Raw genomic sequence first — 55951 nt, forward strand, 5'->3', positions numbered from 1 at the left:
GGGATTGACCAGCACATACGTGCCATCACGGTCCGAGACCTCCCCGACTGAAAAATACCGTCAGCCGGTCCGCTAGAAACGAAGGCTGCCCACCGATTGTCGTCGATCGATATCGACAACAAAATAAATTTTTCAAATAGTTGGAATTCGAAGTTGGACATGGTTTCGGGGCTTTTCGTGCCCCGAATCATTCCCATTCGATCGTGCCCGGCGGCTTCGACGTATAGTCATAGACCACGCGGTTGATGCCTTCGACCTCGTTGATGATGCGGGTCGCGCAGCGCGACAGAAAGCTCGCGTCGAAGGGATAGATGTCCGCCGTCATGCCGTCGGTCGAGGTGACGGCGCGGAGCGCGCAGACGCTGTCATAGGTGCGATAGTCGCCCATCACGCCGACGGTGCGGACCGGGAGCAGCACCGCGAACGCCTGCCAGATCGCGTCGTATAGGCCCGCGTTGCGGATTTCCTCGAGATAGACCGCGTCGGCCTTGCGCAGGATGTCGCAGCGTTCCTTCGTCACCTCGCCGGGGATGCGGATCGCGAGGCCGGGGCCGGGGAAGGGGTGGCGGCCGACGAAGATGTCGGGCAGCCCCAGTTCCCTGCCGAGCAGTCTTACCTCGTCCTTGAACAGTTCGCGCAGCGGTTCGACCAGCTCCATGTTCATGCGTTCGGGCAGGCCGCCGACATTGTGGTGGCTCTTGATCGTGACGCTCGGCCCGCCGGTGAAGCTGACGCTCTCGATGACGTCCGGATAGAGCGTGCCCTGCGCAAGGAAGTCGGCGCCGCCGATCTTCTTCGCCTCTTCCTCGAACACGTTGATGAATTCGCCGCCGATGAACTTGCGCTTCGCCTCGGGGTCGGTGACGCCCGCGAGGCCGCTCATGAAGCGTTCCTCGGCGTCGACGACCACCAGCGGGATATTGTAATGGTCGCGGAACAGGCGCTCGACCTGTTCGCGTTCGTTCATGCGGAGCAGGCCGTGGTCGACGAAGACGCAGGTGAGTTGCTCGCCGATCGCTTCGTGGATCAGCACCGCCGCGACCGCGCTGTCGACGCCGCCCGACAGGCCGCAGAGCACGCGCTGGTCGCCGACCTGTTCGCGGATCTCGGCGATCTTGGTGGCGCGAAACTCGGCCATCGTCCAGTCGCCCGCGCAGCCGCAGACGTGGCGGACGAAATTGGCGATCAGCTTGGCGCCGTCGGGCGTATGGACGACCTCGGGATGGAATTGGGTGCCGTAATATCGGCGCTCATCATTGGCGATCACCGCGAAGGGCGCACCGTCGCTGACGGCGACGATGCGGAAGCCGGGCGCGAACTCGGTCACGCGGTCGCCGTGGCTCATCCACACCTGGTGGCGTTCGCCGACGCTCCACAGCCCGTCGAACAGCACGCAGGGTTCGGTGACGGTCAGGAAGGCGCGGCCGAACTCGCCGTCGCGCTCGCCGTCGACGCCGCCGGGTTCAACGCGGCCGCCGAGCTGCTGGCTCATCACCTGCTGGCCGTAGCAGATGCCAAGGACGGGCAGGCCGCTGTCGAAGACCGACTGCGGCGCGCGCGGGCTGCCGTCGGCGGGAACCGATGCGGGCGAGCCCGAGAGGATCACGCCCTTTGGCTGCATCCGCGCGAGCGCGGCTTCGGCGGCGCTGTACGGGACGATCTCGCTATAGACGCCGGCTTCGCGAACGCGGCGGGCGATAAGTTGGGTGACCTGGCTTCCGAAGTCGATGATCAGGATCGATTCAGGGGCGATGGGAGAGTCGGGAGTCGGCATGGCTGGCCGATAAAGAGGCGCGCCCCTGCTGTCCAGCGGTCGATATCGGTCGTTCGTGGAACGGGGGTGGCCCCGACACATTGTTGCGACAATTGCGACATAGCTGAACCGCGAACAAAGAGCCGTGTCAGGCCGCGTTAAGCCCCGGCGTGGCAAGAAAAAACCAAGATAGACAAAGAACAAGGCCTCTCCCCAATGAAAAAATATCGCCTCTCCCTTTCCACGCGCGCGATCTTGCTGGCCGCAGGCGCGTCGCTGGCGATGCCCGCGATGGCGGAGGAAGAAGGAGCCGCTGCCGCCGTCGCGGTTGCCGATCAGCCCGCCGCCGATCCGGCGCCGTCGGCGGCCGACGACGATTATGACGATATCGACGGCGACGAGATCGTTGTCACCGCGCCGCGGCTTGCCGGCCAGCTCGAGACCGATATCGCGGCCGAGGCCGAACTCGATGAGGCCGCGATCGCGAGCTATGGCGTCTCCAACGTCGCCGACCTGATCACCGCGCTGGCGCCGCAGACGCGCTCGGGCCGCGGGCGCGGAAGCGGCCGGCCGGTGATCCTGGTCAATGGGCGCCGTATCGGCGGCTTTGGCGAGGTGCGGAACCTGCCGCCCGAGGCGATTGCGAAGGTCGAGATTTTCCCCGAGGAAGTCGCGCTCCAATACGGCTATTCGGCCGACGAGCGCGTGGTGAACCTCGTGCTCAAGCCCAATTTCCGTCAGCTTGCGATCGAGGCCGAGGGCGGCATCCCGACGCAGGGCGGCCGCTTCCAGAGCGAGATCGAACCGAGCTTCGTCGCGATCGGCAAGAACGGCCGCGTCAATCTGAACGGCGGTTGGGAGCACAGCACGATGCTCCTCGAAAGCGAACGAAATCTGGGAGACACCGGGCGCAGCCTGCTCCCCGAATCCGACACTTATTCGATCGACGGCACGATCCAGCGCAGCCTCAACAAGGTCACCGACGCGTCGCTCAACATTCGCTTCGACCAGACCGACAGCCTGTCGTTCCTGGGGCCGCGGAACGGCAATGTCGACGATCCGCTGACCCGTGACAGCCGCAGCACGAACCTGACCTCGACCGCGAGCGTCAATGGCATGCTCGGCGACTGGCGCTGGTCGCTGTCGGGCAATTATGCCGATGCCGACCAGCGGACCTTCACCGACCGCGACAGCGGCGCGCGCGACCGGTTCGACAGCAGCCAGCAGACCTTTGGGGGCAGCGGCAATCTGTCGGGCACCGTGACCGAGGGCTGGGCGGGGCCGATCCGCCTGTCGATGACGGGGAGCTATTCGGGCATCCGCTACGACAGCCGCTCCGAACGCTCGGGCGCGATCACGACGAGCGACCTGGGCCGTGACCTGCCGAGCGTGTTCGGGTCGCTGACGATTCCGTTGCTCGATCCCGATTATAATGTGGGAAAGATCGGCACAGTGTCGCTGACGCTCAGTGGTCAGGCGGCGAACCCCAGCGATTTCGAGTCGCTGACGAGCTGGGGCGCAAACCTCAACTGGGGGATCACCCGGAATTTTTCGCTGATCGCCAGTTTCAACAGTGACGAGGCCGCACCCGGCATCCAGCAACTCGGCGCAGCGCCGCTGGTGACGCCTGCGGTGACCTATTACGACTTCGCGACCGGCCAGACGGTCGAGATCACGACGACGACGGGCGGCAATCCCTTCCTCCGCGCGGAGCAGCGCCGCGACCTCAAGCTCGGGCTGAACTGGTCGCCGCCGATGGTCGACGGGCTGAATGTCTCGGTCAATTACAACCGCAACAAAAGCAACGACACGGCGAACAGCTTTCCGCTCCTGACCCCCGAGATCGAGGCGGCGTTCCCCGACCGCGTGACGCGCGATGCGAACGGCGTCCTCGTCGCGCTCGACCAGCGGCCGGTCAATTTCGACCGCACCGAAAATTCGCAGATCCGTTGGGGGTTCAACTTCGGCAAGAGCTTCGGCCAGCCCGCGCAGGGCGGGCCTGGTGCGGGGCGCCCGGGGGGCGGCGCGGCGCGCGGCGAGGGCGGTCCGCCTCCCGGCGGCGGGGCTCCCGGCGCCGAGCGTCCGCGCGGCCCCGGCGGTCCGGGCGGCGGTGGAGGCGGCGGTTTTCGAGGTCGCGGTCCCGGCGGTGGTCCGGGTCTGTTCGGCCAGCCGCAGGGCGGGCGCTGGCAGGTGTCGCTCTATCACACGATCAAGCTGACCGACACGGTGCTGATCCGGCCGGGCGTGCCCGAACTCGACCTCCTGAACGGATCGGCCACGGGCAATGGCGGCGGCAGTAACCGTCATCTCGTCGAGCTGGACGGCGGCGTCTTCTACAAGGGGCTCGGCGCGCGCGTCAGCGCGAAATACGACAGCGGCAGCACAGTCACCGGCGGCAGCGCGGGCGATCTGAAGTTTGGCGACCTTGCGACCTTCAACCTGCGCTTTTTCGTCGATTTCAGCCAGAAGCCCGAAATCACCAAGAGCCTGCCGTTCCTGAAGGGATCGCGCCTGCGCCTGTCGGTCGACAATCTGTTCGATGCCCAGCGCCGCATCACCGACGCGAACGGGTTGGTGCCGATCAACTATCAACCCGGATACACCGACCCCCTGGGCCGCTATATCGAACTTGAGTGGCGCAAATCCTTCTAGGCGAGGCTGGGCGTTCCGATCAGGGGTTCGGCTTCCGAAGCCGCACCTGACGGGACGAAGGTCAGCGCCTGCACGAACTGTGCGGTGCAGGATTCCCAGCTGTAACGCGCGCCGAGCGCGGCGGCGTCGGCGCGGTTGCAGGCGAGCGCTGTAGCGATCGCGCGATCGAGATTCTCGTCGAGCGCGCCCGCGCCGTCGCGGACGATGTCGCCGGGACCGGGAACCGGATAGGCGGCGACCGGCGTGCCGCACGACAGCGCCTCGATGACGACAAGCCCGAAGGTGTCGGTGCGGCTCGGGAAGACGAAGACATCAGCGCCGGCATAGGCCGCGGCAAGCGTTTCGCCGCCGAGTTTGCCGAGGAACCGGGCTTCGGGATAGCGCGCCTGAAGTTCGGCAAGCGCAGGGCCGTCGCCGACAACGACCTTCGTGCCGGGCTGCGCGGTTTCGAGGAAAGCCTCGATATTCTTCTCGACCGCGACGCGACCGACGTAGAGCTGGATCGGACGTCGCAGGCCCTCGAATGCAGGGGGCGCGCGGCGGTCCGGGCGGAACAGCGCATGGTCGACGCCGCGCTCCCACATCATCGTTTGTGTCAGGCCCTGATCGGCAAGCTCGTGCGCGAGGCTGCGCGTTGCGACCATGATATGCTGCGCCGGGCGGTGGAACCAGCGGATGAAGCGCCAGACGAAATCGGACGACACCGGCAGGCGCGCCGCGACATATTCGGGAAAGCGCGTGTGGTAGGCCGTCGTGAAGGGGAAATTGTTGCGAAGGCACCAGCGCCGCGCTGCGAGCCCTAGCGGACCCTCGGTCGAGATATGGACCGCCTGCGGGGCGAAGGCGCGGATGCGCTGCCCGACTGCGCGCCTTCCTGCGAACGCCAGGCGGATTTCGCCATAGGTCGGACAAGGAATTGAACGGAACAGGTCGGGCGAGATAACCCCCACCTCGTGTCCGTCGGCGCGCAGCCCGGCGATCGTTGCCTGCAGGGTCCGCACGACACCGTTGACCTGCGGGGCCCAGGCGTCGGTGACGATCAATATCCTCACGCGGCGACCCTCAAGCCGCTCTTGCCGGAGCGGGCAACGACAATTGCGCGGGCGCGCTGCGGGCCGCGACCTCCTGCGCCCAGTGCAGGATTTCCATGCGTCCGTCGTGATGTTCGACCAGCGCGGTGCAACCCTCGACCCAGTCGCCGTCGTTGTAGTAATTGACGCCCTCGATCTCGCGCATCTCGGCGCTGTGGATGTGACCGCAGACGACGCCGTCGACGCCGCGCGCGCGGGCGGCGTGGGCGACGACCTCCTCATAATGGCCAATGAACTGGACGGCGTTCTTGACCTTGTGCTTCGCGACCATCGACAGCGACCAATAGGGCAGGCCGAGCTTGTGGCGCACCCAGTTGACCACGACGTTGCATTTCATCAGCCCGGTGTAGGCCGCGTCGCCGACGAAGGCGAGCCAGCGATGCGCGAGCATCACCGCGTCGAATTCGTCGCCATGGACGATCAGCAACTTCTTGCCATCGGCCGTCTCATGCACCGCCTCGCGGCGGATTTCGACGCCGCCGAAGTCGAAGCCGTCGAAGGGGCGGACCATCTCGTCATGGTTGCCGGGGACATAGACAACGCGCGTGCCGCGCTTCGCGCGCTTCAGCACGCGCCAGACGACATCATTATGTTCGGGCGGCCAGAAGTGGCGCTTCTTGAGCCGCCAGCCGTCGATGATATCACCAACCAGGTACAGCGTGTCGCAATCGACATGGTCAAAAAAGTCGATCAGCAGCGGCGCGTTGCAGCCGCGCGTGCCGAGGTGGATATCGCTGACCCACACGGTGCGGTAACTGCGGCGCTCGCCGATGACGCGCTCGGGAATATGGGGTTCGGTGGCGAAAGGGTCGGTAAAACGGGCGGGGATCGGCAAGGTCGAAATCGAGGCCATGTCGTACTCCGTAAGCAGCCTTGGCTGCCCACGGCCTAGACAGGAGTTTTGTTACAGCGTGCGCGGCGAACCAGCGACAGTTCGATGAACGTTCGACTTCACTTCGATGACGTTGCCGATTTGACACATATGAGGCGTTTATGTAGTTTGCAAACCCAATCACCCGCCCGCGATATAGGGAACGGCGGAAATCAGCCCCGCAACGAATGAACCGGCTACGACAGCGGCTGCCAGCCAATATTCGACCGCGACAGCGCGGGTTTTCCATTTTGGTTCATCGGGCATGTTGCCGGGATGACAGGCCGGGATTTTGTAGGAAAGGGGAAAAGTCGTGTTAGGATGCCCTTGGCTGATGCTTTCGCCCCAGCCCACGCCCGCAGCGAGGGGAGGCAGCTACACTACCGGATCGAACTTCGAGTTCTTAACCAGATTGATGCCATGCTCGGCATCGGCCTTGTTGTAGTAGGACTCGCTCGACACAGCGATGGTCTTGCCGTTCGAGGCGACATACTTCCAGCGCCAGAGGTGCTGGCTGTCCTTATAAAGATTGTAATACGAAACACTCATTGGAGTATCCTTTATGGATGGATTTAAACGCTACTTAGTTAGCTATCGTCTCGACGGCGGCGAGTGGAATATCGAGATCCCGGCGACTTCATTTGAGGACGCGCGCCGCCGTCTCGGCCAACTACATTTTGGCCGGGTCGAGGGCGAGGTAATCGCCAAAATACCGAGTTCGATGGGCCCCATCGCCATGCTCGCAGCTTGGGCACGGAATGCCGCTTCCACGCTGGGCCGATAGCACCGTCTTTCGGGGGAAAGCCTTGTTTTCTGCGGTTTCCTTTCGAGCCTTAAGGCCCGAAGGATGTTGACCGAATCGTAAAACAGGCGTATAACCTCGTCGTGATCACAGCCAACGCTCCTTCGGGACGTTGTTTTCCAAAAGGGCCGGGGGAGATTAGTGGTCTCCCCCGGCCCGTTTTTGTTTGTATCACATTACAGTAAAAAAGCAAGATGAACGGCGCGTTCGTCCGACCATTTGTTCCCTAGGCGTTCTCACCAGCGGAATCCGCGGCTTATAAAGATTCCTTTATACCCGCCGAGGCAAGTAGAATAGAACATAATAGGAACAAATCACTTCGATTTTTCGACCGGCTTATGCCTCACCAGCCTCCCAAGGCGCTCGTCGAAGCGCTTGGGGTCGTTATCGGTTTCGAGTTCCCGCGCGGCGTCGATGAACTTTTTACTTTGACTCCCAAGCTCGCTCGGTGCTGTTTTCTCGGCCATGTCGAACAATCCTCCTGAATATCACTACGTAGCATATATCGATGAAGCGGGCGACGATGGCTTAAAGGCCGTGAAGCCTCTCTCTCGGCCTGGATCGAGCGAATGGCTTATACTGTCCGCAGTCGTGATCCGTGCCGATAACCAAGCCAAGGTCGCGGAATCGACGGAGCAGATAAAGTCGGAGTTCCGTAACCATCAACGCAGCGATATCCACTTCTCCGGCCTTAATCCTGCAAAGCGCAAACGCGCCTGTGAGATGATGGCAGACCTCGACGCCCGATATTTCGTCGTCGCGTCCAACAAGAAGAACATGGAAGGTTACACCAACCCGTTCGCCGGAAAGATACCGTCCCGCAACTGGTTCTACTGTTGGATGACCCGCCTTTTGTTAGAGCGCGTTACAAAATTTGTGCTCGATAAATCGGTTGCCGAACATGGTGAAGCCAAGAAACTCCGCATTGAGTACAGCGCAAGGGGCGGCCTGAGCTATTCTCAAATGCACGCTTACTATGAATGGATGAAGCTCAAGAAGCACAACCCTTTCCTGCCTTGGGGCCGCATCGCATGGGAGGTGATGGACCCTGCCCTGTTGTACATCTACCCTCATCTGGAGCGCGAAGGATTGCAGCTCGCTGACGTAGTGGCGAGCGCCTTCTTCAAGGCATGCGACAAGCACGACACCGGCGCCTGTGACCCGACATTCGCCAAGATTCTGAAACCACGCATGGGCCGGGAGCCAGACAAGAGGCGTGGGCAAATCTCCGGCTTTGGGGTGAAGCTAATGCCAAGCATGCGAAAAGCGAAGCTAGACCCCGATCAGGCGGCAATTTTCCGGTACTATGGCTACCCGTCTCAGTGGTGGTGTCCAGAAGCGTTCAACGACTGACCATTGAGCCCAACTATCTTCATATCAGGCGTGTCAGTGATTGCCGCTGGAATGAAACCGACGACCCGACATCTGGCCCACCACCGACGATCATATTATCCAGAAAGGATAAAGAAATCAAGATTCTTCCTGTGATTCCATGAACTTAAAGCTAAGCTGTTGAGGTTGAGTCGTTTTCTCGACTCTAGGCGAGCGCTTCGCCGTCAATCCGCCGGTAGGTGAGACGTTTCCCAACGATCCCGCACACCGCTTGCCGAGCTCGGCCTCGATCATCAATGCCGTTCGCCTGACGAGTGTTATAGCGGAACTCGAACTCAGCCAGATAGCGGTGCAGATGCTGCTCGCCGCAATGCTGATAGACGCCCTTCATGCCGCGCTTGAAGATCGAGAACGCGCCTTCGACCGTGTTCGTGTGGATCGTGCGGTCCTTGTAATCGACATACTGGCGGGCGCCGTGAAGCGTCGTGCCATGCTCGGCAAACTCGCGGCCAATCTTCTTATACATCTTCGCTTCGTCCGTCATAAGGCGGGCTTCGCGGGCAATGTTGTTGAGAACGATCGGGTGAACCTCGTCGGCGCGGAACTTGTCGAACGTGAACGAGCGCATGGTGCCGGTTTCGCGGTCCACCAGCGCCAGAACGCCGAACTTGTGGGCCGTGCCAGCCTTCGCGCCGCGACGGCCTTCCTTGGTGCCGAAATAGGTCTCATCGACCTCCACAGCGCCACCGCCCGAACCGAACGGGGCAGCAAGGTCGCCCGAACGCATGGCTTCGCGGATACGATGGGCGAGGAACCAAGCGGTCTTATACTGGACCTCAAGGATGCGACCAAGCTGGTGGGCCGAAATGCCCTTCTTGCTCGACGCGATCAGGTGAACCGCCTGTAGCATCTTGTGCAGCGGCATACGGGCATGTTCGAACACGGTGCCCACCTTAACGGTGAACTGCTTGCGGCACTCGCCGCACTTTTTCAGACCGTGACGGAGCGCGCCTTCCGGCGTTTTCAGGGTCGGCTTGCCGCGAACGCCCGACAGGTCATAGACCCGGCCACCCACGACACCGCAATGCGGGCAGACAACTCCGTCAGCCCAAACGATGCTTTCCAGATGCTCGAAAGCCTTGGCTTCATCGTGGAAGTAGGGGGAAGAAAGAACCGACATGGTGATGTGCTCCGTTGATGCACATTCTATAGCCTCATCGGTTGGGTTTGTAAACTACATAATCGCGACATATGACCAAAAGAATCTGTGCCAATCAGGTTCGCCGGATCACCAAATTCCTGATTTCGCTCATATCCTCGATCGCGAACCGCACGCCCTCGCGGCCGAGCCCCGAATCCTTCACCCCGCCATAGGGCATGTTGTCGACGCGGTAGGAGGAGACGTCGTTGACGACGATCCCGCCGACGTCGAGATGGTCCCACGCCTCGAGTATCTTATGGATATCGCGCGTGAAAATTCCCGCCTGCAGGCCGAACTTGCTGTCGTTGACCTCGGCAAGGGCATCCTCCCACTGCGCGAATTTCGACAGGACGACCACGGGGCCGAAGGCTTCCTCGCGCACGACGTCGGTGTCCTCGGGGACATTCTCCAGCAGCGTTGCCTCGAGCATGTTGCCCTCGCATCCGCCGCCCGCGAGCAAGGTCGCGCCCGCCGCCACCGCGGCGTCGATCCAGCCCTTCAGGCGCAGCGCTTCCTTCGCCGAGATCATCGGTCCGATGAAGGTATCGCGCCGCTTCGGATCGCCCGATTTCAGCGTCTTGACCTTCGCGGTCAGCATGTCGCGGAAGCGGTCGTAGATGTCCTCGTGGATGATCGTGCGCTGGACATGGATGCAGCTTTGCCCCGACTGATAATAGCCGCCGAAGATGATCCGCGCGAGCGCATGGTCGAGGTCGGCGTCCTTGTCGACGATCACCGCGGCATTCCCGCCGAGCTCAAGCACGACCTTCTTCTTGCCCGCCTTGGCCTTGAGATCCCAACCGACGCCTGGCGAACCGGTGAAGCTCAGCAGTTTCAGTCGTTCGTCGGTCGTGAACAGGTCGGCACCGTCGCGGCTCGCGGGCAGGATGCTGAACGCGCCCTCGGGCAGGACATCACATTCGGCAAGCACCTCGCCCATGATGATCGCGCCGAGCGGGGTCATCGAGGCGGGCTTCATCACGAAGGGACAACCGACCGCGATTGCCGGCGCAATCTTGTGCGCGGCGAGGTTCAGCGGGAAATTGAAGGGCGAGATGAAACTGCACGGCCCGATCGGCACGCGCTTCCACATGCCCATATAGCCCTTGGCGCGCGGCGAGATATCGAGCGGCTGGATCTCGCCATAGTTGCGCGTCGCTTCCTCGGCGGCGATGCGGAAGGTGTCGATCAGGCGCGTGACCTCGCCTTCAGCATCGGCGATCGGCTTGCCGGCCTCGACGCACAGCGCATAGGCGAGTTCGTCGTAGCGCTCCTTGAAGCGGACGACGCAGTGATTAAGCACGTCCTGCTTCTCGAAGCTCGCGAGCCGCGCCATCGGCTCGACGGCGCGGACGGCACCCGCGATCGCTTCGTCGATCACGTCCGGGGTCGCGAGCGCGGTACGGAACGCGACCTCGCCGGTAAACTTGTCGATCACCGCAAGGTCGGTGTTCGGCTGCACCGCCTTGTTGTTGAGGTAGAGCGGATAGACGTCCTTGAGTTTCATTCAGCTTCTCCCGCCTCCCGCTTGCGGGAGGGGTTGGGGGTGGGTCAGCAGGGTGCGATGCCCACCCCGCTGCGACTAGCGAGCAAGCTCGCAAGTCTTCGCAGCCCCTCCCGCAAGCGGGAGGGGCTGAAAGCTTAAAGCTCCTTCGACAGCTTCTTGATGTCGATGTTGAGAATTTGGTCGTTCTCCGAATAGTCGACCGGGCAGTCGATCAGATGCACGCCCGGCGTGTCGCGCGTGTGCGCGAGCAGTTCTTTCAGATGCGCCGCGCTCTCGACGCGGTGACCGTGGGCGCCATAGCTTTCGGCATATTTGACGAAATCGGGGTTGCCATAGGTCAGGCCCCAATCCTTGAAACCCATGTTCGCCTGTTTCCACCGGATCATGCCGTAGGAACTGTCGTTGAGGATCAGCACCGTCAGGTTGAGGCCGAGGCGCACCGCGGTCTCCATCTCCTGGCTGTTCATCATGAAGCCGCCGTCGCCGCAGATCGCCATGACCTTGCGGTCGGGATAGACCATCGCCGACATCATCGCCGAGGGCAGGCCGGCGCCCATCGTCGCGAGCGCGTTGTCGAGCAGCACGGTGTTGGGCTTGCAAGCGGTATAGCCGCGCGCGAACCATATCTTGTACACGCCGTTGTCGAGGCAGATGATCCCGTCGTCAGGCATCGCGTCGCGGATCGACTGCACCAGATGCGGCGGGAAGATCGGGAAGCGCGTATCGGCGGCTAGCGGCGCGGTATGTTCGACCTCGGCCTTGCGGAAGGCGAGCATATGGTCGAACTTCCATCCGCCGTTGGGGACGATGTCTTCCTTCATCTGCCAGACCGCGTTGGCGATGTCGCCGATCACCTCGATGTCGGGGAAATAGACCGGGTCGACCTCGGCGGTCTTGCTCGACACATGGATCACCGTCGGGCCGCCCTGCTTCATGAAGAAGGGCGGCTTTTCGATGACGTCATGACCCAGGTTGACGATACAGTCCGACGCCTCGACCGCGCGGTGGACGAAGTCGCCCGCCGACAGCGCCGCGCAGCCGAGGAATTTCGGGTGGCGCTCGTCGATCACGCCCTTGCCGAGCTGGGTCGTGAGGAACGGAATGCCGGTCTTTTCGATGAACTGCAGCAGCATGCGGCTGGTCATCGTGCGGTTCGCGCCGGCACCGATGACCAGCACCGGCGATTTCGCCTTTTCGAGCGCCTTCACCGCTTCGCGGATCGACTTCACGTCGGCGTTCGGACGGCGTGAATGGCTGCGCTTGAGCGGCAGGCTGTCGGTATGCTCGTCGGCGATATCCTCGGGCAGTTCGATATGCACCGCGCCGGGCTTTTCCTCTTCGGCGAGGCGAAAGGCTTCGCGCACGCGGCTCGGGATATTGTCCGATGACGCCATCTGATGCGTATATTTGGTGATCGGCCCCATCATCGCGACGACGTCGAGGATTTGGAAGCGGCCCTGCTTCGATTTCTTGATCGGCTTCTGGCCCGTGATCATCATCATCGGCATCCCGCCCAATTGCGCATAGGCGGCGGCGGTGACGAAGTTGGTTGCGCCGGGACCGAGCGTCGCGAGACAGACGCCGGTCTTGCCGGTGTGGCGGCCATAGGTTGCGGCCATGAAGCCCGCGCCCTGTTCGTGGCGGGTCAGGATCAGCTTGATCTTCTTGGAGCGCGAGAGGCTGTCGAGAAAGTCGAGATTTTCTTCGCCCGGAACGCCGAAGATATATTCGACGCCTTCTTCCTCCAGGCACTCGATGAACAGATCGGATGCTTTTTTCACGGTCAGTCGCCCCCTCAGCCGGCACCCTCTATGGTGCGGTCCTCAGTCCGTGCCGGCGACCCTTCAGCACAATGATGATGCAGCGGTTCCCGTCGTAAGCCCCGCGAGTCCCTGCTGCTTCGGGCAAGGTTTGTAACGAGGGTATAAGGGCTTGTCACCCACCCGTGGCCACTCGTTTCGGGCAGTCGCCCGGTCAATCGATATCGAACAGGCCTGCGAGCTGCTCGACCATCGTACCGCCGAGTTGCTCGGCGTCCATGATCGTGACGGCGCGGCTGTAGTAGCGCGTGACATCGTGCCCGATGCCGATCGCGCAAAGTTCGACCGGCGACTTTTTCTCGATCCACTCGATCACCTGGCGGAGGTGCTGGTCAAGATAGGCGCCGTGGTTCACCGACAAGGTACTGTCGTCAACCGGCGCGCCGTCGGAAATCACCATCAGGATGCGGCGTTCTTCGGGACGGTTGATGATCCGGTGGTGCGCCCACATCAGTGCCTCGCCGTCGATATTCTCCTTGAGCAACCCTTCGCGCATCATCAGGCCGAGCGACTTGCGCGCGCGGCGATAGGGTTCGTCGGCGGGCTTGTAGATGATGTGGCGAAGGTCGTTGAGGCGGCCGGGATGCGGCGGGCGTCCCGCGGCCAGCCAGTCCTCGCGGCTCTGCCCGCCCTTCCAGGTGCGCGTTGTGAAACCGAGAATTTCGGTCTTCACGCCGCAGCGCTCGAGCGTGCGGGCAAGGATGTCGGCGCTGATCGCGGCGATGCTGATCGGACGCCCGCGCATCGATCCCGAATTGTCGATGAGCAAAGTGACAACGGTATCGCGGAAATCGGTGTCGCGCTCGATCTTGTACGACAGCGAACTGCCCGGCGAGACGACGACGCGCGCGAGACGGGCGGCGTCGAGCTGGCCTTCCTCCTGGTCGAAGTCCCAGGCGCGGTTCTGCTGCGCCATCAAACGGCGCTGGAGGCGGTTCGCGAGCTTGGTTACCGCACCCTGCAGATGCGTCATCTGCTGGTCGAGATAGGCGCGCAGCCGCGCCAGTTCATCGGCGTCGCAAAGTTCGGTCGCGGCGACGATCTCGTCATGCTTTTCGGTGAAGCGGACGTAGTTGAAATCGGGAACGTCGGTCGGCAGGCGGTTGGGACGCACGGGCAGCATCCCTTCGTCGCCTTCGCCGCCCATCTCGGGCTCGCCGTCGGCTTCCATTTCCTGCGCGTCGGGGTCGCTGTCGCCATCGTCGGCCTGATCGCCCGCCATCTCGGCACGCGCGTCGACCTGGCTCTCGCCGCTGCCGCCGTCTTCGCTTTCCTGTTCCTCCTGGCTTTCCTCGGCCTCGGATTCATCCTCTTCGCCGGTGTCCTCGCTTCCTTCCTCCATCGGCTCGTCGCCATAGATGAGGTCGAGGTGACGGAGCGCGACCTTGGCGGTCTCGGCAAAGGCGGCCTGATCGTCGATCAGCATCGCCAGCGCGTCGATGTCGCGGCCCGCCTCCTTGGTGATCCATTCGCGCACCAGCGACAGCCCGGTCTCCGTGCCCTGCGGCGCCTGCTCGCCGGTCAGCGCCTCGCGCAGCAGCAGTTCGAGCGCGCTCGACACCGGCACATCATCCTTCGCCTGTGCGCGGCTGATCGGATCGCTGCGCATCCGCATGGTCAGCGAGGCAGACAGATTTTGACGCATCCCCGCCATGTTGCGCGCGCCGAGCGCCTCGATCCGCGCGCGCTCCATCGCGTCGAACGCCGCGGCGGCGAGCGGTTCGGCGGGGCGGGCGGCGTTGTGGATCTTGTCGCTGTGATGCTTCATCCGCAGCGCATAGCTGTCGGCGAAACCGCGCGCTTCGGCCACCTGATCGCGCGGCAGGGTGCGCGACGGGGTCGGCACCTTGATCGCCTTGCCGATCTGCACCGGTGCGTCGGCGGTGAAACCGACCTCGACCTCAGGGTCGCGGGTGACCGCGCGCGCGACGCTCGACAGCGCGGCTTTCAGATCGTCGAGGGGAGATTGGGTTGCCATATCGAGTCGAATCTAGCCAGCTTTTGCGATGGAAGGAAGAGAGGGAGGCGCACCGCCCGGCTCAATCCTCTTCATCGCCGGGCGTGCGGCTGCACGCCGCATTGTCGTCTGGCTTGGGATCGGCGGGGTCGGGTACAAGGCGAAAGACATGCGAGAGGTGCGTCGCGACACGCTGCGGCCGTGCCGGCTTGTCGGCAATAACGTCGATGAAATCACGGCACACGACCGCGCTGCGCAGGAAATTGCTGTGCCCCGAGGCTCCGCGCGATACGTCGGTCGTGTCGATCACGGTCAGGCCCGGAACCCCTGCGGGGTAGCAGCGCTCGGGCAGACCCTTCGCCTTGAGGTCCGCCGCCTGGAACGGATCGAAGCAATAGGGCGAGCCGAGCCGCGGATAGCCGTGAAGCGCCCGCGACAGCGCCAGCGCCTTGTCCTTCAGCGACGTATAGACGGTGATCCGCCGCCCGAGCGCGACGCGGTCGGGTGCCAGTACCTCTTCGACGATATCGCGCTCGAAAGTTTCACGGTCGACGTCGGGCGAGGCGAGGATGATGTTCGAGATATTCCCCGTGCGTTCGGCGCGGCGCGACAGCCGGTCGGCCGCCCCGATCGCCGGGATTACCAGCCGCGCGCCGAGCGAATGCGAGACGATTACGATCTCCTTCACCCACGGCTTGTCGGCAAGGCTGCGCAGGAAATCGCGGAAATTCCGCACGTCGTGATACATGTTGGTTTCGTCGACCGCATATTTCAGCACCTCGCCCTGCGAGGGCCAGCTATATTCGACGATCGGGCCGTCGAAGCCGGTCATCCGCGCGATCTGCGCCGCGTCCTTCGACGTGGTCTCGAACGTCTCGCGATAGCCGTGAACATAGAGCAGGACGCGCCCCTGCCGCCGGTGGGTCTCCGCCTGCAACGCGCGCCACCAGTCGCCTTCGTCCTGGAACGCCATTTGCGTGCGCAACTTCGTCTTGCCGCCCACGTCGCTTTGGAGCGGCGACGCGAAACGACCGTAGCGCGCCCGGTCGCCCCGGTAACTCAGCAGGCGGACATCGTCGGTCCGGCAATCGGGAAGACGCGTCGTGACGAAGAAGAGCGGAAGCGCCTCGCCATCGATGGTCGCGCCCGCCTGGGCGGTGCAGCGCGGATCGGCGATATAGTCGGCGTGACGAACCTTGCCGTAGCCGACCGGCGAGATGCAGCCCGGTAGCGCCAGCACGGCGGCCGCCACCATCAGGTGGCGCGGACGCATCACTTGCCGACGATCCCCTCGGGCAGATCCTCGCCGAACACGCGCTGGTAATATTCGGCAACGATCATCCGCTCGGCCTCGTCGCACTTGTTGAGGAACGAGAGGCGGAAGGCGAAGCCGAGATTGTTGAAGATCGCCGCATTCTGCGCCCAGCTGATCACGGTGCGCGGCGACATGACGGTCGAGATATCGCCGTTGATGAAGCCCTGGCGGGTCAGGTCCGCGACCTTCACCATATTGGCGACGGTCGTCTCGTCGGTGCCCGGCACCTTGGCGAGGATGATCGCGCTCTCGGTGGCCGCGGGCAAATAGTTCAACGTAACGACGATGTTCCAGCGGTCCATCTGGCCCTGGTTGATCTGCTGCGTCCCGTGATACAGCCCGCTGGTATCGCCGAGGCCGACGGTGTTGGCGGTCGCGAACAGGCGGAAATGCGGGTTCGGGCGGATGACGCGGTTCTGGTCGAGCAGCGTCAGCTTGCCCTCGGCCTCGAGCACGCGCTGGATCACGAACATCACGTCGGGACGACCCGCGTCATATTCGTCGAAGACGAGCGCGGTCGGCGTCTGCAGCGCCCAGGGGAGCAGGCCTTCGCGAAATTCGGTGACCTGCTGGCCGTCCTTGAGCACGATCGCGTCGCGGCCGACAAGGTCGATGCGGCTGATGTGCGCATCGAGGTTGACGCGGATGCACGGCCATTTGAGGCGTGCGGCGACCTGTTCGATGTGCGTCGACTTGCCGGTGCCGTGATAGCCCTGGACCATGACGCGGCGGTTGAACTTGAACCCCGCCAGGATCGCGAGCGTCGTATCGCCATCGAAGACATAGGCGGGATCGAGGTCGGGGACGCGCTCGTCGGCCTCGCTGAACGCCGGGATCTTCATGTCGATATCGACGCCGAACATTTCGCGCGCATCGACCTCGGTATCGGGCGCCGCGAGGAGCGTCGAGCCGTGGTGGTCGGGCAGGCTGTTCGGGATGTCGGTCATCGTGAATCTCTATAAGGATGTACCATGGTGCGATTTTCGGGGCTGAGTAGAAGCCGCGACCGCGCGGTGCAAATCTTTTTGCGTTCCGTCTTCAGTCCGGTGCTTCATTTTTATTGCGGATCAACCGGTAAAAATAATCTATCATGACCTGCTCGTTGCAATTGGCCAGTGCGAAGGCGCGCGCATTCGTGCCAAGCCGTTCGACGAATGCGGGTTCATCGCGCAGCCGCTCGATTGCAAGGCGAAATGCCCGCGAGTCGCGTGGCGGGACGAGCAATGCCGTTTTTTCATGTTCCACATAGTCGGTCACGCCGGATGACCGGGTCACGATCTGGGCCTTCCCCAGATGCATCGCACCGACGATCGTGACGTGGCCGTTCGGCGTGCTGGCGGTGCGGAGCGGCACCAAGGACGCTTCGGCATGACAGACGAGGCTCCAAGCCTCGTTGAAGGGAAGATTGACATGCACGGTGACATTATCCGGCAGCGAAAGCTTGGCAAGATTGTGTGGACGCACGACGAAGACAAAGCGCGTCGAAGGCATAGAGCGCGCGGTTTCGGCAAGTGTTGCATAGTCGCGCGCTTCGCCGCCCAACGCCACGAAATAGGGCTCGGCGATCACGCGTGGCCATGGCTTCTCGATGGGCGGGGCGACGCTCCAGCGGACAAAGTCGAAACGCTCCTCAGGGATTTCGAACAGGCGCGAGTAGAGGCCTACCTCCATCTTCGAATAGACGGCGAAACGCTCGATCCCGCGAAATGCGCGGATCATCAGACGGCGCAAAGCCGGGCCGGGCAAGTCGGTGAAATTGAATGAGATCGCGCAGTGCCTTGTGCCGTCGCGCTTTCCTGTCGCGGATGCCGTGTAGAAAGCGAGATGGGGACCATGTGTGATGATAAAATCGGCGGGCCGTGTCCCAAGCGTTCGGCGGACTTCGATTCCGGCGCGGACGCGGCCCATGTGCGGAAACGGCATCCGCCTCTCGAACGCGTTGCGCTTGCGCGCGCTTACGAAGCGCCAGTCGTCCGCTTCCGGGCCCGAAAGGCGCGGTCGAATCCACTGCCACGCCAGATCGGCCTCGGCATTATTGATGATCGACGGCGCGTTCCAAGTCACCGGAAAGCCGGAGCGTTGCGTAAATGATTATAGGCCTCGATGACCCGCTGCAGCGCCTTTTCGCGGCTCCGGTCGCCACCGTTGCGGTCTGGATGATAACGCCGGACCAGTTCGGAGTAACGGCCGCGCAACGCACGCCGGTCGGCATCCAGGTCGAGCCCCAGCACCCCAAGCGCATTGCGGTCTTCACTCGAGAGCGACTTCCCATCTTTGCGTTCGGTCGGCATCGCTTCCTGCATCCTCTGACGAAACCGCGCGCCGACGGCGTCCATCGGATCCTTGAAATCGGCCCATCGCGGCGGCAGATCGGCGCTGCCCGCGGGGCGGAAGGCGCGGCTTTCGGTTTCCCAGCCCGCGGTCGGCGACTGGGCCGCCATGATCTGGTCGGCCGTCATGCCCTCGAAGAAATTATAGCCCGCGTTGAACTCGCGAACATGGTCGAGGCAGAGGTAGCGGTACGGCGGAGGGCCGTCGGGCGAGCGGTGCGAGGAAACCGGCGCGCGAAATTCGCCGGCTTCGCGGCAGCCGGGAACGGCGCAGGGGGCGTCGCGCGGAATGCGGCCGTGGAATCGGGGGGAGCGGGCGGAAGACGGCACAAGGGGCTTTCGGAAACGGGGGTGGGAACCTGTCCTTCGGGAGGTCTTATAATTTGGCGATGGACGGCTTATGGTCAACCCCATGAGCAGCAAAGGCCCCGCACAGCAAGAGATGGAAAGCCTGCTCGCCGCAGCCTTTCCCGACGCCATATTCACCCTCAGCAACGATAGCGCGAATCATCATGGCCACGCCGGCGACGACGGGTCGGGCGAGTCGCATTTCAGTCTCAGGATCGAATGGGCGGGCTTCGCCGGCCAAAGCCGCGTCGCGCGGCAGCGTGCGGTCAACAAGGCGCTTGGCGACCTGCCCGGCCAGCGCGTCCACGCGCTCGCGATCAGGGCGACGGCTCCGGGAGAATAGGACGGTCGGTCATGGATGAGCATCGCATCTACGGCTACAGCTTTGCCAGCGTCTATCCGCACTATGTCGCCAAGGCAGAGCGCAAGGGACGCACCAAGGCCGAGGTTGATGAGATCATTCGCTGGCTCACCGGTTATAGTCAGAAGGAACTGGAGGTGCAGATCGCGACGAAGGCGGACCTCAGGGCGTTTTACGGCGACGCGCCAGCGCTGAATGTCGCCCGCGACCAGATCAAGGGCCTCGTTTGCGGCATCCGCGTCGAAGAGATCGCCGAGCCCCTGATGCGCGAAATCCGCTATCTCGACAAACTGATCGACGAACTTGCGAAGGGAAAGGCAATGGAAAAAATCTTGCGGGCGCCCGCGCCGTGACAATCGACAAGGTCAATCTCGCCGAAGCCTTCGGCAGCTTCCACGATCATTGGAACCCGCGCGTCGCGGGCGATATCAACGATTTCCAGGTCAAGCTGGTCAAGCTCGAGGGCAAGTTCGACTGGCATCACCACACGCAAGAAGACGAGCTTTTCCTCGTTGTCGCCGGCCGCATGAAGATGGCGTTGCGCGACCGCGACGTCATCGTCGAGCCCGGCGAGTTCATCATCGTCCCGCACGGCGTCGAACATTGCCCCGAGGCGCTGGACGGGGAGTGCTCGGTGCTGCTGCTCGAACCCAATTCGACCTTGAACACAGGCAATGTCGAGACAGGAAAGACCCGCAAGACGCTGGAAAGGCTTGGCTGATGGTCACAATCATCACTCCCTCGACCCACGACATCGGCGCGTTCGACGTGCGGCGGACCTTGCCGAACAAGGAACGGACGATGGTCGGCCCGTTCATCTTCGTCGACCAGTTCGGCCCGGCGCATTTCGACATCGGGCACGGGATGGATGTGCGCCCGCACCCGCACATCAACCTGTCGACGCTGACCTATCTGTTCGAGGGCGCGATCGACCATCGCGACAGTCTCGGCACCTATGCGACGATCCGTCCCGGCGCGTGCAACCTGATGACCGCCGGGCGCGGGATCGTCCATTCGGAGCGCACGCCGCCGGCAGAGCGCGCCAGCGGTTCGCCGATCTCGGGCATGCAGACCTGGCTTGCGCTGCCCGACGGCAAGGAAGAGGTCGATCCGGCGTTCGAGCATGTCGCCGCCGAGGATCTCCCGATCGTCGAGGACGGGCAGGTGTCGGCACGCGTGATCATGGGCAGCCTGTGGGGCGTCACGGCACCGACGACGCAGCATAGCGCGACGATCTATGCCGACGTCCTGATGAACGCCGGGGCCTCGTTGCCGATCGAGGCCGAGGCCGACGAACGCGCGGTGCTCGTCGCGATGGGCGACGCCCGTCTCGATGACGAGGCGCTCGACCGCTACAGCCTCTATATCCTGAAGCCGGGGCAGGCGATGACATTGCACGCCGACAGCGATGCGCGCGTGATGCTTCTCGGCGGCGAGGCGTTCACGACCCCGCGCCATCTGTGGTGGAATTTCGTCAGTTCGTCGCGCGACCGCATCAGCGAGGCCAAGCGCGACTGGAAGGAGCGCAAATTCCCGCTCGTCCCCGGCGACACCGAGGAGTTCATTCCGCTGCCAGGGATGCCGAAGGTGCCTGACTATCCCTGAGAGGTGATTTTCGGCTGGACCACGACATTTATGGCATCGTCATCGCGAACTTGTTTGAGGATCATTGGCCTGACGTTTCCTTCGGCACCGCGTCAAATTCGAGCTTGGTCCATCGATGCTGAAACAGCGAAGCCATCGCGGAGCCAGCATGACGAGAATTGAGGGGCGGCTACGGCTCCTCACACCAAAGCGGGACGCTCCCGCCTGAACCTACAGCAGGAACTCCCCCGCCAGCGTGGTCACGCAGCGCCCCGAAAGCTCGACCCGATCGTCCACCAGGCGGCACCCCACATGCCCGCCGCGCGCGCTCGCCTGGTAGGCCGCGAAATGATCGCGGCCGAGGCGCGTCGTCCAATAGGGCGCGAGTACGCTGTGCGCCGATCCGGTCACCGGATCTTCGGGAATCCCCGCGCCGGGAGCGAAGGCGCGGCTGACGACGTCGGCGCCCGACGGGTCTCCGGTACCGGGTGCGGTCGCGATATAGAGGATGTCGCCCTCGCTCAGCGCCGCGAGATCGGGCGTCAGCGCGCGGAGTTCCTCGGCGCTGTGATAGACGATCAGCGCATAGCCGCTATCGTGCCACAGCGTCTCGACGACATCGCCGCCCATAGCGCGCGCGACGTCGGGTAGCGGCCTGGCCGTCGCGCGATAGGCCGGGAGCCTCATCAGATAGGCATCGTCGTCGCCGCTTCGTGTGACCTGCAATATGCCTGCCTTGCGCGTGCGGAAGCGCATTTCATTCCGCCATTGCGCCGCCGATAGCAGGACATGCCCGCTGGCAAGCGTCGCATGGCCGCACAGCGCGACCTCAAGCGTCGGGGTGAACCAGCGCAACTCGTAATCGGCCTCGCCGCTGTCGTCGGGGACGAGGAACGCGGTTTCCGCAAGATTATTCTCGGCCGCCATCGCCTGCAGCAGATCGTCGCCGAGCCATTCATCGAGCGGCATCACCGCGGCGGGATTGCCGGTAAAGGGCCGGTCGGCAAAGGCGTCGACGCGGGTGATCGGGAAGGAACGCAGCGCGGTCATGGGTAGAGAAGCCCTTTCGTCCATCCTTCGCCGCTGCGGACATAGAGGTTACGCTCGTGAAGGCGATGTTCGCGGTCCTGCCAGAATTCGATCCGTTCGGGCGTGACCCGCCATCCCGACCAGCGCGGCGGGCGCGGCACGTCTTGCCCCGCGAACCGCGCCTGCATCTCGGCGAAGCGGGCTTCGAACGTTGCGCGGCTATCGAGCGGGCGCGACTGGTCGCTCGCCCAGGCGCCAAGCTGGCTGTCGCGGCTGCGCGTGGCGAAATAGGCGTCGGCGGTGGCATCGTCGACCGGCGTGACCACCCCCTCGATACGGATCTGCCGCCGCAACGATTTCCAGTGAAAGAGCAGCGCCACATGCGCGTTCGCGGCGAGTTCGCCGCCCTTGCGGCTGTCGAGGTTGGTGTAAAAGACGAAGCCGTCGGGGCCGTGGCCTTTCAGCAGCACCATCCGCACCGAAGGTCGCCCGTCGGGCGTGCTCGTCGCCAGTGCCATGGCATTGCCGTCGTTGGGCTCGCTCGCGCGGGCTTCCGTGAACCAGGTGTCGAACAGCGCAAAGGGATCGTCGGTCATGCGCGCGTCATAATGCGGGGCGGAGCGATGGTCGAGCGAAAGCGGCGGCCTTGACCGTTTCGCGCAATGTTCCCACATCGCCCGCTAATGGGCCTTCACGGCCGGTCACTTATCGGGCTATTGACGACAGATGGCAGACCCTTATTCAACCCTTGGCATATCGAAGAGCGCGACCGAGGCGGAGGTCAAGTCCGCGTACCGCAAACTCGCCAAGGAACTGCACCCCGACCGGAACAAGGACAATCCGAAGGCGGCGGAAAAATTTTCCGACGTGACCAAGGCCTATGATCTGTTGTCCGACAAGACGAAGCGCGCGCAGTTCGACCGCGGCGAAATCGATTCGGAGGGCAACCCCGCGATGCCCTTCGGCTTCGGTGGCGGCGGCGGGTTTCGTGGCGATCCGCGCGGCCAGCCACAGGGCGGTTTCGGCGGGTTCGGCGGCGACGGCGCCGATTTCGGAGATATTTTCGAGGGACTGTTCGGCGGCCGCGGTGGCGGCGGGCCGTTCGGCTTCGGCGGCCACAGCGCGCCGCCCGCGAAGGGCGCGAACGTCGGCTATCGGCTGTCGGTCCCTTTCATCGACGCCGCGACCCTGGCCATGCAGCGGATCACGCTGTCGGACGGCAAGACGATCGACCTCAAGCTGCCTGCCGGGGTCGAGACGGGCACGCAGATGCGGCTTGCGGGCAAGGGGCAGCCGGGACCCGGCGGCAATGGCGACGGCATCGTCACCATCGCGGTCAAGGATCACCCCTTCTTCGAACGCGACGGCGACAATATCCGTCTCGACCTGCCGGTCACGCTGAACGAGGCGGTCAGGGGCGCGAAGATCAAGGTGCCGACCGTTGACGGGCCGGTGATGCTGTCGATTCCAGCCGGTTCGACCTCGGGCAAGGTCATGCGCCTCAAGGGCAAGGGTTTCAGCCGGAAGGGCGGCGGGCGCGGCGACCAGCTCGTACGGCTGATGGTCGACCTGCCCGCGAACGATACCGATCTTGCGAAGGCGTTGGAGGGGTGGACCGACGGCCGCGCGGTGCGAGCGGATCTTGGCGTGTGATGCGTGGCTGATCGCAAACAGGAAAATGCCGCTGCCGCGCTTGAGCGCGAAGTGGCCGAGGAAGTCGGCCAGGAATTTCTTGCCGAGGGGCATTCGCCCCACTCGCCCGAAGCCCGCGCCGAGCGCGCGAAGCGCACGCACCTGCGCGCGCGGGCGCAGGGGGTCATCGAGCGCGGGCGCGAGACGCTGGGGCCGGGAACGCGCGTATTTCACGTGCTTCGCCGGGTTGTCGTCGGCACGTACACCGACGGCTTCATCCACGCGGGCAATCTCGCCTATCTCGCGCTGATCGCTCTCTTCCCCTTCTTCATCCTGCTCGCTGCGGTGCTGAGCGTTCTGGGCGGTAGTTTCGGCGGCGAGCGCGCAATCGAGGCGGTGTTCTCGGTGATGCCGCCGACGGTGGCGCGGGCGCTGGAAGGCCCGATCCGCGAGGTGATGACCGCGCGCACCGGGCTGTTCCTCTGGCTCGGCGCGCTAGTCGCCTTGTGGACCGTGGGCAGCTTCATCGAAACGATGCGCGACATATTGCGCCGCGCCTATGGCACGCATTTCTCGCGCGGCTTCTTTCACTACCGCCTGATCTCGATCGGCATCATCTCGGGCGCGGTCGTGCTGATGCTCATCTCGTTCAGCATGCAGGTGCTGATCGTGGGCATCGAGCAGTTCGTCGAGCGTGTCCTGCCGCCCGCCTATCAGTCGGCGGGCGTGGTCGCCATTTCGCGCGGGGTGTCGGGCTTTGGCCTGTTCGTTGCGATCTACCTGCTCTTTTATTCGCTGACCCCGTCCAAGTACCGCACCCGGCAATTCCCCAAATGGCCGGGCGCGCTGTTCACGACGCTCTGGTGGATCGCGGTCACGCTGGCATTGCCTCCGCTGCTTGCCGGCCTGTTTCGCTATGACGCGACCTACGGCAGCCTTGCGGGCGTGATGATCGCGCTGTTCTTTTTCTACCTCGTCGGATTGGGTATGGTGATCGGCGCCGAACTGAATGCCGCGCTCGTCGAGGTTGAGGATTTGGGCCACGACGCTATTGGGCGCGCGGACGATGTGATTATCGAAGACAAAAAGGCCGGAGAAGAAAAATGACGGGTCTGATGAAGGGCAAGCGCGGGCTGATCATGGGTCTCGCGAACGACAAGTCGCTCGCCTGGGGCATTGCCAAGGCGCTGCACGCGCATGGCGCCGAGCTGGCGATTTCCTATCAGGGCGAGGTGATGGAAAAGCGGGTGAAGCCGCTGGCCGAGCAACTCGGCTGCGATTTCCTGCTCGATTGCGACGTCGCCGATATGGACAATCTCGATGCGGCTTTCGCGACGTTGGCAGCCCGCTGGCCGACGATCGACTTCGTCGTCCATGCCATCGGCTACACCAACAAGGAAGCGCTGCGCGGCCATTATGCCGACGTGACGCTCGACGACTTCCTGATGACGATGAACATCAGCGTCTACAGCTTCACGGCGGTCGCCAAGCGCGCGGCGGCGATGATGACGCCCTTCGATCCCGAAACGGGCACCGGCGGCGGCTCGCTGCTGACGCTCAGCTATTATGGCGCCGAGAAGGTGATCCCGCATTACAACGTCATGGGCGTCGCCAAGTCGGCGCTCGAGACCAGCGTCAAATATCTCGCCAACGACTACGGCCCGCAGGGTGTGCGCGTAAACGCGATCTCGGCCGGACCGATCAAGACGCTGGCCGCGTCGGGCATCGGCGACTTCCGCCTGATCCTGAAATGGAACGAATATAACGCGCCGCTGCGCCGCAACGTCACGATCGACGACGTCGGCGGCTCGGCGCTGTACCTGCTCAGCGACCTGGCGGCGGGCGTGACCGGCGAAACGCACCATGTCGATGCGGGTTATCATACGGTGGGCATGAAGCAGGAAGACGCGCCGGACATTGCGCTTGCCTGACGGCATCGCCATCCGTGCCGCGACGGCGGCGGATGGCGACGCGATCGACGCGGTGATCCGCGCGGCCTTTGCCGGCACCGGATTCGGGCATCAGGGCGAGGCGCGGCTGGTGCGGATGCTCGAGGCCGATGGTGACGTGTTGACGTCACTCGTCGCCGAGCGCGACGGCGCAATCGTCGGGCATGTTCTGCTCAGCCGGATGGATGTCGGGGCCGACGGCGCGGCGCTGTCGGCGGCCGGACTTGCGCCAGTGTCGGTCGCCCCGGATTACCAGCGGCAGGGGATCGGCGATGCGCTGATCCGCGCCGCGCTCGATGATCTGCGCAAACAGGGTGTGCAGATCAGCTTCGTCCTTGGTCACGCGTCCTATTACCCGCGCTTCGGCTATTCGCCCCACCTCGCCGAGCGGTTCGCATCGCCTTTTGCGGGGCCGCATTTCATGGCGATGATGCTGGACAGCGGCGCCGATTGGCCGCAATGCGGCCGCGCGAATTACGCACCCGCATTCGGCCGCTTGGGGTAGGGACATGAGTTTCAACAGCTTCGGACGCGTCTTGCGATTCACAACCTGGGGCGAGAGCCACGGGCCCGCGCTCGGTGCCGTCGTCGACGGTTGCCCGCCGCGGCTGTCGTTGTCCGAAGGCGACATCCAGCCTTTCCTCGACAAGCGTCGCCCCGGCCAGTCGCGCCACACGACGCAGCGGCAGGAACCCGACCAGGTGCGTATCCTGTCAGGCACCTTCGAGGGCAAGACGACGGGTACGCCGATCAGCCTGATGATCGAAAATGTCGACCAGCGGTCGAAGGATTATGGCGAGATCGCGCAGGCTTACCGCCCCGGCCACGCCGACTATGCCTATGATGCGAAATACGGCATTCGCGACTATCGCGGCGGCGGCCGTTCGAGCGCGCGCGAGACGGCTGCGCGCGTTGCGGCGGGCGGCGTCGCGCGGCTGATCATCCCCGAGGTGCAGATCCACGCCTGGGTCGCCGAGATCGGCGGTGACGCGATCGATCCCGCCAACTTCGACCTCGAAGAAATTGATCGCAATCCCTTTTTCTGTCCCGACCCGGCCGCGGCGCAGCGCTGGGAAGGGCTGATGGACGCCGCGCGGAAGGCAGGCAGTTCGCTCGGCGCCGTGATCGAATGCGCCGCGAGCGGGGTTCCCGCCGGCTGGGGTGCGCCGATCTATGCCAAGCTCGACAGCGACCTCGCCGCCGCCATGATGGGGATCAACGCGGTGAAGGGCGTCGAGATCGGCGCGGGATTCCACGCGGCGCGCCTGCGCGGCGAGGAAAACGCCGACCCGATGCGCCCCGCGAGCGACGGCAGCAACCGCCCCGATTTCCTGTCGAACAATGCCGGCGGCATCGCGGGCGGCATCTCGACCGGCCAGCCGGTCGTCGTGCGCGTCGCGTTCAAGCCGACCAGCTCGATCCTCACCCCCGTGCCGACGATCAACAAGGCGGGCGAGGCGGCCGACATCGTCACCAAGGGGCGCCACGACCCCTGCGTTGGTATCCGCGGCGCACCGGTGGTCGAGGCGATGATGGCGCTCGTCCTCGCCGACCACAAGCTGCTGCACAGGGCGCAGAACGGCTGACATGATAGACGCGCTGAGGGCCTTTATCGAAGCGCATCAGGCGGTCATTTCGCTGCTCGTATTGGCCGGCATTTTTGTCGGCTTCCTGATGGAGCGCCTGCCCGCGACGGTCATCGCGATCCTTGGCGCCTGCACTTATCTCGCGCTCGGCATCCTCGATGCCGATGGACTCTATTCGGTCTTTTCCAATTCGGCGCCGATCGTCATCGGCGCGATGTTCGTGCTGTCGGGCGCGCTGATCCGCACCGGCGTGATCCAGCGCGTCGCCGACGCGATCATGAAGCGCGCCGAAAAACACCCGCGCCTCGCCATCGTCGAAGTGCTCGTCGGGGCGCTTGTCGCCTCGGCCTTCCTCAACAACACCCCGGTCGTCGTCGTCCTGATCCCGATCGTGCTGAAACTTGCCGAGGTAACGGGGGTGAGCGCAAAAAAGCTGCTGATGCCGCTGTCGATCGTTGCGGTGCTGGGCGGCACGCTGACCTTGATCGGCACCTCGACCAACCTCGTGGTCGACGGCATCGTGCGGCAGGCGGGGATGGAGCGTTTCGGCATTTTCGAGATCACCCCCATCGGCCTCGTCACCGCGGCGTCGGGCATGATCGGCCTTGCACTGATGTGGTGGCTGTTGCCCTCGGACAAGCCGATAAGCGGGCCCGCGGGGACGCATGATGCGCACCAATATCTGACCGAACTCGTCTTGAGCGAGGACGACGATCTCGTCGCCATGACGGTCGAAGCGTTCCGGGACCTGCCGCGCTCGGGCCGTATCGTCGGCGTGCGCCGGGGCACCGCGGTCGTGCGCGGCGCCGACCTCGACAGCTGGATTCTGGCCGCGGGTGACCGGCTGATCGTCCGCGTCGACGGCGCGACGCTCATGACCTGGCGCGAGCAGGGCCGCTTCGGCCTCGGGATCGGCGGGGGGGAGCCTGCCGAAGGCGACCTCGTCGTCGAAACGATGATCGCATCGAACCATCCGGCGATCGGTCAGCGGCTGATCGATATCCCGTTCCTGCAAAAGATTCGCGCGCGGATCATCGGACTCGACCGTCCGGCGCACGAACCCGGCCCCGACCTCGCCAGCGTCCGAATCCGCCCCGCCGACCGCCTGCTCGTCGCGGCCGGGCCGCGCGAGGTCGAGGCGCTGCGCGACAACCCTCACCTCATCGGGGCGGATCTCGCGAAGGTGCGCGCCTTTCGCCGGGGCAAGGCGTGGATCGCGATCCTGTGCATGGCATCGGTCGTCGCGCTCGCGGCGTTGGATATCATGTCGATCGGGGTGGCCGCGATCATTGCCATCGGCGTCATCCTGGTGACGCGCTGCATCGACAGCGAGGAGGCGTGGGGGACGATCGACGGCGATGTGCTGATCCTTATCTTCGCGATGCTCGCCGTCGGGCTGGCGCTCGAGCAGAGCGGGGCCGTGGCGATGACGGTCGGCTGGGCGCAGCCGATGCTTGCCGGACAGCCGGCGTGGGTGCTGGTATTCGGCATCTACTTCTTCGCCCTGATCCTGTCGGAACTGCTCAGCAACAATGCGGTCGCAGCCTTGATGACGCCCGTGACATTGGCAATGGCGTCAGAGCTTGGCGTCGATCCCCGTCCGTTGGTTATCGCGCTGATGATCGGTGCGTCGGCGTGCTTCGCGACCCCGATCGGCTATCAGACGAACACGATCGTTTATGCCGCAGGCGATTATCGCTTCGTCGATTTCGTGAAGATCGGTGTGCCGTTGAACATCATCACCGGCGTGTCCAGCTGCCTCGCGATCGTGTTTTTCCTGACCTGAGATTGCTCCCCGCCGACCAGCCTGTTACCCCCGCACGATGAAATGCCCGCACCAGCGGGACAGGGGAGTTCTGGATGGCACGTCGCCTCACTTTATACATCTTGCTCGGCATGGTCCTCGGGATCATCGTCGGCTTTCTGGTGCGAAGCTTCGTGCCCGCCGACAGCCCGGAATTCGAATATTGGCTGAAGGGGTTCGGGACCCTCGCCACCATCTTCCTCAACCTCATCAAGATGCTCGTCGCGCCGCTGATCCTCGGCACGCTCATCGCCGGCATCGCGCATATGGGCGACAGTTCGGCGCTCGGCCGCATCGGCACCCGCGCGATCGCATGGTTCATCCTTGCCAGCCTGATCTCGATCAGCCTCGGGCTGATCATGGTCAATTTACTCGAGCCCGGCGCCGGTCTGCATCTCGCGGTCGGCGCGCATTCGTCGGCGGAGGTCGGCGAGGTCAAGAAGCTCGATATGTTCGAGTTCATCGAGCATATCTTCCCGAAGAATGTCATCCAGGCGATGGCGGAGAACAACGTCCTCCAGATCCTCGTCTTCGCGCTGTTCGCGGGCGTCGGCCTGTCGGCGCTGGGCGAAAAGGGCAAGCCGCTCGTCCGCGGCGCCGAGGCGCTCGCCGAACTGATGCTCCAGATCACCGGCTATGTCATGCGTCTTGCGCCGTTCGCGGTGTTCGGGGCGCTGGCCAAGGTGGTCGCGCAATATGGCCTCGGCATCCTCGCCACTTACGCCGAGCTGCTGACCGAATTCTACATCTCGCTTGTCCTGCTGTGGGTGATCCTGCTCGGCGTCGGCGCGCTGTTCCTCGGCAGGCGGATCGTCGAGCTTGTCCGCTACGTCCGCGAGCCGCTGCTGATCGCTTTTTCGACCGCCTCGTCGGAAGCGGCGATGCCGAAACTGTTCGAACAGCTCGACCGCTTCGGTGTGCCGCGCCGCATTTCGGGCTTCGTGCTGCCGCTCGGCTACAGCTTCAACCTCGACGGGTCGATGATGTACGCCAGCTTCGCGACGATCTTCATCGCGCAGGCTTATGACATCGACATACCGATCGCGACACAGATCCTGATCCTGCTGACCCTGATGGTGTCGTCGAAGGGGATCGCGGCGGTGCCGCGCGCCAGCCTCGTCGTCATCACCGCGACGCTTGCGATGTTCGACCTGCCGGTCGAGGGTGTCGCGCTCGTTTTCGCGATCGACCATTTCCTCGACATGGGGCGCACCGCGACCAACGTCGTCGGCAATGCCGTCGCAACCAGCGTCATCACCAAATGGGAAGGGATGCTGGAAGAACCGGACCCCGCCTTCGACGAGCGGCCGCACGCCCCCGCGCACACCGCCCACCACGGCGCGCGCGGGCTCGAACTTCAGGAGGATATGGTCGCCGACAAGCGGACGCCGCCCGCCGACGCATGACGCGCCGCGTCAGTCCTTGTCAGGGGTGATCGACCGCTCGAACCGCTGCGACCGTTCGGGCGCCGGGGCCTGCCGCTGCGCGGGCGGCGTGTAGCGCGGCGCCGCGGACGGCGGCGCGGCCTGTGGTCGCACCGCAGCCGGCCGGTCGATCGAGGGAGCAGGGCGCGGCCGGACCGCCTCGGGGCCGCGCGGCGTGCCTCCACCCTGCCGCGGCGACCATGTCCGCACCGGGCGTTGCGCACCGGCTGGCAGATCCGCCGTCGCCTCGCCTTGCGCCACCGGCGGCGCCGGACGCGGGCGGACATAGCTGCCGCCTTCGCCGCGCGGCGGGCGCGGGCGGACGGCCGAGGGGCCGCCACCGGGGCGAACCGGGTTGGTCGTGGTCGGCGGATTGCCATCTTGGCCGCCGCTGCCCCAGCCCGGACGCGTTCCGTGCTGGCCGTCGCCGCCGGGATGCCGGGTCCAGCCGCCGGGGCGCCCGGGGCGGCCATCGCCATCCTTTCCGCCGGTCCCCGGATGGCCGGTCCAGCCGCCGGGACGCCCATTGCCATCGCCATGGCCGCCATGATGCTTCCACCACGCGCGCCGCCCGCCCCAGTAATTCAGATACTGGCCGCGCAGCGGATAGCGGTTGCGATAGCTGTCGAAGAGCCAGAGGCCGTAGCCCGGATAATAATAATTGTCGTACCAGCCGCCGCCGAAGCCGATCTGCGCGAATCCGCCGCCATAGTCCGACGCATCATAGCAGTCATAGCCATAGCCGTCGTCATAGGCATAACCGTCATAATCGTAATAGTCGGCGCCATAGCGCGACGCGCAGTCACCGCCCGAGGCGTAGCTGCTGCCGTACACATCGCCATAATAGCAGCCGCCGAGCGCGGTCGTGGCAAGCGCGCCAAGCGTCATAGCGAGAGAGCGTCGGAATGCCTTGGCCATGACTTTATCCTTTGAGGGTCAAACGGATGCGACCCGTCATCTTGCCGCGAGATTGCGCGAGTCGAGTTGAATTTGCGGTGAATGGAGTCCGCGCGCTGCGACGCGCGCTACTTGCATCGATGTCAGTAGTTCGATAGCCTGCCGCCAATCGCAACGACGGACGAGGTTTTCCATGAACGCCCCAGCGAAGTTCAACTGGTCCGAAGGCCGCTTCGGTCCCGACACCGCGCACTGGCTGCCGCGCAATCCCGACGCCGCGCTCGACCATATACCGGGCGAGGACGGGATGCCGGTGATCGGGAACACGCTCGAACAGCTTCGCGATTATCCCTCGTTCACGCGGCGCATGGTCGGCAAATATGGCCGCGTCTATCGCAACAACAGCTTCGGCGGGCGCAGCGTTGCGCTGCATGGACCCGAAGCGAACGAACTGGTGATGTTCGACCGCGAGAAAATATTCTCGTCCGAACAGGGGTGGGGACCGGTACTCAACCTGCTCTTCCCGCGCGGGCTGATGCTGATGGATTTCGAGAAGCATCGCGCCGACCGCAAGGTTCTGTCGGTCGCCTTCAAGCCCGAGCCGATGCGACACTATGCGGATTCGCTGAACGAGGGAATCCGCGACCGCGTCGCCGCATGGAGCGGCAAGACCTTCAAATTCTACCCCGCGATCAAGGAGCTGACGCTCGACCTTGCCGCGACCAGCTTCCTCGGCATCCCGTGGGGACCGGAGGCGGACAAGGTCAACAAGGCCTTCGTCGACATGGTGCAGGCGTCGATCGGGGTCGTGCGCCGTCCGCTGCCCTTCACCGCGATGGGCCGCGGCGTGAAGGGACGCGCCTATCTCGTCGACTATTTCGGCAAGATGGTGCCCGAGCGCCGTGACGGCGCGGGCGAGGATATCTTCAGCCAGATCTGCCGCGCGAGGGACGATGACGGCGAATATCTCACGACCGGTGCGATCGTCGATCATATGAATTTCCTGATGATGGCGGCGCACGACACGATCACCAGCTCGATCACCACCATGGTGTACCAACTCGCGAAACATCCCGAGTGGCAGGACCGGCTGCGCGAAGAGATGCTGAGCGTCGCGCCGGCGGGCGAGGGGGTCGGGCATAACGGCCTCGGCGAGCTGGAATTGACCGAATGGGCGTTCAAGGAGTCGCTTCGTCTCGTCCCCCCGGTGCCAAGCTTCCCGCGCCGTGCGCTAAGGGATTTCGAATTCGGCGGCTATCGCATCCCGGCCGGCACCAGCGTTGGCGTCAGCCCCGCCTTCACCCATATGATGGAGGAGCATTGGCCCGAGCCCGAAAAGTTCGACCCGATGCGCTTCGCGCCGGGGCCAACGCGCGAACGGCACAAATATGCGTGGGTTCCCTTCGGCGGCGGCGCGCATATGTGCCTGGGGTTGCACTTCGCGTACATGCAGGCGAAAATCTTCTTTCACCATGTCGTGACAACGCATCGCATCGTGGTGCGTGACGGTTACGCTCCCGAGTGGCAGATGCTTCCCATCCCGCGTCCGAAGGACGGGCTGACGGTGACGTTCGAACCGCTCTGAACTTGCCCGTTGGCGCGCCGCGCGCCATCTGGGACGAATGAAAAGCCTGCGCGCCTACCTGATCTGGTTCGCCATCGCCGTCGTGCTGGCGATCGGCGCAATCCGCGTCATGCAGTGGGTGCGCGCGCATCCCGAGCATTTCCCGGGCGCCCGTTTCGAATTCGAGCATCCGCAGGGTTGGGCGACGCACCGCAAGCTGATGAACTTTGCGGGTGACGATGCCGCCTGCTTCGCTGCCTTCGACCGGGCGAAGGCAGGCTATGAGAGACGGCCTGTCGTCGGGAGGGGGCAGTGCCGCGCGACCCAGCGGATGGTGCTGACCGGCAACGCTCTTGTGCCCACCATGCGCCCTGCCAATGCCGCGCCTGGCTGCGCCGTGACCGCGGCGATGGCGCTCTGGACGCGCGACGTTGTGCAACCCGCGGCGCGGAAATATTTCGGGCAGAATGTCGCCGAACTCGAAAATCTCGGCAGCTACAATTGCCGCAAGATCGCGGGCCGCGAGGCTCAGAGCGAGCATTCGACCGCCAATGCGATCGACATTTCGGCTTTCGTTCTCGCCGACGGGACGCGCATTTCGCTGATCAACGACTGGGCGCCAGGCGACAAGCGCAGCGAATTCCTGCACGAGGTCCGCGACGGATCGTGCGACCTGTTCTCTACGGTGCTGTCACCGGACCATAATGCGGCGCACGCCGATCATTTCCACCTCGATATGGCGGTGCGGACGGCGGGTTGGTCGATCTGCCGCTAGTTAGACGGTAAAGCTCTCGCCGCAGCCGCACGCGCCCTTGGCGTTCGGATTTTCGAACACGAAGCCGGCGGCGAAATCGTCCTCGACCCAGTCCATCGTGCTGCCGATCAGGTAGAGCACCGACGCGCCATCGATGTAGAAAATGCCGCCGGGTGTCTCGATCTTCTCGTCGAATTTCTGCTCTTCGGTGACATAGTCGACCGAGTAAGCGAGCCCCGAGCAGCCGCGACGCGGGGTGGACAGGCGGACGCCTATCGCTCCATCGGGAGCGGACGCCATCAGCTTCGCGATGCGCTCTTCGGCGCCGGCGGTAAGCGTCACCGCAGCGGGGCGCGCACGGGTTTTCGTTTCGGTCATCACAGCATTCCCAGTTCGAGCCGCGCTTCGTCGCTCATATTCTGCGGCGACCACGGCGGATCCCAGACCAGATTGACCTCGGCATCGCCGACCCCCGGCACCGCGCCGACGCGCAGTTCGACCTCGGCGGGCATCGATTCGGCGACCGGGCAATGCGGCGTCGTCAGCGTCATCGTGACCATGACATGCCCCTCGTCGATCTCGACATTGTAGATCAGGCCGAGGTCGTAGATGTTTACCGGAATTTCCGGGTCGTAGATGTCCTTCAGCGCGTTGATCACGGCCTCGTAAAGGTCGCCGCCGGCCGCGTGGGGATCGACCGCCGCGGGCTTGGCCGCCAGGAAGCCTTCCAGATAGTCGCGCTTGCGTTCCAGCTTTTCCGGAGCCGTCTCGACATCCTCGACGCGCGCCTTCGGCGGCGCCTCGACGCTCGCGACTTCTTCCACCTTGATCATGCGATCCTCGCTCATCCGAAAATCCTCTCGACGCGGGACAGGCCCTCGATCAGCGCCGCCACATCGTCTTCATTGCTGTACACGCCGAAACTCGCGCGCGCGGTCGCGGGTACCCCCAGATGCTCCATCAGCGGCTGCGCGCAATGGTGCCCGGCGCGGATCGCGACCCCGCTCTCGTCCAAGATAGTGCCGATGTCGTGCGGATGAACCCCCGCCATCGAAAAGCTCACGATTCCAGCGCTGTCTTCGGGGCCAAAAAGCGTGATGCTGTTCTTGCGCGCGAGCTGTTCGCGCAGGCTCGTCACCAAGGCGATCTCGTGGGCGTGGATCGCGTCGATCCCGATCGCTTCGACATAGTCGACGGCCGCCGCGAGCCCGATCGCCTCGATGATCGCCGGCGTGCCCGCCTCGAAGCGTGTAGGGGCGGGGGCGTAGGTCGTGCGTTCAAAGGTAACGCGGTCGATCATCGACCCGCCGCCCTGCCAGGGTGGCAGGCTGTCGAGCTTGTCGCTCCACAGCACGCCGATCCCGGTGGGGCCGTAGAGCTTGTGGCCCGAGAAGGCGTAATAGTCGCAGCCGAGCGCGACGACATCGACAGGCAGCCGCGGCACGGCCTGGCAGCCGTCGATCAGCAGCTCGGCGCCGACGCGGTGCGCGAGTTCCGCCGCGCGTGCAACGTCGAGCGGACTGCCGAGCACGTTCGACACGTGCGCAAAGGCGACCATATTGTGGTCTGGGGTCAGCAGCTTCTCTGCCGCATCGAGGTCGATACAACCGTCGGCGGTGAGCGGGCAGACATCGACCTGCCAGCCGGCAAGCTGCCAGGGCACGATATTGCTGTGATGCTCGAGCACAGAGAGCAGCACCCGACCCTTTCGCGGGTGCGAGTAGGCGACAAGGTTGATCGCCTCGGTCGCGCCGCGCACGAAGGTCACGTCGTTCTCGCGCGCGCCGATGAAGGCCGCGATCCGCCGACGCGCGGCTTCGTAGGCGAGGGTCATATCTGCCGATCGCGCATAGACGCCGCGATGCACCGTCGCATAGTCGCGGCCCATCGCGTTGACAGTGGCGTCGATCACCGACTGCGGCTTTTGCGCGGTCGCTGCGGTGTCGAGATAGTGCCAGCCGGGCGGCAGACCGGGAAAGTCGGCGCGGACGTCGGGGAAGGTGCGGAGGGCGGTCGTGGTGGTCATACCAGTTCCCCCAGCTTCGCGAGCGCAAGCGCCTGCAACCGCTCCTCATCTTCCGCGCCGTCGAACACGCCCGCGACAAAGGCCTGCAGCAGGATCTTCTTTGCCTCGGCGGGTGGCAGGCCGCGCGACTGGAGATAATAGAGGCCCATCGCATCGAGTTCGCCGATCGCGCAGCCATGCGCGCATTTCACATCGTCGGCGAAGATTTCGAGTTCGGGCTTGGCGTTGGCGGTCGCGCTGCGGTCGAGCAGCATCGCCTTCACATCCTGTTCGCTGTCGGTTTGCTGCGCATCGCGCGCGACGGCGACCTTGCCGAGGTAGGTGCCGGTGGCGGTGCCGCCCAAGACCGACCGCACGACTTGTCGCGACGTCGCGCCGGGTTCGGCGTGTGTGACGGTGGTGACGATCTCGAGATTCTGCTCGCCGCCGCCGATCTGCGCCGCCCCGAACCTGAAGTCGGCGCCTTCGTGCAGCGTCACCGCGAGCTCGATACGGCCATAGGCGCCGCCGATGTTGAGAACATGCAAATGAGCGACCGCACCCTTGCCGAGCACCAGTTCAATCTGGCGGATGTCGCCGGCGTCCTGCACGATTGCGCGTGCAAATTTACCGCCCGCGGGCACGATGATGCTCTCGGGCGCAGGTAGCGGCCACGCCGCGGTCACCGCGTCGATATCGCTATAGCGCCAGGCTTCGTCGCGCCGGGTGGGAAGTGTGGCGATCGTCAAACCACGACCTCCCACACGTCGTCACCCCGGACTTGATCCGGGGTCCACGCGGTCATGGATGCCGGATCAAGTCCGGCATGACGATGGAAGGGAAGGCGCAGGGGAATGATCACGCCGCAATCTCCGCATAGCCTTCGCGCTCGAGCTCGAGCGCCAGTTCGGGCCCGCCCGATTTGACGATGCGCCCTGCGGCTAGAACATGCACGAAATCGGGCTGCACATAGTCGAGCAGGCGCTGATAATGCGTGATCAGCAGCACCGCCTTGTCGGGGCGGCGCATGATCGCGTTGATCCCGTCGCCGACGACGCGCAGCGCGTCGATGTCGAGGCCACTGTCAGTCTCGTCGAGGATCGCGAGCTTGGGGTCGAGGATGCCCATCTGGACCATCTCGTTGCGCTTCTTCTCGCCGCCCGAAAAGCCGACGTTCACCGGACGCTTGAGCATGTCCATGTCCATCCTGAGCAGCCCCGCCTTCTCGCGCGCCAGCTTCAGGAAATCGCCGCCCGACAGCGACTCTTGCCCACGCGCCTTGCGCTGGGCGTTCAGGCTTTCGCGCAGGAACTGGACGTTCGACACGCCGGGGATTTCGACCGGATACTGGAAGCCGAGGAAAAGGCCGGCGGCGGCACGCTCGTGCGGGTCCATATCGAGCAGATCCTGTCCGTCGAAGGTCGCCGAACCCTCGGTGACTTCATACCCGGGCCGCCCGCCGAGAACATAGGACAAAGTCGACTTGCCCGCGCCGTTAGGACCCATGATCGCGTGAATCTCGCCCGCATTAATGCTGAGCGACAGACCCTTCAGGATCGGCTTGTCGGCGACGGTGGCGTGGAGGTTTTCGATTTTGAGCATTAAGTCCTCAGATCTGCGAGCCGATGTAGAAAAGCAGCGCAACGCCGATGGCCGCGCCAGCAAATCCTGCGACGAGCGAGTGCAACCACCACTGCCCCGTGGGATTGCGCATGTAAGAAACCAAGCCAATGGTGATCGTTGCCAAAACGACAAACGGGGCGGCAAATATCAAGTCTGGGTCAATAAACACGGACGCCAATAGCGCTGCAAAAATTGGAGAGACGGCAAGCGTCAGGTTCCGCACGAGAAAGACGCTTAAGGTCACCCCACGCTCCCCTCAAGGCTGATCCCTTGCAATATCTGCGCCTCGACCACGTCAAGCCCCTCCCCTTCAGGGGAGGGGTTGGGGTGGGGCCTTTCGGCCTGACGCACCGCCTGGGCGATGAACGTCAGCACGCCGTCCATATTCTCCATGACGTCGGCGTTCGTCACCCGAGCCACACGAAAGCCATGCCCGGCCAGAATATCGTCGCGCAGCCGGTCCTTCGCTTCATCATGCGTATCGCCATCGACCTCGACGATCAGCTTGACCGAAGGGCAGCCGAAATCGGCAATGAAATGACCGATCACCTGCTGGCGGCGAAATTTGAGCCCGCCGAGCTGGCTGTTCGACAGATGCCGCCACAACCGCTTCTCGGGCTCGGTCGGATTGCGGCGCATATCCGCGGCACGGCGATGCAGCTCGGCGAGGCGTTCGGCCGATAGGCCCCACCCCCGACCCCTCCCCTGAAGGGGAGGGGCTTGGGTTTGTTTCGCATGGTCGCTTAAGGTCAGCTGCGTCATCCCGCGCGCCCCTCGACACCCGCCGCAGTCTTTAGCGGCTGGCGACGCAAATCAGCGCCCGTCAACCTTTTGGCGGCGAGCCCGGTGGCGCCTATTCGGCGGCGAAGATTTCCACCAGTTCCGAATTGCCAACTTCTTCCAGACTGATCACGCTGGTGTTCTGCAATTGCTGCAGGCGCCGGATCAGCAGGTTTATGGCATGGTGCGGAATTGTGATCACGTCGTCGCGATCCCCGCGCTCCGATGATCCCTTCTGCTGCCGGATGGCTACGCCCTGTTGCGTAGGATAGGCGGCGATCGCCTGGACCGGATGTACGACCAGATCGGCCTCTGCCCAGTTGAATTCCAAACCGCGTGCCATAGCGCTGCCTCCAGACCGAATCGGACTGAAGAAAACAATAGGACAGCGGCGCGTTTCGCCATGTCCCCGGATGCGGACTGGAGGAAATTATAGTTAACAAGCGCCCATCTTTGGCGTCGTTATCGGACCAGGCGCGGAAGATTGTCTCAGTTTGGGGCATCATCCGACGCTCCCTTCGAGCGAAATGCCAAGCAGCTTCTGCGCCTCGACCGCGAATTCCATCGGCAACTGCTGCAGCACTTCCTTGGCAAAGCCGTTGACGATCAGCGCCACCGCCTCTTCCTGCCCCAGCCCGCGCTGCATCGCGTAGAAGAGCTGATCGTCGCTGATCTTGCTCGTCGTCGCTTCATGCTCGACGGTCGCGGTGGGATTGCGGACCTCGATGTACGGCACCGTATGTGCGCCGCAGGTGCTGCCCAATAGCAGGCTGTCGCACTGGGTGAAGTTGCGCACCCCTTCGGCATTGGGCGCGACGCGGACGAGGCCGCGATAGGTGTTGTTCGACTTGCCCGCGCTGATCCCCTTCGAAACGATGGTCGAGCGCGTGCGCTTGCCATTGTGGATCATCTTGGTGCCGGTGTCGGCCTGCTGGTAATTGTTGGTCACCGCGACCGAATAGAATTCGCCGACGCTGTCGTCGCCGTTCAATACGCAGCTCGGATATTTCCACGTGATCGCCGATCCGGTTTCGACCTGCGTCCACGACACCTTGCTGCGCTTGCCCTGACAGAGCGCGCGTTTGGTCACGAAATTATAGATGCCGCCCAGCCCCTCGGCGTTGCCGGGATACCAGTTCTGGACCGTGCTGTACTTGATCTCGGCATCGTCGAGCGCGACCAGTTCGACCACCGCGGCATGAAGCTGGTTCTCGTCGCGCATCGGCGCGGTGCAGCCTTCGAGATAGGAGACATAGGCGCCCTTGTCGGCGACGATCAGCGTCCGCTCGAATTGCCCCGTATTTTCGGCGTTGATACGGAAATAGGTCGAAAGCTCCATCGGGCAGCGCACGCCCTCGGGCACATAGACGAACGTCCCGTCCGAAAAGACCGCGCAGTTCAATGTCGCGAAATAATTGTCGTGCATCGGCACGACACGCCCAAGCCACTTCTTCACCAGTTCGGGATATTCGCGGATCGCTTCCGAGATCGACAGGAAGATCACGCCCGCGCGCTTCAGTTCCTCGCGGAAGGTCGTCGCGACGCTGACGCTGTCGAACACCGCGTCGACCGCGACCTTGCGCGCACCCTCGACCCCCGCAAGCACCTTCTGCTCCTCGATCGGGATGCCGAGCTTCTTATACACCTCGAGGATCTCGGGATCGACCTCGTCGAGGCTCGAGAGCTTCGGTTTCGCCTTCGGCGCCGCATAATAGTACGCGTCTTGGTAGTCGATCGGCGGCACGTTGAGCTTCGCCCAGTCGGGCGTCTCCATCGTCAGCCAGTGACGGAACGCCTTCAACCGCCAGTCGAGCATCCATTCGGGCTCGTTCTTCTTGGCGCTGATGAAGCGAACCGTATCCTCGGTGAGCCCTTTGGGCGCAAAGTCGGTCTCGATGGCCGACGACCAGCCATGCTCGTAATCGGCGACTTTTGCGGCGGCGTCGTGCGCGGCCTGATCCTTCAGGGGGAGTTCGGTGTTCTCGGTCATATCTCTAACTCGTCGCCCCCGCCAAGGCGGGGGCCGTTGTCGTCTGTGCGCTGCCTCCAGCGGCCGTGTCGGGAGGCACGTGACTCCCGGCACCCTTCGCGGGGGCGACGCTCAGGGACGCCAGGCTGATCTCTTGCAACGCCGCGCGTACCGCGCCGTTCACGACGCCCCAATGCGGCTGGACCTTGCAGCTCCCTTCGAGCGAGCAGTCGTGCCGACCCTCGGCGACGCAGGAGGTGAGGGCGATCGGTCCTTCGACCGCTTCGATGATGTCGGCGACGCTGATCGCCGCCGCAGGCCGCGCGAGCCGCACCCCGCCGCCGCTGCCGCGCGAGGCGACGAGCAGCCCGGCGCGAGCGAGCTGGCTCACCAGTTTCTGCGCCGTCGGGCCGGGAATGCCCGTCTGCTCGGCGAGCAGGCCGGCGTGAATTGCCACCGACCCGCATTGGCGTGCGGCGGCGCTCATCAGCACGACGGCATAATCGGCAAGGTTCGACAGGCGCACGTTTCTTCCCGCTGGAATTGCGAACGATTCTTAACTGGAGCAAATTACTCCACTTATATAGGCGAGCGGTTCGCGCGGCGCAAGAAAGGCTGGTTTGCGGGCCCCAAAGAAAAGAGGCACCCGCCCGGCCGAAGCCAAACGGGTGCCAAGATGAAGGTCTCGGTCCTCGTCAGAGGAAGAGCTCTTCTGGGTCGCAGGGACGGATTATGCCCCACGCATGATTCGCGATTGTACGAAAACGCCAAATCGGCATTCGGCGCTATTTTATTTCGTTTCGTCGCTTGGGGGCTTCGCGGTCAGGTATCCGAAACGAGCGGGCTGACCTTGCCCGTGAGCTGCTTGCGCCCTCGTGTCGTCGCCTCGGTATAGCGTGTCGGATTGGCGAGTTGGCCGGGCGTCGCGCCTGCGAAGCGCTTTATCTCGCGGATCAGGTGCGACTGGTCGTAAAAGGCGTCGCCAAGCTGCGCATCGTCGAGCGTCTGGCCACGCGCGAGGGCGGAGGCGGCGCGGACCGCGCGATATTTGCGCGCCAGCATCCGCGGCGACAGGCCGTAATAATGTTTGGTCATCCGTTCGACCGAACGGATCGACATGCCCGTCGCCTCGACCAGTTTGGGTACCTGCGGGCTGGGCGATTCGGTGAGCCACTGGTCGACCGTGCGCGTGAACCAGGCGGGAGCAGGCTCGTTCTTCTTCAATATCTCGCGCGCCAGATTGTTTGCGATGACGAGCCGTTCGTCGTTGTTCGCGGCTCCCATCAGCGCGCCGACTGCGCCGTCGATCCAGTCGCCGAACAGATCGGCGGCATCCATCGCACGATCGGTCATCTTGTCGGCATGGTCGCCCATCAGTGTCGCCCAGCCGACCGGCAGCAGGCCGAAGCCATAGATGCGCAGCGGCCCGGTACCGCGCGCGCGGACGCTCCCGCTTGTCGGGCCGACAATCGTTGCGCGCGCGGCGGGAAAGCAATGGCCGTCCGGAAAGACATATTCGCCCGCAGTGCTGCTCATGATGCGGAATTGCGGACGGTCGGCGCGCTCATATTCGTCGAACACCGGCATATCGATGCGCACGAAGTAAAAGCTGGAGACCATCTCCGCGAGATCGGGATCGGGCGGAAAATATTGGAGCTCGAACGGCGTTTCGCCGTCTGCGCCCGATGGCGTAGAAGTGATTTCCGACATGACGAGACCGACCCTGGGCAGCTTTATTGCCGCCTTTTTGGCGCCACTATAATTTTCTATTTGCCGCCAAGCGTCAACCCGCAATTGTCTGTTAACGTTCCTTCGTTCTCGCAATCCACGCATCGACGCGCCGCTCGAGGGTATCGAGCGGGACCGGACCCGATTCGAGCACCACATCGTGAAAGGCGCGAAAGTCGAACTTTGAACCCAGCGCGGCTTGCGCGCGCGTCCGCAGTTCCATGATCTTGAGCTTGCCGATCAGATAGGCGGTCGCTTGTCCCGGATAGACGATATAGCGCTCGATCGCCTTCTCGATATCGCCCTGCGGGTTGGGCGTATTGTCCTTCAGATATTTGATCGCCTGTTCGCGGCTCCAGCGTTTGTCGTGGATGCCGGTATCGACGACGAGGCGGCACGCCCGCCACAGTTCCATGCCGAGCCGCCCGAAATCGCTGTAGGGATCGGTATAGAATCCCATGTCCTTCGCCAGCTCCTCCGAATAAAGGCCCCAACCCTCGGTATAGGCGGTAAAACCGCCGAAACGCCGGAAGGGCGGCAGGCCGGTGAGCTCGGTCTGCACTGCGCGTTGCAGATGATGCCCCGGAACCCCCTCATGATAGGCGAGCGCCTCGAGCTCGGTCTTCGACATGTCCTTGAGATCGTAGAGATTCACATAATAGGTGCCCGGACGCGAGCCGTCGGGCGAGGGCGACTGGTAAAAGGCCTTGCCCGCCGATTTCTCGCGGAACGCCTCGACGGCTTTCACTTGCAGCGGCGCCTTGGGCAGCGTGTTGAAGAAGGCGGGAAGCCGCGCCTCCATCGCCTTCACCTTCGCCGCGACGTCGGCCAGATACGCCTCGCGGGTGGTATAGTAATATTGCGGGCTCGTGCGCAGATGCTCGAAGAATTGCGGCAGCGTCCCCTTGAAGCCGACCTTCTTCTTGATCGCTTCCATCTCGCCATGGATCCGCGCGACTTCGGCGAGGCCGAGGTCGTGGATCTGCGCCGCGGTCATGTCGGTCGTCGTGTAGTTCGCAAGCAGCACCTCATAATAGGCCTTGCCATCGGGCATCCGCCATATGCCGTCCTGCGTCGGCGCCACGGCTTGCTGGCGCGTCATCTCGGCTTTCAGCCGGGCGTAGGCGGGGCCGGCGCTCTCGTTCCACGCCGCCTTCGCCGCAGCGATCAGCCGTGCCTTCTCGGCGGCGTCGATCTCGAGCTTGCCGACCTTGGCACCGATGTCCTCGATCACCGCATTGTCGGGCGTCAGCAGATTGTCGATATCCGAGATGACATAGGCATAGACCCATTTGGGCGGCGCATAGCCGTTCGCGGCGCGCGCGGCCGACTGCGCCGAAAGCTCGTCGAGCAAAGGCCCCAGCCCGCGGATACGCGACACATAGGCCTCGGCCTCGGCGACATTGGCGACGCGGTGGATGTTGATCAGGAAAGCGGGAAGCTGGCTTTGCGACCCGTTCATCTGGTCGAAGATATAACCATGGTCGCGATAGGCGAACAGGCGGTCGGCGCGCTCGGCCTGCGCGTTGAACAGTTCGAAGGAGAGCGCGTCGTCGGGCGAGAGCGTCTTGGGGTCGAAGCTGCTCCGCATCGCCGCCGCGCTCGCCTGTTGCAGCTTCTGGTTCGCCACCGCGGCCTCGTCGCTGACGTCGTTCCAGCGGCCGTAGTCCTGGTCGCGAATGCCGCGATAGGCCTTGCCCTGCGGGCTCAGCGAGAGCTGCGCGGCGTCATATTTATCGAAGAATTGCGCAAGCGTCGCACCTGCGGGCGCTACCGGCGGGGCTTCGGTCGATGCCGTCGCGGGCGCCTCGCTGACCGCCGCCGGCGTACAGGCGGTCGCGGCGATCAGAATCAGCGTGGCCGGTAACGCGGTGGACAGGCGGGCGGCTAGGCGGAACTGCGACACTTTGATCTCCCTGTTTTTTGAATGGGCTCGGGCTTGCCATAGCGCCCCGGCACGCGCAATGGCGGGCCATGTCGCTCTTTGCTTCCGCCGCCGATGCCGCCTATGCGCTCGTCCGTCCGCTTGTTCACGCGACAGACGGAGAAGCCGCGCATAATCTGACGCTGAACGCGCTCCAGCCGCTGCCGCGCGCGCGCCATGCGCTGACCAGCACGGTGCTCGCGACCGAACTCGCGGGCCTGCATTTCCCGAACCCCGTCGGCCTCGCGCCGGGCTTCGACAAGGATGCGCGCGTCGCGCACGCGATGCCGCATTTCGGCTTCGGTTTCGTAGAGGTGGGGACGCTGACGCCGCTGCCTCAGGAGGGCAATCCGCGCCCGCGCCTGTTCCGGCTGGTCGAGGATCGCGCGGTGATCAACCGCATGGGCTTCAACAATGGCGGGCAGGAAAAGGCAGCCGAACGCATTGCCTGTCTGCGCCGGTACGGCCTGCCGGTACCGCTTGGGATCAATATCGGCGCAAACAAGGACAGCATCGATCGCATCGCCGACTATGCGAAGGGCGCCGCGGCGATGGCGCCGCTCGCCGATTATCTGACGGTCAATATTTCGTCGCCGAACACGCCGGGGCTCCGTGCGCTGCAGGACAAGGGGGCGCTGGAGGCGCTGCTCGACGGCGTCGCTGCCGCGCAACCCGTGGACGCGGCCAAGCCGGTTTTCCTGAAGGTCGCGCCCGACCTCGAGCCTGCCGACATCGATGACATCGTCGCGGTTGCCCTCGAAAAGGGGCTCGCGGCGGTGGTCGTCTCGAACACCACGATCGCGCGACCACCGCTCGCCTCGCGCCACGCGGGGGAAGCGGGCGGCCTGTCGGGCGCCCCGCTTGCCGAACTCGCGCTCCAGCGTGTGAAGGATTTCCGCAGCGCGAGCGGCGGCAAGCTGCCGTTGGTCGCCGCCGGCGGCATTGCCTCGCCCGAACAGGCATGGGACCGCATCCGTGCCGGCGCCAGCCTGATCCAGATCTATTCGGCGATGGTTTATGAAGGGCCGGGGCTTGCGGCGCGCATCGCAAGCGGTCTTGAAAGGCTTGCGGCGCGCGATGGCTTCGCGCGCGTTGCCGATGCAGTCGGGGCAGGGGAATAATCCTCCCTGTCGCGAAGCGATGGGGAGGGGGACCGCGCGCGTAGCGCGCGGTGGAGGGGCAGCGTCAAAGCCCCTCCGTCAGCCCGTTGGGCTGCCACCTCCCCAGGGCTTCGCCACAGGGAGGATCGTGTTAGGGTTGCACTGAATTGAGCCGCGCGCCAATGTCGCGCGCATGATCAAACGACTCCTCGCTGCTGCCAGCTTTTTCCTCCTCGCCATCCCGTCGCTCGCCGCCGCACAAGGCGTCACCTCGTCTGCCGATCCCCGCGCGACCGAGGCGGGGCGCGAAATATTGCATCAGGGCGGTAGCGCCGCCGACGCGGCTGTGGCGATGGTCGCGGTGCTGACCCTTGTCGAGCCGCAGTCGAGCGGCATCGGCGGCGGGGGCTTCATGGTCTATCACAACGCGGGCGACGGCAGCATCTCGACGATCGACGGCCGCGAAACCGCGCCCGCCGCGGCGAAGCCCGACCGCTTTCTCGGCCCTGACGGCAAGCCGCGCGGCTATATGGACGTCATCCCCGGCGGCCTGTCGGTCGGCGTTCCCGGCAACGTCCGCCTGATGGAAATGGCGCACAAGAAATGGGGCAAGCTCGAGTGGAAGGCGCTTTTCCAGCCCGCGATCAAACTTGCCGAGGAAGGCTATCAGGTCACGCCCGCTCTCAACAGCTGGCTCGTGCAGTTCGAGCCGATGTGGAAGGAGTTCCCGGCGGCGCGCGCGATCTATTATGTCGACGGCAAGCCCGCGCCGGTCGGCACGACGATCAAAAACCCGGCCTATGCTGCGATCCTGCGCGACATCGCCGCGCGCGGCCCCGAGGCCTTTTACACGGGCGCCAATGCCAAGGCGATCAGCGATGCGGTCGCGAAGGCGCCGCGCAACCCCAGCCAGCTGACGCTCAAGGATCTCGCCGCCTATAAGGCAAAGGAACGCCCTGCGGTCTGCACCACCTATCGCATCTACAAGGTTTGCGGCATGGGACCGCCCTCGTCGGGCGCAACGACGGTGTTCGGCATTCTCGGGATGCTCGAAGCCTATGACATGAAGGCGATGGGCAAGGACAATCCGATGAGCTGGCACCTGCTCGCCGAGGCGATGCAGCTCGCCTATGCCGACCGCGCCGCCTATCTCGGCGACAGCGATTTCGTCGATGTCCCGGTGAAGGGGCTGCTCGACAAGGCCTATCTTGCCGAGCGCCGCCAGCTCATTTCGCCTTTCGGCGCGGCCGGTCGCTACGAACCCGGCGCGCCGCCGGGCGCTAAACCGCGCGCCGAGGCACCGCCGGTCAAGGAGCAGGGAACGACGCATTTCGTGGCGGTCGACGCGGCAGGTAACGTCGTCTCGATGACCTCGACCGTCGAAAGCATCTTCGGCAGCCAGCTGATGGCGAACGGCTATTTCCTGAACAACGAACTCACCGACTTCGACCTCGCGCCTGCAAAAGACGGCATCCCGACACAGAACCGCGTCCAGGCGGGCAAGCGCCCCTTGTCCTCGATGTCACCGACGATCGTTTACGGCCCCGACGGGAAGGTCGTGCTTGCAGTCGGCTCGGCGGGGGGCAAGCGGATCATCATGCACGTGACCAAGACGCTGATCGGCGTGCTCGACTGGGGCCTCGACGCCAAGTCGGCGATGGAGCTACCCAATCTCTATTTCGGCCAGCGCGGGGTCGTGATCGAGAATAATGCGGCGGGGCAGGCGATTGCCGCGAAGATGAAACCCTTTGGCTACAGCTTCACCGCGACCGATCTCGGCTCGAAACTGAACGCGGTCGAGCGGACCGACAAGGGCTGGCAGGGCGCGGCCGATCCGCGCGGACCCGGAACATCGGCAGTGGATGGCGCGCCGCCGCAGGGCTAAGACCCTGCCAACAACGACAAGAACACCAATGACACTCCCGGGAGAAACGAAGGCATGAAGCTCGTAAACCCTCATCTCGACCATTTCCCGAGTCTGGTCGCGATGTTCTTCGACCGTGCGGGGCGCGGCGGCGAAGATCCGTTTCTGTGGCGCAAGGCCGACCGGACGTGGCACCCGCTGAGCTGGCGGCAGGTCGCGAACCAGGTCTCGGCGCTCGCGCACAATCTGCGCGAGCTGGGACTGAAGGACGGCGACCGCGTCGTTCTGGTCAGCGAGAACCGCCCCGAATTCTGCATCGCCGACCTTGCGATCATGGCGGCGGGCTGCATCACGGTTCCCACCTACACCACGAATACCGAGCGCGATCACCAGCATATCCTCGACAACAGCGGCGCGAGTGCGGTGATCGTCTCGACCGCGAAACTCGCGCGCGTGCTGATGCCCGCGGTGCTGCGTTCGAACGTCAAGACCGTGATCACGATGGAGAACATGCGCGTCGGCCAGCAGGGCGATGTGCAGGTGCTCGACTGGGAGCCGCTTGTTGCGGGCGGCGAGGCGTATCGCGCCGACTTCGAGGCGCGTGGGCAGGCGATGACGCGCGACGATACCGCCTGCCTTATCTACACCAGTGGCACCGGTGGCGCGCCGCGTGGCGTGATGCAGCATCATGGCGCGATCCTCCACAATGCGGCGGGGGCCGCGGAAGTGCTCGTCAACGACTTCGGGATCGGCGACGAGGAGGTGTTCCTGTCCTTCCTGCCGCTCAGCCACGCCTATGAGCATTCGGGCGGACAGTTCCTGCCGATCATGGTCGGCGCGCAAATCTACTACAGCGAAGGGCTGGAGAAGCTCGTCTCGAACATCGAAGAGACGAAGCCGACGATCATGGTCGTCGTGCCGCGCCTGTTCGAGGTGATCCGCGCGCGGATGATCAAGTCGGTCGAAAAGCAGGGCAAGCTCGCGAACTGGATGCTGGGGCAAGCGCTGCGCGTCGGCGAAAAGGATTATGAGCGCCGCATGGGGGTGTTCGACCGCCCGGTCGACATCCTGCTTAACAAGCTGTTCCGCCCGAAGATCCAGCAGCGCTTCGGCGGCCGGATGAAGGCGCTCGTCTCGGGCGGCGCGCCGCTAAACCCCGAGATCGGCGTCTTCTTCCATTCGATCGGGCTGACCTTGCTGCAAGGCTATGGCCAGACCGAGGCTGGGCCGGTGATCAGCTGTAACCGCCCGTCGGTGGGGCTCAAGATGGACACCGTCGGCCCGCCGCTGATGAACACCGAAGTGAAGATTGCCGACGACGGCGAAATCCTCGTGCGCGGCGAGCTGGTGATGAAGGGCTATTGGCGTAACAAGCCCGAGACCGAGCGCGTTTTGGTCCCCGATCCCGCCGAGCCCGACAAGGGGCCGTGGCTGCACACCGGCGACATCGGTCATATCGACGAAAAGGGCCGCATCGTCATCACCGACCGCAAGAAGGATCTGATCGTCAACGACAAGGGCGACAATGTCTCGCCGCAGCGCGTCGAGGGAATGCTGACGCTCCAGCCCGAAATCCTGCAGGCGATGGTCTATGGCGACAAGCGTCCGCATCTGGTCGGTATCCTCGTGCCCGACCCCGAATGGGCGACCGAATGGGCCGAAGCGCAGGGCTTGCCGAAAGACCTCAAGCTGCTCCGCGAGCATGAGAAGTTCCGCGCCGCCGTTCGCGCCGCGGTCGACCGCGTCAACGAACAGCTGTCGGTGATCGAAAAGGTGCGCAAGTTCGACTTCGCCGACGAACCCTTTACGATCGAGAATGAACAGATGACGCCCTCGATGAAAATTCGCCGCCACATCCTGCGGCAGGTCTACGAGGACAAGATCGCCGCCCTGTACGGGGGGTGACCATCGATCAAGGTGCAGGCGGGGGTGCGACCCGAAGAGCTCGGCGCATACCGGCGCCCCGCCTGCGACCGAGCCTCGTGGCTCAGCCCCCGTCCCCCGCCGGTTTGCGATAGGGGACGAAATCACCGAACACGCACGTCGGACCGCGGATGCCGCTCGACCGGTCGACGAGGTGGAAAAAGTCGCCCGAACAGGTCGACGATCCGAACTGCTCGACGACCATGATGTCGCTGTCGCGGGCAAGCCCCGGGCAGGCGCTTTTCAGATCGTTGCGATAGACCAGCTTGCCGCCGGCGCGATAGAGCAGAATTGAATCGGAGACGCGGATCGTTTCGGATGTGCGATAATTCGGCAGGCATCTGACCGGTTCGCCCGGAGCCTTGCCCGCAAGTTGCCTGTCGAGCCGTTCGGCCTGTTTCGGAGTCAGCGCGGCCGCCCCGGGAGAAGCGGTTCCCGAGGGCGCACAGCTCGCGATCAACGGGCTGGCGAGCATGATCAGGGCTGCGGCGCCAATCGCCTTCATGATTCTGCTCCTTGCAGCATTGGCGATGCTGACATGTTGGAAATGAACGGAGACTTAAGCCGTGGCGTCACGCCGCATCCTTCAGTGCGCGGATGCGCCCCAGCTCGGCCGCCGTGGGTGCGCGCAGGAAGGGGTTCGTTGCGCGCTCGGCGCCGATGGTCGTCGGGACCGTAGGCTCGCCCGCCGCGCGCGCGGCTTCGACCGCCGCCAGCCGCTCGACGAGCGCGCCGTTGTCCGGGTCGACGGTCACCGCGAAACGCGCGTTCGACAGCGTATATTCGTGGGCGCAATAGACGCGCGTCGCATCGTCGAGTGCGGCGAATTGCTGCATGTTCGCGAACATCTGCTCGGCGGTGCCCTCGAACAGGCGGCCACATCCCATCGCAAACATCGTGTCGCCGACGAAGATCGCCTCATCCTGCGCGAAATGATAGGCGATGTGTCCGGCGGTATGCGCCGGAACGTCCCACACTTCGGCGACATGCGTGCCCAGCATCACGCGGTCGCCCCCCTTCACCTGCACGTCGAGTGTCGGGATGCGCGCAAATTCCGCCGCAGGCCCGGTAATCGTACAGCCGCCCCATGCCTTGGCTGCTTCCTTGATTGCCGCGTTGCCGCCGGTGTGGTCGGGGTGCCAGTGGGTGTTCCAGATGTCGGTGATCGTCCAGCCGCGCGCGGTCGCCGCTTCCAGCACCGGATCGGCGACCGCCGGATCGACGACCATCGTCGCTTTGCTGTCGCGGTCGTGGACCAGCCAGACATAATTGTCGCTGAGGACGGGGATGCGGACGATTTCCAGTGCGCTCACGCGTCTCTCCTCTGTTTCGCCGACCTCATGCTTCCAAGACGGAGCAGACCATGCCCCGCCTTGGCCACGCTTACCAGCTTCCCGTATTCGGCATCGACGCCCAGGGTTCCTGCGGCGGCAGATGCCCATCCTGCAGCAGTTCGATCGAAATGCCGTCGGGCGAGCGCACGAATGCCATATGCCCGTCGCGCGGCGGACGGTTGATCGTCACGCCCGCGTCCATCAACCGCTGGCAGGTGTCGTAGATATTCTCGACGCGATAGGCGAGGTGGCCGAAATTGCGCCCTCCGCCATAGGCTTCGGGCGCGCTGCCGTCTTCGGGCGGCCAATTATAGGTAAGCTCGACCTCGGCGACCCCCGCCTGTCCGGGGGGCGCCAGGAAAATCAGGGTGAAGCGCCCGGCTTCATTGTCGAAGCGGCGCACTTCCTCGAGCCCGATCAGTTTGAAGAAATCGACGGTGGCTTGCGGATCCGTCACGCGGACCATCGTGTGAAGATATTTGGTCATGCGCCTATATTAGGCACGAAGCGGCCGACCTTCAAACGCTTCGAACAAGTTTACGAATTCATCGGGCACCGGTGCGGTCGCCCCCTGCGCTTCCTCGACATGGACGCTGACCTCCAGCCCCTTCGCACGCAGGTCGTCCTTGCCCGCGCCGTGCAGTTCGAACAGGAAGGTCATCGAGCTTCGCCCGACGCGCGAGCAGCGCACGCAGATGTCGATTTCCTCGTCGAGCAGGATCGGTACCTTGTAATCGACCTCGGCGCGCGCGACGTGGAATTCGGGGCTGTCGTTCGCGGGCCAGCGGTCATACACCCCCGCCGCGCGCCAATATTCGGTGATCCCGATATCGAAATATTCGAGATAGCGGCTGTTGAACACCACCGCCTGCGCGTCGATCTCGGCATAGCGGACGCGCTTCCTGACGCTGAACTTGAAATCGCTGCGGGCCATATCTGTCCTCTAGTTCGGGGTCGCCAGACGCGCGACGGTGTCGATCAGAAGCGCGATGTCGGTATCGCGCGATAGCCGGTGGTCGCCGCCCTTGACGAGGGTCACCTGCACATCCTCGCTCGCCAGCGCGGCCGACAGGCGCAGGCTGATGTCAGGCGGCACGTCGCCATCCTCCTGCCCGTGGAGCAATCGCACCGGGCAGGTGAGGGGGATTTCGGCGCCGAGCAGCCGGTTCGCCTCGCCCGACTGGAAAAAGCCGCGCGTCGTCACATAGGGCTGGTCGCTGTAGGGCGTTTCCTCGACCAGCGCTCCCTCGGCGAGGATGATGGCCTTTTCGGCGTCGCTGAACCCCCAGTCGGTGAAATCGGGCGCCGCCGCGATCCCGACGAGCCCCGCGACGCGCGCATACCCGTCTCGCTGCACGAGCGCGAGCGCGGTCAGCAGCATCAACCAGCCGCCCATCGACGATCCGACGATCAGCACGGCGCCCTCGACTTTTGCGTCGATCAGGTCGAGCACATCGCCGCGCCAGTCGAGCAGGGTCTGATCGGCAAACAGCCCGTCCGACTGCCCGCATCCGGCATAGTCGAGCAACAGGCACGCCTGACCCTCGGTCGCCGCCCAGTCGAACAGGGCGGTCGCCTTGCCGCCCGCCATGTCGGACATATAGCCCGGCAGGAAGACGATCGTCGGTCCGCGGCCTGCGGCATGGCGATAGGCGAGCCGCGGACGGCCCGAACGGTCGAGATAATCGGGGGCGATAGGGTCAGTCATTGTCTAATCGCGCTCGTGTCGAGCGAAGTCGAGACGCCCATCGGGACAGCGCGAGGCCGAGGACATCTCGACTTCGCTCGATGCGAATGGAGATTCATCTGAGCCATAAGGGAGCGGGAACACGCGGATCAGATGACCCAGTCGATCGTGCTCATCTGCATCACGGCCTGCCCCTTGGCGCGCCGCTGTTCGACCATGATCTTGTTCAGCCGCTGGATCGTGTCGCTGCCGGTGGTGATGCACCAGCCGGGCACCGCCGCGTGGACCAGCGCGCAAAGGCCGCCATAGATCATCGTCACCCCGAATTTCGACGCGACGCCGAAATGCTCGAGATAATTCTCGTCGACGCTCTTCGGGTGATCGACGAACAGGCGCTTGAACATGGCGGGACGGCTCCTTTCCGGCTGCCGCCGCCCTAGCGGGGCGGCGGCGGGGGAGCAAGGTTGCCGTTCAATCGCGCTGGAAAATCTCTTCGATCCGCATCTCGAACAGGTCGGCGATGCGAAAGGCGAGGGGGAGCGAGGGATCGTATTTGCCCGTCTCGATCGCATTGACCGACTGGCGCGACACCTCCAGCCGCTCGGCGAGATCCTGCTGGCTCCAGTCGCGCTCGGCGCGCAGCACCTTCAGGCGGTTCTTCATGTGCGGTCCGCGCGCCGGTCGGCCGATGTCATGATCATCTGGCCCAGCCCCAGACCGATCGCCCAGACCGGCACCACCCACCAGGCGGGTACATGCGGGGCAATGCCGAATGTTTCCAGAAAGCCCCACAGCGTACCGGCCAGAAGGACGAGTGCAAGGCCGATCAGCGCGGCGCTGGTCTGGCGATAGCGCAGATATTCATCCTCTTCCTTGACCACATAGCGCGCCAACGTCCACACGAAGAAGATCATAGGCACCGAAGGCAGGACGGCGATCCCCCACAGCAGAGCGCCTTGCGGATGGAGATAGTTGCGAACGGTCATAGCTATGCCCAGACACAGGACATAACCGAGGGACCAGATCAACATGCGTCGATTATATCGCCGTGTCGCCGGCGACAACGCGCCTGCTGCGGCTTGCCGATTGTTCGCCGCCTTCGTCAGTGGAATGAGAAACAGCGTCGCCGCTGCAACAAAAGGCAGCGAACGCCAACCGCCGAGAAAACCGCGATGCTCGCAATAGGCGATGGCGGCCATCGCCGCCGCGAAGGCGAACGCCCACAAGGCGGGGTGGCGCCCCGCAAGGCCGGTTTCGATTTTCGCAGCCTTCTGGGGCATGTCAAACTTCCTTATCTGATAGACAAGTCAGCTTTACATTACTGCGCCTACAAAGTCAAGTGACGTTGACATAATGACAAGGATGCTCCGTCCACTTGCCTTTGCGTCTCGATCGGCGGCACGCCATCGGGTCGGGGCGCGCGCCTGCCGCAGCCCGTAGAGCGCCCGGCGACCGTTGCGAACAGCGCCCTTGCCGCCCATATCGCATGCTGGCAAAGGGGCGCTCTTTACCCCGCCAGAAAGGCCGATCTTTCCATGTCCCAGATGATCCGCGTCACCCTTCCCGATGGCTCTGCCCGAGAAGTCGCGCGCGGGACTACCCCGGCGCAGATTGCAGCGGATATCGGACCCGGCCTCGCGAAGGCCGCGCTCGCCGCGAAGGTCGACGGCGAGCTGCGCGACATCATGCGCCCGCTGGAGGAAGACACGAACCTCGCGCTGGTGACGAGCCGCGACGAGGCCGACGCGCTCGAACTGGTGCGCCACGACTATGCACATGTGCTGGCGGAGGCGGTGCAGAACCTGTTCCCGGGCACGCAGATCACCTTCGGGCCATCGACGAACGACGGCTTCTATTACGACTTCGCGCCGACCGCCGAACATGGTGCGTTCCGCGACGACGAGCTGCCGCTGATCGAGGAGGAGATGCGCCGGATCATCGCCGCCGACCTTCCGCTGACGCGCGAGGTTTGGGAGCGTGACAAGCTGATCGCCAAGTGGCAGGCGGAGGGCGAAACCTTCAAGGCCGAATGGGCGGACGAACTGCCCGAAGGCGAGGAACTCACCGTCTATCGCTCCGGCGACGGCTGGATGGACATGTGCCGCGGCCCGCACCTCGCATCGACGGGCAAGCTCGACCCCGCGGCGTTCAAGCTGACGCGCGTCTCGGGCGCTTATTGGCGCGGCGACCAGAAGAATGCGCAATTGAGCCGCATCTATGGCACCGGCTGGCTCAACAAGAAGCAGCTCGCCGAGCATCTCGTCCGGCTGGAGGAGGCCGCGAAGCGCGACCATCGCAAGATCGGGCGCGAGATGGATCTCTTCCACCTGCAGGAAGAGGCGCACGGCAGCGTTTTCTGGCACCCGAAGGGCTATCGCATCTACCGCGAGCTCGAGGCCTATATGCGGCGCGCGATCGACGGCGCCGGCTATCAGGAGGTCAAGACGCCGCAGGTGATGGACGCGCGCCAGTGGGAGCAGTCGGGTCACTGGGGCAAATATCGCGAGAATATGTTCGTCATCCCCGACGAGGTTCCGAATATCGAGGACGACGGCCCGCTGGTGTCCGACGACGCCGAGTGGATGGCGCTGAAGCCGATGAACTGTCCTGCGCACGTCCTGATCTTCCGCCAGGGGATCAAGTCGTACCGCGACCTGCCACTGCGCATGGCCGAAATGGGCTGCTGCCACCGCAACGAGCCGCACGGCGCGCTCCACGGCATCATGCGCGTCCGCCAGTTCACGCAGGACGACGGCCATATCTTCTGCCGCGAGGATCAGATCGTCGAGGAAGTGCGGTCGTTCTGCGAACTGCTCGACCGCGTCTACAAGCAGCTCGGGTTCGAGAAATATGCGGTCAAGCTCGCGCTGCGCCCCGAGATGCGCTTCGGCACCGACGAAATGTGGGACAAGGCCGAGCAGGAACTGCGCGAGGCGGTCGAACGCGCCGGCATGGCGAACGACGATTATGGCTGGGAAGAATTGCCGGGCGAGGGCGCCTTCTACGCGCCCAAGCTCGAATTCCACCTGACCGATGCGATCGGGCGGACGTGGCAGTGCGGGACGATCCAGTCGGACCGCGTGATGCCCGAACGCCTCGATGCCTCGTACATCGGCGAGGATGGCGAACGCCACCGCCCGGTGATGCTCCACCGCGCGATCCTCGGCACTTACGAGCGCTTCATCGGCATCCTGATCGAGCATTTCGCCGGTCGCTTCCCCACCTGGCTCGCGCCGGTGCAGGCGGTGGTCGCGACGATCGTTTCCGACGCCGACGACTATGCGAAGGATGCGGTGGCGCAACTCGAAGCCGCGGGCGTGCGCGTCGAGGCCGATCTGCGCAACGAGAAGATCAACTACAAGGTCCGCGAGCACAGCCTGCAAAAGGTTCCCTATCTGCTCGTCGTCGGCAAGCGCGAGGCCGAAGAAGGCACCGTCGCGATCCGCACGCTTGGGCAGGACGGCCAGCGCATCATGCCGCTCGCCGAGGCGGTCGCGATGCTGAAGGGTGAGGCCACCCCGCCGGACCTCAAGGATTGAGGGCGAAACCGCGGCGGCGATGGCGGCGCTGGGCCGCGCTTCTGGCATTGCTCGGCGTCGCGATCCTCGCGCGCGGCTACTGGAACTCGACCCGCGACCCCGTCGTCCGCTCGGCGGCGGTCGCGGTCGCCGACTGGCCTGCGTGGCAGGCACCGCTGCGGGTGCTGCTGCTTTCGGACACGCATGTTGCCGGGCCCGATATGCCGCCCGAACGGCTCGCGCGGATTGTCGACGGGCTCAATCGACTGAAGCCCGACCTGGTGCTGATCGCGGGCGATCTGGTCAGCGAAAAGCGCACCGCGACCCACATCTACACGCCCGCCGAAATCGTCGCCCCGCTCGGCCGGTTCAAGGCGCCCCTCGGCGTCGTCGTTGCGCCGGGCAATCACGATCACTTGTTCCGGCCCGATGCGCTGCGCGGCGCGCTCGAGAAGCAGGGGCTTCGCGTCCTCCAGAATGAGGCGGTGAAGCGCGGCCCGCTTATCGTCGGCGGGGTCGACGACGATTATACGGGCCATGACGATATCCCGAAGACGCTCGCCGCGATGGATGCGCTCGGGCCGGGCGTGCCGGTCATCGTCTCGCACAGCCCCGACATCGTTCCCGATATCCATCGCCCCGTCGCGGCGGTGTTCGCGGGGCATACGCATTGCGGGCAGATCCGCCTGCCGGTGATCGGCGCGCTGACCTATGTCTCGCGCTACGGGAGCCGTTTCGCGTGCGGCGACATGACCGACAAGGGTCAGCGGCTGTTCGTCGGTGCAGGGCTCGGGACGAGCATCTTGCCGCTCCGCTTCAACACCCCGCCCGATGTGTGGCTGGTGACGATCGGGCCGAAGGGCGCCACGCGGTGAACGGAATTCTCCACCTCGTCGGCCTCGCGCCACTGACCTTCGCGGGTGCGGCGGCGAT

Annotated in this window: 58 protein-coding genes (1 of these 58 running past the window's edge); 21 read left to right on the top strand and 37 right to left on the bottom strand. The window is 64.3% G+C overall.

Annotation, left to right across the window (positions count from 1 at the left end; translation table 11 throughout):
* Window positions 1-187 precede the first annotated feature (187 nt).
* Window positions 188-1774, bottom strand: coding sequence for a glutamine-hydrolyzing GMP synthase (gene guaA, locus QOL68_RS14200; RefSeq protein WP_282949817.1), 1587 nt, complete (start codon window positions 1772-1774; stop codon window positions 188-190).
* A 195-nt stretch (window positions 1775-1969) separates the two neighbouring features.
* Between guaA and QOL68_RS14205 the strand changes: the two genes are divergently transcribed.
* Window positions 1970-4405 carry a TonB-dependent receptor gene (locus QOL68_RS14205; RefSeq protein WP_282949816.1) on the top strand — a complete coding sequence of 812 codons (2436 nt, stop codon included), beginning with the start codon at window positions 1970-1972 and terminating at the stop codon, window positions 4403-4405.
* Here the strand turns inward: QOL68_RS14205 and QOL68_RS14210 are convergent.
* The 5 genes from QOL68_RS14210 to QOL68_RS14230 all read right to left on the bottom strand — a co-directional run bounded on the left by QOL68_RS14210 (window position 4402) and on the right by QOL68_RS14230 (window position 7636).
* Window positions 4402-5457 carry a glycosyltransferase family 4 protein gene (locus tag QOL68_RS14210; RefSeq protein WP_282949815.1) on the bottom strand — a complete coding sequence of 352 codons (1056 nt, stop codon included), beginning with the start codon at window positions 5455-5457 and terminating at the stop codon, window positions 4402-4404. The genes QOL68_RS14205 and QOL68_RS14210 overlap by 4 nt on opposite strands.
* A gap of 10 nt (window positions 5458-5467) precedes the next feature.
* Complete coding sequence (locus QOL68_RS14215) at window positions 5468-6349, bottom strand: UDP-2,3-diacylglucosamine diphosphatase (RefSeq protein ID WP_282949814.1); 882 nt, start codon at window positions 6347-6349, stop codon at window positions 5468-5470.
* Between the two features lie 159 nt (window positions 6350-6508).
* Complete coding sequence (locus QOL68_RS14220; protein ID WP_282949813.1) at window positions 6509-6721, bottom strand: hypothetical protein; 213 nt, start codon at window positions 6719-6721, stop codon at window positions 6509-6511.
* A 21-nt stretch (window positions 6722-6742) separates the two neighbouring features.
* Entirely contained in the window at window positions 6743-6916 is a 174-nt protein-coding gene (locus QOL68_RS14225) for a YegP family protein (RefSeq protein ID WP_282949812.1), read from the bottom strand.
* Between the two features lie 567 nt (window positions 6917-7483).
* Entirely contained in the window at window positions 7484-7636 is a 153-nt protein-coding gene (locus QOL68_RS14230) for a hypothetical protein (protein ID WP_282949811.1), read from the bottom strand.
* Between QOL68_RS14230 and QOL68_RS14235 the strand changes: the two genes are divergently transcribed.
* Window positions 7635-8522: a DUF3800 domain-containing protein gene (locus QOL68_RS14235; RefSeq protein WP_282949810.1), complete on the top strand. Its 888-nt coding sequence runs from the start codon at window positions 7635-7637 to the stop codon at window positions 8520-8522. The two genes, QOL68_RS14230 and QOL68_RS14235, sit on opposite strands and share 2 nt — an antisense overlap.
* A 184-nt stretch (window positions 8523-8706) precedes the next feature.
* On the opposite strand, the gene QOL68_RS14240 is transcribed toward QOL68_RS14235, so the two are convergent.
* The 8 genes from QOL68_RS14240 to QOL68_RS14275 form a co-directional block, all read right to left on the bottom strand.
* Complete coding sequence (locus tag QOL68_RS14240) at window positions 8707-9681, bottom strand: IS1595 family transposase (RefSeq protein ID WP_282949809.1); 975 nt, start codon at window positions 9679-9681, stop codon at window positions 8707-8709.
* A gap of 94 nt (window positions 9682-9775) precedes the next feature.
* Window positions 9776-11209 carry an aldehyde dehydrogenase family protein gene (locus tag QOL68_RS14245; protein ID WP_282949808.1) on the bottom strand — a complete coding sequence of 478 codons (1434 nt, stop codon included), beginning with the start codon at window positions 11207-11209 and terminating at the stop codon, window positions 9776-9778.
* A gap of 134 nt (window positions 11210-11343) precedes the next feature.
* Complete coding sequence (locus QOL68_RS14250; RefSeq protein ID WP_282949807.1) at window positions 11344-12990, bottom strand: acetolactate synthase large subunit; 1647 nt, start codon at window positions 12988-12990, stop codon at window positions 11344-11346.
* Window positions 12991-13183: 193 nt separating this feature from the next.
* The gene (gene cobT, locus QOL68_RS14255) at window positions 13184-15007 is read right to left on the bottom strand and encodes a cobaltochelatase subunit CobT (RefSeq protein ID WP_282949806.1); all 1824 of its coding nucleotides are present in this window, start codon (window positions 15005-15007) and stop codon (window positions 13184-13186) included.
* 61 nt (window positions 15008-15068) lie between these two features.
* Window positions 15069-16259, bottom strand: coding sequence for an alpha/beta hydrolase (locus QOL68_RS14260; protein WP_282949805.1), 1191 nt, complete (start codon window positions 16257-16259; stop codon window positions 15069-15071).
* On the bottom strand, window positions 16259-17248 hold the full coding sequence (cobS, locus tag QOL68_RS14265; protein ID WP_282949804.1) for a cobaltochelatase subunit CobS: 990 nt from the start codon (window positions 17246-17248) through the stop codon (window positions 16259-16261). The genes QOL68_RS14260 and cobS overlap by 1 nt, the downstream gene beginning before the upstream one ends.
* Before the next feature lie 91 nt (window positions 17249-17339).
* Window positions 17340-18209, bottom strand: coding sequence for a glycosyltransferase family 4 protein (locus QOL68_RS14270; protein WP_282949803.1), 870 nt, complete (start codon window positions 18207-18209; stop codon window positions 17340-17342).
* 152 nt (window positions 18210-18361) lie between these two features.
* Window positions 18362-18961, bottom strand: coding sequence for a J domain-containing protein (locus tag QOL68_RS14275; protein ID WP_282949802.1), 600 nt, complete (start codon window positions 18959-18961; stop codon window positions 18362-18364).
* A 112-nt stretch (window positions 18962-19073) separates the two neighbouring features.
* On the opposite strand from QOL68_RS14275, the gene QOL68_RS14280 reads away from it, so the two are divergent.
* Genes QOL68_RS14280 through QOL68_RS14295 form a run of 4 tightly spaced genes read left to right on the top strand, consistent with a single transcriptional unit; the run spans window position 19074 to window position 20945 of the window.
* On the top strand, window positions 19074-19322 hold the full coding sequence (locus tag QOL68_RS14280; protein ID WP_058455525.1) for a BolA family protein: 249 nt from the start codon (window positions 19074-19076) through the stop codon (window positions 19320-19322).
* 11 nt (window positions 19323-19333) lie between these two features.
* Entirely contained in the window at window positions 19334-19693 is a 360-nt protein-coding gene (locus QOL68_RS14285) for a DUF2200 domain-containing protein (protein ID WP_058455393.1), read from the top strand.
* On the top strand, window positions 19690-20061 hold the full coding sequence (locus QOL68_RS14290; protein WP_197410149.1) for a cupin domain-containing protein: 372 nt from the start codon (window positions 19690-19692) through the stop codon (window positions 20059-20061). Before QOL68_RS14285 ends, QOL68_RS14290 begins: the two co-directional genes overlap by 4 nt.
* Entirely contained in the window at window positions 20061-20945 is an 885-nt protein-coding gene (locus QOL68_RS14295; protein ID WP_282949801.1) for a pirin family protein, read from the top strand. The genes QOL68_RS14290 and QOL68_RS14295 overlap by 1 nt, the downstream gene beginning before the upstream one ends.
* A gap of 210 nt (window positions 20946-21155) precedes the next feature.
* On the opposite strand, the gene QOL68_RS14300 is transcribed toward QOL68_RS14295, so the two are convergent.
* Together QOL68_RS14300 and pdxH are read right to left on the bottom strand one after the other, a co-directional pair.
* The gene (locus QOL68_RS14300; protein ID WP_282949800.1) at window positions 21156-21974 is read right to left on the bottom strand and encodes a PhzF family phenazine biosynthesis protein; all 819 of its coding nucleotides are present in this window, start codon (window positions 21972-21974) and stop codon (window positions 21156-21158) included.
* The gene (pdxH, locus tag QOL68_RS14305) at window positions 21971-22549 is read right to left on the bottom strand and encodes a pyridoxamine 5'-phosphate oxidase (RefSeq protein ID WP_282949799.1); all 579 of its coding nucleotides are present in this window, start codon (window positions 22547-22549) and stop codon (window positions 21971-21973) included. Before pdxH ends, QOL68_RS14300 begins: the two co-directional genes overlap by 4 nt.
* A 130-nt stretch (window positions 22550-22679) precedes the next feature.
* Here pdxH and QOL68_RS14310 point away from each other — a divergent pair, with 130 nt between their 5' ends.
* The 7 genes from QOL68_RS14310 (at window position 22680) to QOL68_RS14340 (ending at window position 30330) form a co-directional block, all read left to right on the top strand.
* The gene (locus tag QOL68_RS14310) at window positions 22680-23606 is read left to right on the top strand and encodes a DnaJ C-terminal domain-containing protein (protein WP_282949798.1); all 927 of its coding nucleotides are present in this window, start codon (window positions 22680-22682) and stop codon (window positions 23604-23606) included.
* A gap of 3 nt (window positions 23607-23609) precedes the next feature.
* The gene (locus QOL68_RS14315; protein WP_282949797.1) at window positions 23610-24692 is read left to right on the top strand and encodes a YihY/virulence factor BrkB family protein; all 1083 of its coding nucleotides are present in this window, start codon (window positions 23610-23612) and stop codon (window positions 24690-24692) included.
* Window positions 24689-25516: an enoyl-ACP reductase FabI gene (gene fabI, locus QOL68_RS14320; protein ID WP_282949796.1), complete on the top strand. Its 828-nt coding sequence runs from the start codon at window positions 24689-24691 to the stop codon at window positions 25514-25516. Before QOL68_RS14315 ends, fabI begins: the two co-directional genes overlap by 4 nt.
* Window positions 25509-26039 carry a GNAT family N-acetyltransferase gene (locus QOL68_RS14325; RefSeq protein ID WP_282949795.1) on the top strand — a complete coding sequence of 177 codons (531 nt, stop codon included), beginning with the start codon at window positions 25509-25511 and terminating at the stop codon, window positions 26037-26039. The genes fabI and QOL68_RS14325 overlap by 8 nt, the downstream gene beginning before the upstream one ends.
* 4 nt (window positions 26040-26043) lie before the next feature.
* On the top strand, window positions 26044-27120 hold the full coding sequence (gene aroC, locus QOL68_RS14330) for a chorismate synthase (RefSeq protein ID WP_282949794.1): 1077 nt from the start codon (window positions 26044-26046) through the stop codon (window positions 27118-27120).
* A 1-nt stretch (window position 27121) separates the two neighbouring features.
* Window positions 27122-28906 (top strand): SLC13 family permease, encoded by a 1785-nt coding sequence (locus QOL68_RS14335; protein WP_282949793.1) that lies wholly within the window; start codon window positions 27122-27124, stop codon window positions 28904-28906.
* A gap of 74 nt (window positions 28907-28980) precedes the next feature.
* Window positions 28981-30330 (top strand): dicarboxylate/amino acid:cation symporter, encoded by a 1350-nt coding sequence (locus QOL68_RS14340; RefSeq protein ID WP_282949792.1) that lies wholly within the window; start codon window positions 28981-28983, stop codon window positions 30328-30330.
* Window positions 30331-30339: 9 nt separating this feature from the next.
* Here the strand turns inward: QOL68_RS14340 and QOL68_RS14345 are convergent, their stop codons facing one another.
* Window positions 30340-31266 carry a hypothetical protein gene (locus tag QOL68_RS14345; protein WP_282949791.1) on the bottom strand — a complete coding sequence of 309 codons (927 nt, stop codon included), beginning with the start codon at window positions 31264-31266 and terminating at the stop codon, window positions 30340-30342.
* Window positions 31267-31438: 172 nt separating this feature from the next.
* Between QOL68_RS14345 and QOL68_RS14350 the strand changes: the two genes are divergently transcribed.
* Together QOL68_RS14350 and QOL68_RS14355 are read left to right on the top strand one after the other, a co-directional pair.
* The gene (locus QOL68_RS14350) at window positions 31439-32830 is read left to right on the top strand and encodes a cytochrome P450 (protein ID WP_282949790.1); all 1392 of its coding nucleotides are present in this window, start codon (window positions 31439-31441) and stop codon (window positions 32828-32830) included.
* 37 nt (window positions 32831-32867) lie between these two features.
* Window positions 32868-33584: an extensin-like domain-containing protein gene (locus QOL68_RS14355; RefSeq protein WP_204993742.1), complete on the top strand. Its 717-nt coding sequence runs from the start codon at window positions 32868-32870 to the stop codon at window positions 33582-33584.
* Here the strand turns inward: QOL68_RS14355 and QOL68_RS14360 are convergent, their stop codons facing one another.
* The 12 genes from QOL68_RS14360 to QOL68_RS14415 form a co-directional block, all read right to left on the bottom strand.
* On the bottom strand, window positions 33585-33941 hold the full coding sequence (locus QOL68_RS14360; RefSeq protein WP_204993743.1) for a HesB/IscA family protein: 357 nt from the start codon (window positions 33939-33941) through the stop codon (window positions 33585-33587). It lies immediately after the preceding gene.
* Window positions 33941-34411 (bottom strand): SUF system Fe-S cluster assembly protein, encoded by a 471-nt coding sequence (locus QOL68_RS14365; RefSeq protein ID WP_282949789.1) that lies wholly within the window; start codon window positions 34409-34411, stop codon window positions 33941-33943. The genes QOL68_RS14360 and QOL68_RS14365 overlap by 1 nt, the downstream gene beginning before the upstream one ends.
* On the bottom strand, window positions 34408-35589 hold the full coding sequence (locus tag QOL68_RS14370; RefSeq protein ID WP_282949788.1) for an aminotransferase class V-fold PLP-dependent enzyme: 1182 nt from the start codon (window positions 35587-35589) through the stop codon (window positions 34408-34410). Before QOL68_RS14370 ends, QOL68_RS14365 begins: the two co-directional genes overlap by 4 nt.
* Complete coding sequence (locus QOL68_RS14375) at window positions 35586-36317, bottom strand: SufD family Fe-S cluster assembly protein (protein WP_282949787.1); 732 nt, start codon at window positions 36315-36317, stop codon at window positions 35586-35588. The genes QOL68_RS14370 and QOL68_RS14375 overlap by 4 nt, the downstream gene beginning before the upstream one ends.
* Before the next feature lie 109 nt (window positions 36318-36426).
* Entirely contained in the window at window positions 36427-37170 is a 744-nt protein-coding gene (sufC, locus tag QOL68_RS14380) for a Fe-S cluster assembly ATPase SufC (protein ID WP_282949786.1), read from the bottom strand.
* A gap of 7 nt (window positions 37171-37177) precedes the next feature.
* Window positions 37178-37435: a hypothetical protein gene (locus QOL68_RS14385; RefSeq protein ID WP_282949785.1), complete on the bottom strand. Its 258-nt coding sequence runs from the start codon at window positions 37433-37435 to the stop codon at window positions 37178-37180.
* A complete protein-coding gene (locus QOL68_RS14390; protein ID WP_282949784.1) occupies window positions 37432-37953 on the bottom strand; it encodes an endonuclease domain-containing protein in 522 nt (173 codons plus the stop codon). Before QOL68_RS14390 ends, QOL68_RS14385 begins: the two co-directional genes overlap by 4 nt.
* 91 nt (window positions 37954-38044) lie before the next feature.
* On the bottom strand, window positions 38045-38314 hold the full coding sequence (locus QOL68_RS14395; RefSeq protein WP_058455376.1) for a hypothetical protein: 270 nt from the start codon (window positions 38312-38314) through the stop codon (window positions 38045-38047).
* A gap of 159 nt (window positions 38315-38473) precedes the next feature.
* Window positions 38474-39961 carry a Fe-S cluster assembly protein SufB gene (sufB, locus tag QOL68_RS14400; protein ID WP_282949783.1) on the bottom strand — a complete coding sequence of 496 codons (1488 nt, stop codon included), beginning with the start codon at window positions 39959-39961 and terminating at the stop codon, window positions 38474-38476.
* Window positions 39962-39965: 4 nt separating this feature from the next.
* The gene (locus tag QOL68_RS14405; protein WP_058455374.1) at window positions 39966-40466 is read right to left on the bottom strand and encodes an SUF system Fe-S cluster assembly regulator; all 501 of its coding nucleotides are present in this window, start codon (window positions 40464-40466) and stop codon (window positions 39966-39968) included.
* 296 nt (window positions 40467-40762) lie between these two features.
* Window positions 40763-41650 (bottom strand): AraC family transcriptional regulator, encoded by an 888-nt coding sequence (locus QOL68_RS14410; RefSeq protein ID WP_282949782.1) that lies wholly within the window; start codon window positions 41648-41650, stop codon window positions 40763-40765.
* A 91-nt stretch (window positions 41651-41741) separates the two neighbouring features.
* Window positions 41742-43574, bottom strand: coding sequence for a DUF885 domain-containing protein (locus QOL68_RS14415; RefSeq protein WP_282949781.1), 1833 nt, complete (start codon window positions 43572-43574; stop codon window positions 41742-41744).
* Window positions 43575-43642: 68 nt separating this feature from the next.
* Here QOL68_RS14415 and QOL68_RS14420 point away from each other — a divergent pair, with 68 nt between their 5' ends.
* From QOL68_RS14420 to QOL68_RS14430, 3 genes are all read left to right on the top strand, one after another.
* Complete coding sequence (locus tag QOL68_RS14420; RefSeq protein ID WP_058455371.1) at window positions 43643-44713, top strand: quinone-dependent dihydroorotate dehydrogenase; 1071 nt, start codon at window positions 43643-43645, stop codon at window positions 44711-44713.
* 172 nt (window positions 44714-44885) lie between these two features.
* On the top strand, window positions 44886-46577 hold the full coding sequence (gene ggt, locus QOL68_RS14425) for a gamma-glutamyltransferase (protein WP_058455370.1): 1692 nt from the start codon (window positions 44886-44888) through the stop codon (window positions 46575-46577).
* 54 nt (window positions 46578-46631) lie between these two features.
* Complete coding sequence (locus QOL68_RS14430; RefSeq protein WP_197410148.1) at window positions 46632-48461, top strand: AMP-dependent synthetase/ligase; 1830 nt, start codon at window positions 46632-46634, stop codon at window positions 48459-48461.
* Between the two features lie 82 nt (window positions 48462-48543).
* On the opposite strand, the gene QOL68_RS14435 is transcribed toward QOL68_RS14430, so the two are convergent.
* The 8 genes from QOL68_RS14435 to QOL68_RS14470 form a co-directional block, all read right to left on the bottom strand.
* On the bottom strand, window positions 48544-48984 hold the full coding sequence (locus QOL68_RS14435; RefSeq protein ID WP_282949780.1) for a hypothetical protein: 441 nt from the start codon (window positions 48982-48984) through the stop codon (window positions 48544-48546).
* Between the two features lie 67 nt (window positions 48985-49051).
* Window positions 49052-49792 carry a hydroxyacylglutathione hydrolase gene (gloB, locus tag QOL68_RS14440; protein WP_282949779.1) on the bottom strand — a complete coding sequence of 247 codons (741 nt, stop codon included), beginning with the start codon at window positions 49790-49792 and terminating at the stop codon, window positions 49052-49054.
* 70 nt (window positions 49793-49862) lie between these two features.
* Entirely contained in the window at window positions 49863-50300 is a 438-nt protein-coding gene (locus tag QOL68_RS14445; RefSeq protein WP_282949778.1) for a VOC family protein, read from the bottom strand.
* Between the two features lie 9 nt (window positions 50301-50309).
* Window positions 50310-50747 (bottom strand): acyl-CoA thioesterase, encoded by a 438-nt coding sequence (locus tag QOL68_RS14450; protein WP_282949777.1) that lies wholly within the window; start codon window positions 50745-50747, stop codon window positions 50310-50312.
* A 9-nt stretch (window positions 50748-50756) separates the two neighbouring features.
* Window positions 50757-51521 (bottom strand): alpha/beta hydrolase, encoded by a 765-nt coding sequence (locus QOL68_RS14455; protein WP_282949776.1) that lies wholly within the window; start codon window positions 51519-51521, stop codon window positions 50757-50759.
* Window positions 51522-51649: 128 nt separating this feature from the next.
* Complete coding sequence (locus tag QOL68_RS14460; RefSeq protein WP_282949775.1) at window positions 51650-51904, bottom strand: DUF6356 family protein; 255 nt, start codon at window positions 51902-51904, stop codon at window positions 51650-51652.
* Window positions 51905-51971: 67 nt separating this feature from the next.
* Window positions 51972-52163 carry a helix-turn-helix transcriptional regulator gene (locus QOL68_RS14465; RefSeq protein ID WP_056348973.1) on the bottom strand — a complete coding sequence of 64 codons (192 nt, stop codon included), beginning with the start codon at window positions 52161-52163 and terminating at the stop codon, window positions 51972-51974.
* Entirely contained in the window at window positions 52160-52699 is a 540-nt protein-coding gene (locus tag QOL68_RS14470; RefSeq protein ID WP_283404325.1) for a hypothetical protein, read from the bottom strand. Before QOL68_RS14470 ends, QOL68_RS14465 begins: the two co-directional genes overlap by 4 nt.
* Before the next feature lie 336 nt (window positions 52700-53035).
* Between QOL68_RS14470 and thrS the strand changes: the two genes are divergently transcribed.
* The 3 genes in view from thrS to QOL68_RS14485 are tightly spaced (each overlapping or abutting the next) and all read left to right on the top strand, a layout consistent with a single transcriptional unit that may run on beyond the window.
* Window positions 53036-55039: a threonine--tRNA ligase gene (gene thrS, locus QOL68_RS14475; RefSeq protein ID WP_282949773.1), complete on the top strand. Its 2004-nt coding sequence runs from the start codon at window positions 53036-53038 to the stop codon at window positions 55037-55039.
* A complete protein-coding gene (locus QOL68_RS14480) occupies window positions 55036-55893 on the top strand; it encodes a metallophosphoesterase (protein ID WP_282949772.1) in 858 nt (285 codons plus the stop codon). The genes thrS and QOL68_RS14480 overlap by 4 nt, the downstream gene beginning before the upstream one ends.
* Window positions 55890-55951, top strand: partial view of a sulfite exporter TauE/SafE family protein gene (locus QOL68_RS14485; RefSeq protein ID WP_082657734.1) — the beginning only. 700 nt of this gene lie beyond the right edge of the window; only the first 62 of its 762 coding nucleotides appear in the window; it begins with the start codon at window positions 55890-55892; the stop codon falls past the right edge of the window. Before QOL68_RS14480 ends, QOL68_RS14485 begins: the two co-directional genes overlap by 4 nt.

It is taken from the genome of Sphingopyxis sp. Geo25, assembly GCF_949769135.1.
Taxonomy (GTDB): Bacteria; Pseudomonadota; Alphaproteobacteria; order Sphingomonadales; family Sphingomonadaceae; genus Sphingopyxis.

Coding starts and splice junctions, on each gene's coding strand:
- thrS (WP_282949773.1), top strand. CDS start 53,036: ATGTCCCAGATGATCCGCGTCACCCTTCCCGATGGCTCTGCCCGAGAA.
- QOL68_RS14270 (WP_282949803.1), bottom strand. CDS start 18,209: ATGGGCCGCGTCCGCGCCGGAATCGAAGTCCGCCGAACGCTTGGGACA.
- QOL68_RS14370 (WP_282949788.1), bottom strand. CDS start 35,589: ATGACCACCACGACCGCCCTCCGCACCTTCCCCGACGTCCGCGCCGAC.
- QOL68_RS14280 (WP_058455525.1), top strand. CDS start 19,074: ATGGAAAGCCTGCTCGCCGCAGCCTTTCCCGACGCCATATTCACCCTC.
- QOL68_RS14470 (WP_283404325.1), bottom strand. CDS start 52,699: ATGGCCGCCATCGCCTATTGCGAGCATCGCGGTTTTCTCGGCGGTTGG.
- QOL68_RS14465 (WP_056348973.1), bottom strand. CDS start 52,163: ATGAAGAACCGCCTGAAGGTGCTGCGCGCCGAGCGCGACTGGAGCCAG.
- QOL68_RS14430 (WP_197410148.1), top strand. CDS start 46,632: ATGAAGCTCGTAAACCCTCATCTCGACCATTTCCCGAGTCTGGTCGCG.
- QOL68_RS14365 (WP_282949789.1), bottom strand. CDS start 34,411: ATGAGCGAGGATCGCATGATCAAGGTGGAAGAAGTCGCGAGCGTCGAG.
- fabI (WP_282949796.1), top strand. CDS start 24,689: ATGACGGGTCTGATGAAGGGCAAGCGCGGGCTGATCATGGGTCTCGCG.
- cobS (WP_282949804.1), bottom strand. CDS start 17,248: ATGACCGACATCCCGAACAGCCTGCCCGACCACCACGGCTCGACGCTC.
- QOL68_RS14260 (WP_282949805.1), bottom strand. CDS start 16,259: ATGCGTCCGCGCCACCTGATGGTGGCGGCCGCCGTGCTGGCGCTACCG.
- QOL68_RS14235 (WP_282949810.1), top strand. CDS start 7,635: ATGTCGAACAATCCTCCTGAATATCACTACGTAGCATATATCGATGAA.
- pdxH (WP_282949799.1), bottom strand. CDS start 22,549: ATGACCGACGATCCCTTTGCGCTGTTCGACACCTGGTTCACGGAAGCC.
- QOL68_RS14240 (WP_282949809.1), bottom strand. CDS start 9,681: ATGTCGGTTCTTTCTTCCCCCTACTTCCACGATGAAGCCAAGGCTTTC.
- QOL68_RS14445 (WP_282949778.1), bottom strand. CDS start 50,300: ATGACCAAATATCTTCACACGATGGTCCGCGTGACGGATCCGCAAGCC.
- QOL68_RS14340 (WP_282949792.1), top strand. CDS start 28,981: ATGGCACGTCGCCTCACTTTATACATCTTGCTCGGCATGGTCCTCGGG.
- sufC (WP_282949786.1), bottom strand. CDS start 37,170: ATGCTCAAAATCGAAAACCTCCACGCCACCGTCGCCGACAAGCCGATC.
- QOL68_RS14230 (WP_282949811.1), bottom strand. CDS start 7,636: ATGGCCGAGAAAACAGCACCGAGCGAGCTTGGGAGTCAAAGTAAAAAG.
- QOL68_RS14215 (WP_282949814.1), bottom strand. CDS start 6,349: ATGGCCTCGATTTCGACCTTGCCGATCCCCGCCCGTTTTACCGACCCT.
- cobT (WP_282949806.1), bottom strand. CDS start 15,007: ATGGCAACCCAATCTCCCCTCGACGATCTGAAAGCCGCGCTGTCGAGC.
- QOL68_RS14420 (WP_058455371.1), top strand. CDS start 43,643: ATGTCGCTCTTTGCTTCCGCCGCCGATGCCGCCTATGCGCTCGTCCGT.
- sufB (WP_282949783.1), bottom strand. CDS start 39,961: ATGACCGAGAACACCGAACTCCCCCTGAAGGATCAGGCCGCGCACGAC.
- QOL68_RS14285 (WP_058455393.1), top strand. CDS start 19,334: ATGGATGAGCATCGCATCTACGGCTACAGCTTTGCCAGCGTCTATCCG.
- QOL68_RS14410 (WP_282949782.1), bottom strand. CDS start 41,650: ATGTCGGAAATCACTTCTACGCCATCGGGCGCAGACGGCGAAACGCCG.
- QOL68_RS14350 (WP_282949790.1), top strand. CDS start 31,439: ATGAACGCCCCAGCGAAGTTCAACTGGTCCGAAGGCCGCTTCGGTCCC.
- QOL68_RS14335 (WP_282949793.1), top strand. CDS start 27,122: ATGATAGACGCGCTGAGGGCCTTTATCGAAGCGCATCAGGCGGTCATT.
- ggt (WP_058455370.1), top strand. CDS start 44,886: ATGATCAAACGACTCCTCGCTGCTGCCAGCTTTTTCCTCCTCGCCATC.
- QOL68_RS14450 (WP_282949777.1), bottom strand. CDS start 50,747: ATGGCCCGCAGCGATTTCAAGTTCAGCGTCAGGAAGCGCGTCCGCTAT.
- QOL68_RS14360 (WP_204993743.1), bottom strand. CDS start 33,941: ATGACCGAAACGAAAACCCGTGCGCGCCCCGCTGCGGTGACGCTTACC.
- QOL68_RS14310 (WP_282949798.1), top strand. CDS start 22,680: ATGGCAGACCCTTATTCAACCCTTGGCATATCGAAGAGCGCGACCGAG.
- QOL68_RS14295 (WP_282949801.1), top strand. CDS start 20,061: ATGGTCACAATCATCACTCCCTCGACCCACGACATCGGCGCGTTCGAC.
- QOL68_RS14395 (WP_058455376.1), bottom strand. CDS start 38,314: ATGGCACGCGGTTTGGAATTCAACTGGGCAGAGGCCGATCTGGTCGTA.
- QOL68_RS14435 (WP_282949780.1), bottom strand. CDS start 48,984: ATGAAGGCGATTGGCGCCGCAGCCCTGATCATGCTCGCCAGCCCGTTG.
- QOL68_RS14390 (WP_282949784.1), bottom strand. CDS start 37,953: ATGACGCAGCTGACCTTAAGCGACCATGCGAAACAAACCCAAGCCCCT.
- QOL68_RS14245 (WP_282949808.1), bottom strand. CDS start 11,209: ATGAAACTCAAGGACGTCTATCCGCTCTACCTCAACAACAAGGCGGTG.
- QOL68_RS14355 (WP_204993742.1), top strand. CDS start 32,868: ATGAAAAGCCTGCGCGCCTACCTGATCTGGTTCGCCATCGCCGTCGTG.
- QOL68_RS14345 (WP_282949791.1), bottom strand. CDS start 31,266: ATGGCCAAGGCATTCCGACGCTCTCTCGCTATGACGCTTGGCGCGCTT.
- QOL68_RS14460 (WP_282949775.1), bottom strand. CDS start 51,904: ATGTTCAAGCGCCTGTTCGTCGATCACCCGAAGAGCGTCGACGAGAAT.
- guaA (WP_282949817.1), bottom strand. CDS start 1,774: ATGCCGACTCCCGACTCTCCCATCGCCCCTGAATCGATCCTGATCATC.
- QOL68_RS14300 (WP_282949800.1), bottom strand. CDS start 21,974: ATGACCGCGCTGCGTTCCTTCCCGATCACCCGCGTCGACGCCTTTGCC.
- QOL68_RS14455 (WP_282949776.1), bottom strand. CDS start 51,521: ATGACTGACCCTATCGCCCCCGATTATCTCGACCGTTCGGGCCGTCCG.
- QOL68_RS14205 (WP_282949816.1), top strand. CDS start 1,970: ATGAAAAAATATCGCCTCTCCCTTTCCACGCGCGCGATCTTGCTGGCC.
- QOL68_RS14225 (WP_282949812.1), bottom strand. CDS start 6,916: ATGAGTGTTTCGTATTACAATCTTTATAAGGACAGCCAGCACCTCTGG.
- aroC (WP_282949794.1), top strand. CDS start 26,044: ATGAGTTTCAACAGCTTCGGACGCGTCTTGCGATTCACAACCTGGGGC.